This window comes from Azospirillum sp. RU38E, from assembly GCF_900188385.1.
Lineage (GTDB): Bacteria > Pseudomonadota > Alphaproteobacteria > Azospirillales > Azospirillaceae > Niveispirillum.
Genome location: NZ_FZOI01000003.1, coordinates 224,464 through 279,263 on the forward strand (window position 1 = coordinate 224,464; position 54,800 = coordinate 279,263).

Genomic DNA, 54,800 nt, shown 5'->3' on the forward strand with positions numbered 1-54,800 from the left:
TGAGAATCTGGGCCGGGAGGCGCTGGAGCTGCACACGCTGGGGGTGCATGGTGGCTACGATCAGGATGATGTACGGGCGCTGGCCCTGATCCTGACCGGCTGGACCATCGACCGGCAGGATGGTGACGGCACCGCCTTCTTCAATCCCAACACGCATGAGCCGGGGCCGAAGACCCTGCTGGGCCGCACCTTCCCGGAGGAAGGGGCGGCGGAGGCACCGGCCGCCATCACCATGATGGCCAACCACAAGGGCACGGCCAAGCATGTGGCGGTAAAGCTGGCCCGGCATTTCATCGCCGATGATCCACCAGCCTCTGCCGTCAATGCCCTGGAACGAAAATTCAGGGAGACGGGCGGCGATCTGGGGGCGGTGACGGCCACGCTGGTGGGGCTGGATGCCGCCTGGGAGGAACCGCTGGCCAAGCTGCGCAGCCCCAATGATTTTCTGACCGCCGCCCTGCGCGCCACCCAGCTGCCGCTGGATGAGAAGCAGGTGGTCAATGCCCTGAACCTGCTGGGCCAGATGCCCTTTGCCGCGCCTTCCCCCGCCGGCTGGCCGGACCGGGCCGCCGACTGGGCCGGGCCGGATGCCGTGGTGCGCCGGGTGGACTGGTCGCTGGCCCTGGGGCAGCGGGCCGGCGGGCGGGTGGATGCCCGCCTGCTGCTGGCCGATACGCTGGGCGATCTGGCCGATGCCGAACTGGTGCAGATGGTGGCCCGCGCCCCTTCCCCCGCCGAGGCTTTGGCCCTGGCTCTTTCGTCCCCCGCCTTTCAACGGAGGTAAGGATGCATCGCCGTCATTTCCTGGGGGCCGGCATGGCTGCCGGCCTGCTGGCCGCCAGCCCGCTGAAGGTGGCCTTCGCCGATGCCGCCACCGACAAGCGGCTGGTGCTGATCGTGCTGCGCGGGGCCATGGACGGGCTGGGGGCCATCGCCCCCTATGCCGACCCGGATTATCGCAGCATTCGGGGTGAGTTGGCCTTGGCCGAGCCGGGCCAGCCCGACGGGCTGCTGGACCTGGACGGGTATTTCGGCCTGCACCCGGCCCTGGCGCCCATCCATGGCTGGTGGGCGGAAAAGCAGTTGTTGGCCGTCCATGCCATCGCCACGCCCTACCGGGAACGCAGTCATTTCGATGCACAGGACCTGCTGGAAAGCGGTGGGGCCAAACCGACGGGGCAGAAGACCGGCTGGCTGAACCGGGCGCTGGATCAGGTGCATGGTCATGGCACGGGCTTAGGTCTGGCCCTGGGCCAGGGCGTGCCGCTGGTAATGCGCGGTGCGGTACCCGTGGCCAGTTGGGCACCGTCGCCCCTGCCGGAACCGACCACCGACTTCCTCAACCGGGTGATGGATATCTATCAGAAGGACAAGGTGCTGGGCCCGGCTTTGTCGTCCGGCCTGGGCATTGCCGACATGGCACAGATGGCCAGCGGCGTGCCGGCCGGCCAGCCAAAGCCCAAGGACCGGCAATTAATGGCCACCACCGCCGGCCGGATGCTGGCCGATCCCGCCGGCCCCCGCGTGGCAGTGATGGATATGCAGGGCTGGGACACCCATGTCGGCCAGGGCTCCATCAAAGGCCGGCTGCCCAACGCGCTGACCGATCTGGCGGAGGTAATGGGCCTGCTGCGTGAAGGTCTGGGCGAGGCATGGAGCAAGAGCGTCATCGCCGTGGTGACGGAATTCGGCCGCACCGTGCGCCCCAACGGCACCGGCGGTACCGATCATGGCACGGCCGGCGTGGCCCTGCTGGCCGGTGGCGCCATTGAAGGCGGGCGGATGCTGGGCAAATGGCCGGGCCTGCGGGACGACAAGCTCTATGAAGGCCGCGACCTTGCCCCCACCACCGACATGCGCGCCCTGCTGAAAGCCGTGCTGAAGGACCATCTGGGCGTCTCCACCCGCGCGCTGGATGCCCATGTCTTCCCCGATGGCAAGAATGTCCGCCCGCTGGCAGACGTGATCCGGACGTGACAGACGGTCTAGGGCCAGGTGCGTTTAACCGAAAACGCACCCGGCCCTAAGTCCTTGTTCAGCGAGCGGATTCACGCCCAAAGCGATTCCGCTTTTCCGCGATCCGCTCTATGATCGGTTTCCCGTTTCGTCCTGGAACCGATCCGATGACCAGCACCCCGCCCGGCCCCGATGATGTCAGCCGCTGGACCGATGTTTACTTCCAGCGTACCCGCGCGATCGTGGAGAAATTCGGCGACCAGCGCGTGACCTATGCCGTGTTCATGCGCCGGCCGGTGGTGTTCGCCCCCCGGCTGGCGCTGGACTGGCTGCGGCAGACGGCCGCCGCGCGCGGCTTCACGCCGGAGATTCAGCAGAATTACGCAGAAGGCAAATGGGTGGGGGCCGGTGAACCGATGCTCTGGATCACCGGCCCGTTCAGCCAGATGGCAGAACTGGAAACCCTGTTCCTGATGAAGCTGGGCCCCGCCTGTGTCGCCGCCTATAACGCCTATATGATGTGCGCCGGCCTGCCCAAGGCGGCCTTCCTGGCCATGGATGCCCGCCATTGCGCCGGGACGGAGATGGCGGAGATCATGGCCTATGCGGCGTCGGTCGGGTCTGCCCGGGCCCGGCGGCGCGACGGGGCGGTGGGATTTGTCGGCAATGCCACCGACGCCACCGCCCATTATTTCGGCCGCGACCAGGGGCTGGGCACCATGCCCCATGCCCTGATCGGCTATGCCGGGTCCACCGTGCGCGCGGCGGAGATGTATCACGAGACCTTCCCCGGACAGGCGATGACCGTACTGGTGGATTATTTCGGGCGCGAAGTGAGCGACAGCCTGGAAGTGTGCCGCCGCTTCCCCGATCTGGCTGCCAGCGGCGATCTGGCCCTGCGGCTGGACACGCCGGGCGGGCGCTTTGTCGAAGGGCTGGACCCGCCCACCAGCTATGCCGTGTTGGACCGCCACGCGCCGGACAGCATCAGGGGCTATCGGGATGAAAGCGAGCAACGCCACCTGATCGGCGCCGGCGTCTCCGCCGCCGCCATCCACTGGATGCGGGAAAAGCTGGATCAGGCCGGATTCCCCAAGGTGAAGATCGTGGCCAGCAGCGGCTTTTCCCCGGAAAAATGCCGCGTCATGGCCGACGCCCTGGCCCCGATCGACATTATCGGCACCGGCAGCTATCTGCCCGACAAATGGTCGGAAACCTACGCCACCGCCGATATCGTGGAATATAACGGGGTGAAACGGGTGAAGGTGGGACGGGAGTTCTTGCTGCGGCGGTGAGGGGGGGGGATTTTGGCGATAGCTCGTCCGCGCCGCTTCCAAACGTTACTCCGTTGCGCATCCTTGCCTTCCCCGCGAAAGCGGGGAACCAGGGGCCAGAGGAAATAAGCGTCTGTTCGTCCCCGTGGCCCCTGGACCCCCGCTTTCGCGGGGGAGGCAACAGAGCGTTGGATAATTATTCCTCCACCGCCTCCCCCCCAAAAAACAAAAAAGGGCGGCACCCGCACGGATGCCGCCCTTTTTCTTTCAACAACCGTAACCCGGCTTACGCCGCGTTGCTATGTTCCGTCTGGACCAGCACCGCGTAAAGCGCATCACCGGATTCGGCCCCGCGCAACTTGTCGCAGAGAACCTGATCCCGCAGCAGGCGTGACACGCGGGCCAGCGCCTTAAGATGGTCCGCCCCCGCCCCTTCCGGGGCCAGCAGCAGACAGATCAGGTCCACCGGCTGTTCGTCGATGGCTTCAAAATCGACCGGCTTTTCCAACCGGGCGAAAATCGCCATCACGCCGGACAGGCCGGGCAACTTGCCGTGTGGGATACCGATGCCACGGCCCACGCCTGTGGTGCCCAGCCGCTCCCGTTCCACCAGCACGTCGAAAATGGCGCGTTCATGCTGGCCGGTCAGTTCGGCCGCCTTCTTCGCCAGTTCCTGCAAAGCCTGCTTTTTGGAGCCAGCCTTCAGGTTCGGGAGGATCGCCTCCGGCTTCAATAGATCATTCATCGCTGCCGGAAACGTCTGTTGCGGGGAAGGGGAATGGGAACGCAAGGAAACAGACATGGGGTACAGATCACCTTATTGCTTCACGGGTCCGGGGGTGCCAGCGGGATCGACCCAGCCGACATTGCCATCCGGACGGCGGTAGATCATGTTCAGACCGCCGTGTGCCCGATTACGGAACATCAAAGCGGGCAAATCCGCAAGGTCCATCCGCATCACCGCTTCGCTGACGGTCAGCATTTCGATGGCTGTTTCCATCTCCGCGACAACGACCGGCTGATGTCCGTTGACTTCGGCGGTGCTTTCCGCCTCCTCCTCAAAAACCTCTGGATCGGCCCCATCAGCCTCCAGAATGTATTTACGCGCGGACGTTACTGGCAACTGGGCCAGCGTCTGGCGCTCATGATGATCCTTCAACCGGCGCTTGTAACGACGCAGGCGCTTGGCCACCTTGTCCGCCGCCTCCTCAAAGGCCGGGTAGGGCTCATTCGCCTGGGCATTGGATTGCAACAGGATGCCACGCCCGACATGAACCTGAATATCCGCTTTGTACAGATTCGCATCCTTGGACAGGATGACCGTCGCCTCCATAGGGTTGCCGAAATATTTGCCCACCAAGTTTGCTAGCTGATCCTTCACGTGGGTCCGCAGAGCATCGCCCACATCCAGTTGCTTGCCTTTGACGGTGACTTGCATATTCGACCTGTTCTTTCAGGGCGCGTAAACCGTTTTCGGGGAACCACCATCCGGGACTGGCATCCAGAACCGGGAGAAATCCAACGGACGGGTCTTCCTCGAACGGTCAGCGCAGGGTCTACAACCCAAGGGCCTTCTCCCGACGGCGCTGGACTGAAGAGGGGATCTTCATACCCTCACGATACTTGGCAACGGTCCGACGTGCAATGTCGATCCCATCAGCGCGGAGAATTTCGACAATTTTATCGTCGGAAAGCGTGTCATCCGCCTTCTCCGCATCGATCAGAGCCTTGATGCGGAAGCGCACCGCCTCTGCGGAATGCGCGGCCTGACCGTCCGCCCCCTGGATGGCGGAGGTGAAGAAATATTTCAGTTCAAACACGCCGCGCGGGCTGGACAAGAACTTGTTGGTGGTCACGCGGCTGACCGTGCTTTCATGCATTCCGATGGCTTCGGCGATGTCGCGCAGAATCAGCGGCTTCATGAATTGCAGCCCATGCAGGAAGAAAGCGTCCTGTTGCCGCACAATCTCCGTCGCCACCTTCAGGATGGTAGTGGCACGCTGATGCAGGCTTTTCACCAGCCAGCTGGCCGACTGAAACTGTTCGGCGATATATTCCTTTTCCTGTTTGTTGCGGGCGCCGGCCAGCACGCGGCTGTGATAGCGCTGGTTGACCAGCACGCGCGGCAGCGTGTCCGTATTCAGCTCCACCAGCCAGCCGCCGCCGGGGGCCGCTCGCATCAGGATATCCGGCACCACCGTCTGTACCGGCTCAAAATCAAAGGAAAGCGCCGGCTTGGGGTTCAGCGCCTTGATCTCCGCCACCATGTCGGAGAGGTCTTCGGCATCGCAGCCGCACACTTTCAGCAATTGCTGAAGATTGCGGGCGGCCAGCAGCGGCAGATGGTCCAGCAGCGCCTGCATACAGGGGTCCAGCCGGTTCTTTTCCCGCAGCTGGAGTGCCAGACATTCGGAGAGCGTGCGGGCGAAAATGCCGGCCGGATCGCAGCGCTGCAGCCGGGCCAGCACGGCCTCCACCCGGGCCAGTTCGCAGCCCAGCGTGCTGGCAATTTCCGCCAGATCGGCGACCAGATATCCAGTTTCGTCCAGATGATCCATCAGGGCATAGGCGACCAGACGGTCCATCGGGTCGGGCAGATCCATCTTGATCTGCTCTTCCAGATGGTCGCGCAGCTTCGGCCGCTCGGTCAGGGTCGCCTCAAACCCGCTCTCATCATCCTCAAACCCGCCGCTGCGCGACGACCAGTCGCCGAACTGTTCGCCCGATCCCAGCCCCGCACCATCCAGATCGGCAACAGAACTGTTGGTGTAGACATTCTCGAAATCCGTATCCAGCGGGGCATCACTGTCCGATGCCATGCGGTCGCTGGTGGCCAATTCCACTGTGTCGGCCACCCGTCCTTCCGGCATGGGGGCCGGCGCCTCTTCCCTGTCCACACCGTCGGGGGCGGCATCGGTCCATTCGCCTTCCGCCCGTTCCAGCAGGGGATTCTGCTCCAGTTCCTTATCGACGAAATCGGCCAGTTCCATATTGGAGAGCTGCAGCAGCTTGATGGCCTGCTGAAGCTGCGGCGTCATCACCAACGACTGGGACTGTCGAATATCAAGCCGCTGTTGGAGCGCCATTTCGCAGTAAACACCAATGCTGAGGGAGGGGGCCCGCCCGACACGACAATACGTCCAGGCCGGCAGCCGATGAAACTACCGACAACAGTACGAATGTCGGCAGCATATCGCAACAGCTACCGCCAAAAGGGGAATATCATTGCGCTAAAGGCGTGCCGTTCTGCCCGAACGGCAATGATATGGTCAACCACGCTTCCAGCGGAAAACCGCGCGTCCCAGCGGGGCCAGCAGCGGTCCGGCGGCCAGAATCGCCAGGATTTGCACCAGCATCAGCAAGGGTGCCTCAAACCCGTCATGGATCAGCCGTTCGCCGAACAGGGCCAGGCTGCCCCCTGCCACCAGCAGCAGCCCCATCATCCGCACCGGTGCGATGGGTGCCGCGCGGCGCATGTCCCAGGCCAGCAGGCAGGCGCTGCCGATGCTGATCACCGGGAAACAATAGGGGCAGAAGATTTCCGAAAAATCGGTCACGGCCATCGCTTCCCCCATCGGGCCCAGGCTGGCCCAGATGGCGGACACCCAGAATCCCAGAATCGGCAGCCAGACCAGCTTGCCCCACCATTCCCGCCCCGGCACGCTGAAGGTGATGCCGGCATAGGCCGCCGCCAGCGCCGTGCCCAAGGCCAAGCCCTGCTGCGCCAGCCAGAGCGGTTGGCGGATCACCGCCGCAAGATCGGGCCGCACCCCCTCGATCCCCACCATCAAAAGCACCAGCGGCAGGCACAGGCACAGCCAGCGCAACAGGCGCCAGCGCGGGTGGGGCAAGCGGCGCACACCATCGTCACGGGCGGCCAACTGGTCGATCAGGCGGGCGGTATCAGTCATGGTCATTCTCCCGGCCCAGCATCTGGCGCAGGCTGGCAATGCCGCGATGCACCGCCACCTTCAAGGCCCCGACACTGATGCCGCTTTCGGCCGAGGCGTCGCGCAGGCTCATCCCCCGTATTTTCAGCATGTCCAGGGCGGCGCGCTGCCGATCCGGCAATTGCGCCAGCAAGGGGGCAAGCTCCCGTCCTTCCCCCTCCTCGACGGCGGGTTGCGGCACGTTTTCCAGCAACTCCGGATCATGGCCCTGGGCCTCCACATCGCGGCGGCGATAGGTGCGGCGCAGGGCATCGGACAGGCGGTTGCGGGCAATCGCCTGCAGCCAGGGCAGCACCGGCCGCCCTGGCTGATAGGTGGCGCGGGCCTGGTGCAGGCTCAACAGGCAATCCTGCACGAAATCATCAAGATCGGCGGCGCTGGCCAGCTTGGCCCGGCCCATGCGGCGCAGCAGCGGCAGCACCGCATTCAGGAAGGCGGCATAGGCACGCCGGTCCCCCTCCTGCGCCGCCACCAGCAGGGCGGCCAGTTCGCCTTCCTCCATCGCCTCCCGGCTGACGCTTGACGCGCGCAAGGGCGGGGTCAGTTCTGCGGCGGCTTGCTGTCCTTCACCCCGTGCTCGTCCAGGAACGCCTTGAATTTCTTGGCATCCACGAAATAAAGGTCCAGGCATTCGTTGAACTTGTCCTGGTCCTTGATGGCACGGCAGAGCCGTTCCGCCTCCTCGTAGGCCTGCTGCTTGGCGGTCTTCTCCGCTGCCGTCAGGCCGGGGGTGGGTTTGGCCGGTTCCGTCTGCGCCCCGGCGGAGAAGCCCAAACCAAGGCAGAGTGCCAGCCCCAGGCCGGTAGAGATCAGGATATGTCGCAAGGCTTGCCCCCATCTCAGCTGGCCTTGTCCGCCCGCCGCCAGCGCCGGGCGATGAACGCATCCAGCGACAGCAGGCCGGGACCGGCCACAATCAGAACGACAGCGATGATCATCCATGGAATCTGTTCCCCCGCAACGGCAATACCATTTTCCATTCCCTGAACCGTGCGGCCGATGACAAAGAACAGGCTGGCCGCCATCACCCCCAACCCCGCCGCGGCCAGCCGGCCCGTCAGCCCCAGCAGCAGCAGGGCCCCCAGCACCAGCTCCGCCCCGGTGGTCAGCGGGGCCGCAATGGCCGCCGACAGGAAGGGGACGGGATGGATTTCTGTGAACAGGAAGGATTGCGCATCCCAACTGCCCAGCCGGTGCAGCCCCGCCTTTAGGAAGGGCAACCCCAGCCAGACACGGCCGCTGACAAGGATTATTGCGGCAACGTAACGGCTGACCGCCGGCAGGCTCAGGCTGGGACCAGGATCGATAACAAAGCGGAATAATCGTTCAATCATGGGGCCGCATCCTCCGTCCGGGTCAGCAGACCCTGGTTCAGCAGAAAAGCCAGCGCCGCCGGCAGGTCCAGCAGCCCGGCGGCCAGGGCCGACTCCGCCGCCGCCAACAGCCCCTGCCCCGCCGCCAAGCCCGTCAGCAGGGTCAATACCCCACCATCCACCGGGCAGGCCGCCACCCGCAAATCAGTGCCGCGCCAGATCAGCGCCCCGGCGGGGGGCGACTCGAACGGGTTAATCACAACGGCCAAGTCCGGCCGAAGCGGCAGCCAGGGATCAGGGTCAACCCCCGCCAGCAGGCTGACGGAGGGCACTGGCCGCAAATCCAGCCCCCCCAGCCGGTCCGGCGGGATCAGCGCCAGGGCCGCCGGGCTCAGGGCCTGGGCATCGGCGGCGAAATAGGCCCGATGCGCCGACCAATCCAGCCGCGCCATCCCTTGCAGGGCGGGCGGCACAAGCTCGGCGAATCCGGCGCCATAGGCGGACAGCACGGGCAAGGCGGGCGGCTGTTCCCGCAGGAAACGGGTGGCAAGGGTGGCAAACCCCGCCTCCCCCATCTCCGCATGAACCGCCGGATAGGCCTGGGCCAGCACGCCGGTCAACGCGGCGGTGACGGTGGCCGTGTGCAGGTAAAGGGCCCGCACCGGATCAACGGTCGCCGGGGCCAGCCCGGCGGCGACGCGGGCAAAGCCCGCCGCATCGCCATAGACCGCCCCCAGCATGGCCTGCTGAAGCTGTTTCAGCATGGCCCTGCCTCCTCCAGCAGCGCCTGGGCCTGGGCCGCCTCCCCCAGCAGCACGGGCAGCGGCGGCACGTCCGTATCCCATTCCACCAGGGTGGGCCGGGGGCCGATCAGCCGCAGCGCCTGGGCATAAAGCGCCCAGACGGGATCGGATACCGGGGAGCCATGGTCATCCACCAGCAGCACCGCCTCTTCGACCATTACCCTGGCATGACCGGCCAGATGATATTGACCGACAGCGGCAGCCGGGAACCGGGCCAGCAGGCTGGCCGCGTCCAGCCCGCGATTCTGGCAGCTGACATAGAGATTATTGATATCCAGCAGCAGGCCACAGCCAGTGCGTGCCACCAGCGCTGCCAGAAAATCCGCCTCATCCATCTCATCGGCCTGGAAGCGGAGATAGAGGGAGGGGTTTTCCACCAGCAGCCGGCGGCCCAACCCCTCTTGCGCGCGTTCGACATTGCGCGCCACCACCTCAAGGCTTTCGCCATTCAACGGCAACGGCAGCAGGTCCGGCGCGTGCATCCCCTCCACCCCGCACCAGGCCAGATGGTCGGAAATCAGCCCTGGTTGAAACCGGTCATAGAGGATGCGGAGCCGGGCCAGATGATCCCGCGACACCCCCTCCGCCGCCCCCAATGACAGGGCGACGGAGTGACAGGAGAGCGGGTAATCGGCCCGGATACGCTCCAGTTGCGCCAAGCGCGGCCCCCCGGCGCAGAGATAATTCTCTGAATGCACCTCCAGCCACGACACCTCCTGCGGTGCCGTCAGGAAATCCAGCACATGGGCGTGGCGCAGACCGATGCCGGCCGCAAGCGGCACGGCTTCGGGGCGGTGGCTGGGGGCGGGCCGCATGGCGCGCTGGTTCCGCCGGTCCCGCTTACTTGGCCGCCTTCTTGGGGTTGGTGCCCTCAAACGGGGTCAGGCTGCCGCCTTCGGCCTCGCAGGCGGCCTTGGTGACGGCCTTGAAGTCCTGACCGCTGTAATTGACCTTCGACTCGGTGGCACAGGAATGGCCGGCCGCCTTGTTGGCGCAATCATTCTCGCCGGCCTTGGCGATGCCGTAGCACTTGACCTTTTCCTCAGCATGGGCCGGCACGCTGATGGCGGCCAGCGACAGCGCACCGGCAACGGCGGCGCCCAGGGACAGGATGGTCAGGCTGGTGGCGGACTTCATGGCGATGGCTCCTTGATGATCAGATCGGTGGGACCGGAAGCGGCCCCACCCTGTCATTCGTCGCCACCCGGAAAAGGTTACGCCGGTCCGATAAAATTTTTCACCGCGCGATCATCGTCTGGGCAGTCTTCACCAGTTCCTCCCCACTGACCACGCGCGGCGGCTGATTCAGACCGGCGGCACAGCCGGGACGGGCGGCGATCTGGTTGATCCAGCGGGTCAGATGCGGCAGGTCATCGATGGCGACACCCGACCAGTCATGCGTGCGCGCCCAGCACCAATTGGCGATATCGGCGATGGAGAAATCACCAGCCAGATATTCATGGGACGCCAGATGCCCATCCAGCACCGTCAGCAAGCGCTTGGTTTCGTTCTGATAACGCTGGATGGCCGGTTCGATCTTTTCCGGAAAATAGCGATAGAAGACATTGGCCTGCCCCATCATCGGGCCCACGCCCCCCATCTGGAACATCAGCCATTGCAGCACCCGGCTGCGGCCCTTGGCATCGGCCGGCAGCAACCGGCCGGTCTTTTCCGCCAGATAGACCATGATCGCGCCCGATTCGAAGACGGTAAAATCCTCCGCCCGATCGACAATCACCGGGATGCGACCATTGGGATTCATGGCCAGGAACCAAGGTTCCTTCTGCTCCCCCTTGGCCAGCGCCAGCACATGCACATTGTAGGACAGGCCCAACTCCTCCAGCGTGCAGGAGACCTTATAGCCGTTGGGCGTGGCGGCGGTGTACAGGTCGATCATGGCGATTTCCTCAAGCCTGGTTTCTTGGTCTGCATCAACATCCTACGCCCTTGCAGGGCGTTTGACAGGCATGATCAGCATTGACCGACAGGCGGTGCTGCATCCGCCGCGCACAAGCAAAAACCCGCCGGGTTGCCCCGGCGGGTTTCTGTCATACGGACCTGAAAGAACCGATCAGACGGCGGCTTCTTCGCCGTCCTCGTCCTTCACCAGCACCGGGCCGCTATCCAGGCCCTTGGCGGCCTGATCGCGGTCAACCAGCTCGATGACGGCCATCGGGGCGTTGTCGCCATAACGGAAGCCGGCCTTCAGAACGCGGGTGTAACCACCGTTGCGGTCCTTGTAGCGCTCAGCGATCACGGTGAACAGCTTGTCCACAATGGCGTTGTCGCGCAGCTCGGCATAGGCCAGACGCTTGTTGGCGAGGCCGCCCTTCTTGCCGAGCGTGATCAGCTTTTCGACGATCGGACGCAGATCCTTCGCCTTCGGCAGGGTGGTCTTGATCTGCTCGTGCTTGATCAGGGCGTTGGCCATGTTGGAGAACATGGCGAGACGGTGGGAGGTGGTGCGGCTGAACTTACGCCCGGACATACCGTGACGCATGGGTGCTCTCCTTGCATAGCGTGGCCCCGCTGGGCGGAACCGATGGCGATCCCCGCAGACGCCGGTACCCTGTCGGGCCAGTACGGCGGGGGTGGGCGGAATGCCCTGGGTAAAACAGGGAGCGGAACCTAGAAGGCTCCGCCCGTAAAATCAAGCTCAGTACGGCTCTTCCAGACGCTTGGCCAGATCCTCGATATTCTCGGGCGGCCAGTTCGGGATTTCCATGCCGAGATGCAGACCCATCTGGGCCAGCACTTCCTTGATCTCGTTCAGCGACTTGCGGCCGAAGTTCGGGGTACGGAGCATCTCCGCCTCGGTCTTCTGCACCAGATCGCCGATATAGACGATATTGTCGTTCTTGAGGCAGTTGGCCGAGCGAACCGACAGTTCCAGCTCGTCCACCTTGCGCAGCAGGTTCTTGTTGAAGGGGATTTCGTCCGCCTTCGACTCGGCCACCGCTGCCTGGGGCTCCTCGAAATTGATGAACATCTGCAACTGGTCTTGCAGGATACGGGCGGCAATGGCCACCGCATCTTCCGGCGTGACGGCGCCGTTGGTCTCAACGGTCAGCAGCAGCTTGTCATAGTCCGTGGTCTGGCCAACGCGGGTGTTTTCCACCTTGTAGGCGACCTTGGTGACGGGGGAGAAAATGCTGTCCACCGGGATCAGGCCGATGGGGGCATCTTCCGGACGGTTCATGGCGGCCGGGACATAGCCCTTACCGGAATGAACCGTCAATTCCATGTTCAGACGCGCGCCGGCATCCAGCGTGCAGATCAGGTGATCGGGATCCAGCACCTCGATATCGGCACCGGTATCGATCATGCCGGCAACAACGTTGCACGGGCCTTCAGCGCGCAGCCGCATCCGGCGCGGGCCTTCGGCGCCCATCTTCAGGGCCATCGCCTTGATGTTCAGGACGATGTCGGTGACGTCTTCACGGACGCCCGGGATCGAGGAGAATTCGTGCAGCACACCATCGATATGGATCGAGGTGACGGCAGCGCCCTGCAGCGAGGAGAGCAGAACGCGACGCAGGGAATTACCGAGCGTCAGGCCAAAGCCCCGCTCCAGCGGGCCGGCGACGATGACGGCTTCACGCTTCGGGTCATTACCCGGCGTGATTTCCAACTTGTTCGGCTTTTCGAGAGTCTGCCAATTCTTCTGGATCACGGCTATGCCTCTTGCCATCGGGTCAAAGCAACATTCCGGCACACCACGGCCCCAACGGCTTTCGCAGATGGGGCCAACCGTTCAATGCGTGGGTGGGCGCGATGGCGTGCGCCCACCTTTCCCGAACGGTGCGGGTGCCGGAATGCCTCGGTCTGGATCAGACGCGGCGCTTCTTCGGCGGACGAACGCCGTTGTGCGGGATCGGAGTCACGTCACGGATGGACGTGATCTGGAAACCGATCGACTGCAGCGCGCGCAGAGCGGATTCACGGCCCGAACCCGGACCCTTGACTTCCACTTCCAGCGTCTTCATGCCGTGTTCCTGAGCCTTGCGGCCAGCGTCCTCGGCAGCCATCTGGGCGGCATAGGGCGTCGACTTACGCGAACCCTTGAAGCCCATGGTACCCGACGACGACCAGGCAATGGTGTTGCCCTGCGCGTCGGTGATGGTGATCATCGTGTTGTTGAAGCTGGCGTTCACGTGAGCGACACCAGAGGTGATGTTCTTGCGCTCGCGACGACGGAGACGAGCAGCGGCGTTGGGCTTTGCCATTTATCTGGTCTCCCGTCTTACTTCTTCTTGCCGGCGATCGGCTTCGCCGGACCCTTGCGGGTACGGGCGTTGGTGTGCGTGCGCTGACCACGGACCGGCAGGCCCTTACGGTGACGCAGGCCGCGATAGCAGGCCATGTCCATCAAACGCTTGATGTTCATCGCGGTTTCGCGGCGCAGGTCGCCTTCCACGCGATAGTCGGCGTCGATGGTTTCGCGGATGCGCAGAACTTCATCGTCGGTCAACTGGTTGACACGACGTTCGGCCGGGATCCCAATCTTTTCGCAAATCTCGCTTGCGAACTTCGGGCCAATGCCATGGATGTACTGAAGGGCGATCACCACACGCTTCGCGGTGGGGATGTTCACGCCAGCGATACGCGCCACGTGTCTTCTCCTCGTTATGGTGCGGCGACTGCCGCACCGTCTTCGTCCACATCCCGCCTGCCATGCCCGTCACCCGTGGCGGGGCGATCAGGAGGCTTCGGGACATCTCATCCGAAGAAGTCCCGGCGAACCGGGGTCTTCAAATGCCTATGCATGAAAAAGCACCGACCCCGGGCATCAGCCCTGGAACGGCGTTCATCATGCATATCCAATCCTGTGACGGATTGAAGGCGCGCAGTATAGGCAGACCTTGGCCCCTGTCAAGCCGCACGCCAGGGCGACCCATGCGACCTTGGCCACCCTCCCCCCCAAAAGCGAAGGGGCGGCGCCTGACGGCCCGCCCCCTGACTTTCAGATATCGCCCAATGCTCAGCCGATGATGGCTTCCAGCTGGCGGGTGACCTCATCGATCTCCGCCATGCCGTCCACCTGCTGCAACACACCGCGCTCACGGTAATAAGGCAGGATGGGCGCCGTATCACGCTCATAGGCTGCCAGACGCTTGCCGAAGGTTTCGGCATTGTCATCCGCGCGGCGGGTGAACTCAGTAGAGCCGCAATTATCACAGACACCAGCCACCTTGGTGGGGTGGAAACTGTCGTGATAGCCGGCACCGCACTTGGCGCAGGTGAACCGGCCGGTGACGCGGGTGACCAGGGCCGGGCCATCCACCTTCATCTCGATCACATGATCAAGCTTCAGACCCTTCTCTTCCAGCATGATGTCCAGCGCCTGCGCCTGCGGCACGGTGCGCGGGAAACCATCCAGGATGAAGCCCTTGGCGCAATCCGGCTGATCGATCCGCTCGGAGATCATCTGGATCATCACCTCGTCCGGCACCAGCTGCCCGGCCTTCATGATGGCGTCGGCCCGCTGGCCCAGCGCGGAACCGCTGCGCACAGCGGCGCGCAGCATGTCCCCGGTGGACAGTTGGATGGTGCCGTACTTCTTTTCCAGGCGTTGGGACTGCGTCCCCTTACCGGCCCCCGGCGGCCCCAACAGGATCAGATTCATCCACGTCTCCCACGCAGCTTGGCCTTCTTGATCAGGCCTTCATACTGATGCGCCAGCAGATGGGAATGAACCTGGGCCACGGTATCCATCGTCACCGTCACCAGGATCAGCAGAGAGGTACCGCCGAAATAGAAGGCGGCGCCATATTCTGCCATCAGGATTTCCGGCAACAGACAGACGACCGTGATATAGGCAGCCCCGATCACCGTCAGACGCGTCAGCACAAAGTCCAGATAGTCGGCCGTGTTCTTGCCGGGCCGAATGCCCGGAATGAACCCGCCATATTTCTTCAGGTTCTCGGCCGTCTCGGTCGGATTGAAGACAATGGCGGTATAGAAGAAGCTGAAAAACACGATCAGCGCAGTATACAGCAGCATGTAAAGCGGCGTGCCATGCGCCACATGCCGCGTCACCATCTCCAGCGCGGTCGACCACCAGGAGCCGTTACCGGTACCGGCATTGGCGCCGGAGAAGCCCACCATGGTCAGCGGCAGCAGCAGCAGCGACGAGGCGAAGATCGGCGGAATGACGCCGGCGGTGTTCAGCTTCAGCGGCAGATGCGAAGCCTCACCGCCGAACATCTTGTTACCGACTTGGCGCTTCGGGTACTGCACGATCAGGCGGCGCTGCGCACGTTCGAAGAAGACGATACCGGTAATCACAATCACCGCCAGCACCAGCATGGCGATGATGAACCAGCTGCTCATGGCGCCGGTGCGGCCCAGCTCCAGAATCTGCGCGAAGGCGCGCGGCAACGCTGCCACGATACCGGCAAAAATGATCAGCGAAATGCCGTTACCCACGCCACGGGCCGTGATCTGCTCACCCAGCCACATCAGGAACATCGTGCCGCCCACCATGGTCAGCACGGTGGAGATGCGGAAGAACCAGCCGGGATCAATCACCACCGACCCACCGGCCTGATTCATGCCCTCCAATCCCAGCGCGAGGCCATAAGACTGCACCAGGGCCAGCACCACGGTCAGGTAGCGGGTATATTGGTTGATCTTCTTGCGGCCCGATTCGCCTTCCTTCTTCAAGGTCTCCAGCGTCGGCGACACCGCCGTCATCAGCTGGATGATGATCGAGGCGGAGATATAGGGCATGATGTTGAGCGCAAAGATGCTCATACGTTCGACAGCACCGCCGGCGAACATATTGAACATGCCCAGGATGCCGCCCGCCTGATTGGCGAAGAAGCTGGAAAAGGCGCCGCTATTGATGCCCGGCAGCGGGATATAGGTTCCCAGCCGGTAGACGATCAACGCCCCCAGGGTGAACCAAATCCGCTTCTTCAATTCGGTGGCCTTGGAGAAGGCACCGAAATTGATATTGGCGGCAAGTTGCTCGGCAGCTGATGCCATGAAAGGCCCCTTGAAGTCGCACACCCGGCCGGCACATCCGGCCACTCTTAAACATGGCTTTGAACAGGGCCAGCGCGTCGCGGTCAACATGAAAGTGACATGGCGGGGCATTAAGCGCGCGTTACGCCACGCCCGCCAGCCCCACAGCACGCCAAAGCCATACACCCCTTACCGCTTAACCATATTTGGCGCGGGGGTCAATGCGACAAGCGCCCCCCGGTACCATGGTCGCATGGCGCCGCGCGCATAAGAAATGCGGATAGCCTAAATGAAACAAGGCCCCGGGTTGCCCCGGAGCCCTGCTCCAACATCGAACCTGACGTCGATCAGGCCTCAGTGGCTTCTTCCGCCACCGCGACCTTCACGCTGCCACCGGCGGCTTCGACGGCGGCGATGGCGCCGGCAGAAGCACCGGCCACGTCAAACGTGGCCTTGGCAGTGATCGTGCCCTTGTTCAGCAGACGCACGCCATCACGGGCGGCGCGGGCCAGACCGGCCGCAACCAGCACATCGGCGGTGATCGTCTCGGCGGCGTTCAGGCGACCATCATCGATGGCCTTCTGCACGGCGCCGACATTGACCACAGCGTAGTCCTTGGCGAACGGCACGTTCGAGAAACCGCGCTTCGGCAGACGGCGATGCAGAGGCATCTGGCCGCCTTCGAAGCCCTTGATCGAGACGCCCGTACGGGACTTCTGACCCTTAACGCCACGGCCACCGGTCTTGCCCTTGCCGGACCCGATGCCGCGACCGATACGCATGCGACCCTTGCGGGCGCCTTCGTTTTCGCGGATTTCGTTGAGCTTCATGGTGTCTATCCTTCAAGCCGTATCGGGGAAGCCTCTTACGAGGCCTCCTCGACGCGCACGAGGTGCCGAACCTTGTTGATCATCCCGCGGACGGAGGGGGTATCCTCCAGCTCGCGGGTGCGGTTCAGCTTGTTCAGACCCAGGCCGATCAGGGTGGCGCGCTGGTCGCCCTGGCGACCGATCGGACTACCGATCTGGGTCACGACGATGGTGGACTTGTCAGCCATTTACGCGGCCTCCTTCTCACCTTCGCGCTTGCCGAGAATATCGGAAACGCGACGGCCACGACGGGCGGCCACAGCACGCGGGCTGACGCACTGCGCCAGGGCGTCGAAGGTCGCCTTGATCATGTTGTGCGGGTTGGAAGTGCCGACCGACTTGGTCACCACGTCCGCGACGCCCAGGGCTTCGAAGATGGCGCGCATCGGGCCACCGGCGATGATACCGGTACCCGGCGGGGCTGCACGCAGCACGACCTTGCCGGCACCGAAGTGACCGTACACATCGTGATGCAGCGTGCGGCCTTCGCGCAGCGGCACGCGGATCATCGACCGCTTGGCCTGATCGGTGGCCTTGCGGATGGCTTCCGGCACTTCACGGGCCTTGCCCGAGCCGACGCCGACGCGACCCTTGGCGTCACCGACAACGACGATGGCGGCGAAGCCGAAGCGACGACCACCCTTCACCACCTTGGCGACGCGATTGATCCCGACGAGTTTCTCGACGAGATCGTCGCCTTCGCGCTCCTCACGACGATCGCGGTTTTCACCACGGTCGCGGCGTTCGCCGCGATCGCGGTTCCGCCGCTCACCCTCGCCGCCGGCCGCGCTGTTCTCATTACGAGCCATTGCTACCCCCTTAGAACTGCAGGCCGGCTTCGCGGGCGGCGTCGGCCAAAGCCTTCACACGACCGTGAAACAGATACTGACCGCGATCGAACACGACGGCGCTCACACCCTTGGCCAGGGCGCGTTCGGCAATCAGCTTGCCGACGGCCTTGGCCGCTTCGATGTCCGCGCCGGTCTTGAGGGCGTCGCGGAGATCCTTGTCCAGGGTCGAGGCAGCGGCGAGCGTATGGCCCGCCGTGTCGTCGATGATCTGGGCATAGATGTGCTGGCTCGACCGGAAGACCGAGAGACGAACGCGACCACCCGCGAACTTGCGGATCCGGGTGCGCACCCGCGCCTTGCGACGCTGGTTGAGATCCTGTTGCTTGCTCATCGACGACCGCCTTACTTCTTCTTGCCTTCTTTGCGGACGATGATCTCGTTCTCATACTTCACACCCTTGCCCTTGTAGGGCTCAGGCGGACGATAAGAACGGATCTCCGCAGCGATCTGACCCACCTGCTGCTTGTCAGCACCAGAGATCGAGATGGAGGTGGGCTTCTCGCACTTCATCGTGATACCCGCGGGAATCGGGTAACGGATGTCGTGGCTGAAGCCCAGGTTCAACACCAGCTCCGAACCAGCAACGGCGGCCTTGTAGCCGACGCCGGTGATTTCGAGATTCTTGGTGAAGCCCTTTTCCACACCGGTCACCAGATTGGCAAGGTTGGTGCGGGCGGTGGCCCAATTCTGACGAGCGCGAACCGTTTCGTTGCGCGGAGCGACGACAAGCTTGCCATCCTCCAGCTTCGCTTCGATCTCGTCGATAAGGATGAGGCTGAGCTGACCCAGCTTACCCTTGGCGGTGACAGTCTGACCGGTGACCTGAACGGTTACCCCGGCCGGAACCGGCACCGGATGCTTTCCGATACGCGACATGGCCGTGCTCCTTAGAACACCTTGCAGAGGACTTCACCGCCAACATTGGCGGCGCGGGCCTCGTTGTCAGACATGACGCCGCGCGGCGTCGAGAGGATCGCGATACCCAGCCCGTTATACACGCGCTGCAGATCGGCGATCTTGGAGTAAATCCGGCGGCCCGGCTTGGAAACGCGATGCACTTCCTTAATGACCGGTTCGCCTTCGTGGTACTTCAGCTCGATGCGAAGATTGCTCACACCGGGCTTCACATCCTCAACGGAATAACCGCGGATGTAGCCTTCGCGCTTCAAAACTTCCAGCACATTGGTGCGGAGCTTGGAGGCCGGGCTGCTAACGACCGACATGCGGGCTTTCTGACCGTTACGAATACGAGTCAGCATATCGCCCAGGGGATCGCTCAGGTTCATTACCCGACCCTCCTTACCAGCTGGACTTGGTCATGCCCGGGATCTGGCCATTGCTGGCAAGATCACGCAGGGCGACGCGGCAGAGACGGAACTTGCGATAGAAGGCGCGCGGACGCCCCGTCAGTTCGCAACGGTTCCGGATGCGGGTGCGGCTGCCATTGCGGGGCAGCTGCGCCAGCTTCAGCACGGCCGCGAAACGCTCGTCATCGGGCAGATCACGGTTGCGGGCGGTCGCCTTGAGGGCGGCGCGCTTTTCGCGGTGCTTCGCCGCCAGCTCGGTGCGACGCTTGTTCTTCTCGACAGAGCTCTTCTTAGCCATGATTCCCCGCCTCCCCGATGAACGGCATCTGGAAAGCCTTCAAGAGAGCCTTGGCTTCCTTGTCGGTCTCAGCCGTCGTCACGAAGATGATGTCCATGCCACGGATTTCATCGATCTTGTCGTAATCGATTTCCGGGAAAATGATCTGTTCCTTCAGACCCATGGCGTAGTTCCCCCGGCCATCGAAGCTGGTCGCCGGGATACCGCGGAAGTCGCGGACGCGGGGCAGCGCGATGGTGACCAGACGGTCCAGGAACTCGTACATGCGGTCACGGCGCAGAGTCACCTTGCAACCGATGGGCATGCCTTCACGCAGCTTGAACTGCGCGATGGACTTGCGGGCCTTGGTGATCACGGGCTTCTGACCGGTGATCGCAGCCAGCTCAGCAGCAGCCGCGTTCACCTTCTTGCTGTCGCCGGCGGCTTCGCCGACACCCATGTTGATAACGATCTTTTCCAGGCTCGGAATCTGCATGTCGTTGGCGTAGTTAAACTCCGCCTTCAACTTGGCCCGGATGACCGTATCGTACTGTTCCTTCAGACGGGCAGCCATTGTGCGCCTCACTGGTCGATCACTTCACCGGAAGCCTTGGCGAAGCGAACCTTGCGGCCGTCCTCCAGGGTCCGGAAGCCAACGCGGGTCGGCTTGTTGGTCTTCGGGTCGATGTGCGCAACGTTGGACACGTCCAGCGCAGCTTCGATCTCGACGATGCCGCCCTGCTGCATCGGGGTCTGACGCTGGTGCTTCTTCACCAGGTTGACACCGCGCACCTTGACGCGACCTTCGGTCGGCAGCACTTCGATGACTTCGCCCGTCTTGCCCTTGTCCTTGCCAGCGATGACAACGACACGGTCATTCTTGCGGATCTTCGCAGCCATCAGAGCACCTCCGGCGCCAGCGAAATGATCTTCATGAACTTCTTACCGCGCAGCTCACGAGTGACCGGCCCGAAGATACGGGTACCGATCGGCTCACCCTGCTTGTTGATCAGCACGGCAGCATTGCGGTCGAAGCGGATGACGGAACCGTCTTCACGACGCAGTTCCTTGGCGGTGCGAACGATGACGGCGCGATGCACATCACCCTTCTTCACGCGGCCGCGCGGAATCGCTTCCTTCACCGACACGACGATAACATCGCCGATGGCGGCGAAGCGACGACCTGCGCCGCCCAACACCTTGATGCACTGCACCCGGCGCGCGCCGCTATTGTCGGCGACCTCCAGGTTGGTTTGCATCTGAATCATGGAATGGCTTCCTTATGTATTCAGCTGTTTTGGCCAATGAAGACCGGCGGCCGAAGCCGCCGGGTTCAATCAGCCGTTGTCGGCGACCGGAGTCGCCAGCACGGTCCACCGCTTGGACTTGGAAATCGGACGGCATTCTTCGATCTGGACAGTGTCCCCGATCTTGACGCTGTTCGACTCGTCGTGAGCGGCGTACTTCTTGGACTGCTTGATGAACTTCTTATACACGGGGTGCATAACGCGGCGCTCGACCAGTACAGTGACGGTCTTGTCAGCCTTGTCGGACACCACGGTACCCTGCAGGACGCGACGGGGCATCTTGTAACCCCTCCCTTAGGACGCGGCGGCAGCAGACGCAGTCTGCTGGCCGAGAATGGTCTTGATGCGGGCGATATCGCGACGCACCTCACGAACCCGCGCCGTGTTCTCCAGCTGGCCAGAGGCCTTCTGGAAACGCAGGTTGAACTGTTCCTTCTTGAGCGAGAGGAGCTGATCGTTCAGCTCGTCTGCGCTCTTGGCCCGAAGGTCGGTAGCCTTCGTCATGCCTCACCCCCTTCACCCAGACGGGTGACCATACGCACCTTGATCGGCAGCTTTGCAGCGGCCAGTTCGAAGGCGCGCTTGGCGAGATCCGCCGGCACACCGTCGAGTTCAAACATGATACGCCCCGGCGCAACGCGGGCCGCCCAGAATTCGGGCGAACCCTTACCGGAACCCATTCGCACTTCCGCCGGCTTGGACGAAACGGGCAGATCCGGGAAAATCCGGATCCACACGCGGCCCTGACGGCGCAGGTGACGGGTGATGGCGCGACGCGCAGATTCGATCTGACGTGCCGTAATACGCGCCGGCTCGACAGCTTTCAAGCCGAAAGCGCCGAAATTCAGCGTGGTGCCGCCCTTGGACGCGCCGTGAATACGGCCCTTGTGCGCCTTGCGGTACTTAGTACGCTTCGGACTCAGCATGGCATGTAGCCTTCTCTATATCCCTGCCAGTATCCGGACGTCTCAGCGGACCGGGGTCTGATCCGCGGCGCGCTTGTCCTGCGCCATCGGATCGTGAGCCAGGACTTCGCCCTTGAACACCCAAACCTTGACACCGCAGGTGCCGTAGGTGGTCATCGCGGTACCAACACCATAGTCGATGTCGGCGCGCAGCGTGTGCAGCGGCACGCGGCCTTCACGGTACCATTCGATACGCGCAATCTCAGCCCCGCCCAGACGGCCGGAGCAGTTGATACGAATACCCTGGGCACCCAGACGCATGGCGGACTGCACGGCGCGCTTCATGGCGCGACGGAAAGCCACACGGCGTTCCAGCTGGCTAGCGATGTTCTCGGCGATCAGACGCGCATCGAGCTCCGGCTTGCGGATTTCGACGATGTTCAGATTCACCTCGGAACCGGCCATCTTCGACAGTTCGGAGCGCAGCTTTTCGATGTCTGCGCCCTTCTTGCCGATCACCACGCCCGGACGGGCGGTGTGGATGGTCACGCGGGCCTTCTTAGCCGGACGCTCGATCACCACGCGGCTGACACCAGCAGCCTGCAGGCGAGCCTGCAGGTACTTGCGCAGACGCAGATCCTGGTGCAGCAGCTTGGCATAGTCGCGATCAGCGAACCAGCGGCTGTCCCAGGTGCGGTTGATACCGACGCGAAGGCCGATCGGATTGACTTTCTGACCCATTACTCAGCGGCCTCCCCGGCCTTCTCCTCGACGCGCTCACGAACGATCACGGTCAGGTTGCTGAACAGCTTTTCGACGCGAGCACCACGACCGCGAGCGCGGGCATGGAAACGCTTCATAACCAGGGCCTTGCCCACGGAAGCGTGCGAGACGAAAAGACGATCAACATCCAGCTGGTGGTTATTCTCGGCGTTCGCGATAGCGGACTGGAGAACCTTCTTCACCTCACCGGCGATGCGGCGCTTGGAGAATGTAAGAAGGGCGACGGCTTCACCAGCGGACTTTCCACGGATCAGCTGTGCAACCAGGTTCAGCTTCTGCGGGCTCGTGCGGATCATTCCGCCGAACGCCGAGGCCTCAGTCTCGCTGAGGCGCCGCTCTGCAGCAGGCTTGCCCATGATTACTTCCTCTTCGCCTTCTTGTCGGCCGCATGGCCATAGAACGTCCGGGTCGGCGAGAACTCACCGAACTTATGACCGATCATATTCTCAGTCACCAGCACCGGCAGGAACTTCTGGCCATTGTAGACGCCAAAGGTCAGACCAACGAAATGCGGCAGAATGGTGGAACGACGCGACCAGATCTTGATGATCTCGTTGCGGCCGGACGCACGCGCCTTGTCTGCCTTCTTCAACAGGTAGCCGTCTACGAACGGCCCCTTCCAAACGGAACGAGTCACGGCAGCACTCCTTACTTAGCGCGACGACGGATAATGAGCTTATCCGTGGCCTTGTTCTGACGCGTCTTCTTGCCCTTAGTCGGCTTGCCCCAGGGGGTGACCGGATGACGACCACCGGAAGTGCGGCCTTCACCACCACCATGCGGGTGATCGATCGGGTTCATGGCAACACCACGAACCGACGGACGCTTACCCAGCCAGCGGTTACGACCAGCCTTGGCGATCACCACGTTGGACTGGTCGGGGTTGGAGACGGCGCCGATCGTGGCCATGCACTCGCCGCGAACCATGCGCAGCTCGCCCGAGGGCAGCTTCAGCTGAGCATAGCCCTGGTCGCGACCGACCAGCTGCAGGTAGGTGCCGGCGGAACGCGCCAGCTGACCGCCCTTGCCCGCCTTCAGCTCCACATTGTGCACGATCGTGCCAACGGGAATGTTCTTCAGCGGCATGGCGTTGCCGGGCTTCACGTCAACCTTCTCACCAGCGATGATCACATCGCCAGCCTTCAGGCGCTGCGGCGCCAGAATGTAGGAGAGCGTGCCGTCCTCATACTTCACCAGAGCGATGAAGCCGGTACGGTTGGGATCGTATTCCAGACGCTCAACCGTCGCCGGCATGTCGAACTTGCGACGCTTGAAGTCGACGATACGGTAGGTGCGCTTGTGACCGCCGCCGATACGGCGGGCGGTGATACGACCCGTGTTGTTACGGCCACCCGAGGAGGAAAGACCCTCGGTCAGCATCTTGACGGGCTTGCCCTTGTACAGCTCGGAGCGATCCACCATAACCAGCTGGCGGAGGCTCGGCGTAATGGGACGGAAAGTCTTCAGTGCCATCGCTCTGTCCTCACACCCCGGTGGTCACGTCGATCGTGCTGCCCTCGGCGAGGGTGACCACGGCCTTCTTGTAGTCCGACCGGCGACCGATCGTCCCACGGAAGCGCTTGGTCTTCCCCTTGACCACAACGGTATTAACCGCCGTGACCTTCACCTTGAACAGGCCTTCGACCGCGGCCTTGATTTCCGGCTTCTTCGCATCCAGACGCACCTTGAAGGTGACCTGGTTATGCTCGGAGCCCATGGTGGCCTTCTCGGTGATCACGGGCGCGACGATCAGATCGTACATGCGCTCGGCCGAGACAATCGTCTTCTTGGCAGTGCTCATTTCAGGCGAGCCTCCAGCTGCTCGACGGCATTACGCGTCAGGACGAGAACGTCCTTGCGCAGAATGTCGTACACGTTGGCGCCCTGCTCCGGCAGCACATCGATGTGCGGGATGTTGCGAGCGGCGCGGGTGAACTGCTCGTTCAGGTTCGCACCGTCGATGATCAGAGCAGAGGTCAGGCCCAGGGCCTGCAGCTGGCCGAACAGCACCTTGGTCTTGTGCGTTTCGGTAACAGCGCTCTCCAGAACGACCAGCTTGCCTTCAGCAGCCTTGACCGACAGGGCGGTCTTCAGCGCCAGCTTGCGGACCTTCTTGGTCATGTCATGTTCGTGGGAACGAACGACAGGCCCGAAAATGCGCGCACCGCCACGGAACTGCGGCGAGCGCAGCGAGCCCTGACGAGCACGGCCGGTGCCCTTCTGGCGCCACGGCTTCTTCGTGGTGCCGGAAATGTCGGAAATGCCCTTGGTCTTGTGCGTACCGGCGCGGCGCTTGGCGAGCTGCCACAGCACCATGCGCGCCAGGATGTCCTGACGAGAAGGCAGGCCGAACACGTCTTCCGACAGCTCGATCTCGCCAACGGTCTCGTTATTCAGGTTCTTAACGGACGTCTTCATTTATCAGCCCTCCTGCGCCGCAGGAGCTTCGGCCGCCGGGGCACGGAAAGCGCCGGGGAACGGCACGCCCTCGGGCAGCTTCTTCTTGACGGCATCCTTGACCAGGACGAAAGCGCCCTCATGGCCCGGGACAGCGCCCTTGACCAGGATCAGACCGCGTTCGGCATCAACCGACACGACCTTCAGATTCTGCACGGTCACGGTCTCGGAACCGAGGTGACCGGGCATCTTCTTGTTCTTGAAGGTCTTACCGGGATCCTGGCGACCACCGGTGGAACCGATGGAGCGGTGCGACACGGACACACCGTGGGTCGCGCGCAGACCACCGAAATTCCAGCGCTTCATACCGCCGGCAAAACCCTTACCGAGGGTCGTGCCCTGCACGTCGACGAACTGGCCGGCAACGAAATGATCCGCGGTCAGCTCAGCACCAACCTCGATCAGGTTGGCGGGCTCAACGCGGAATTCCACGAGCTTCTTCTTCGGCTCGACCTTGGCCCGGGCGAACACCTCACGCTGGGCCTTGGCGACGTTCTTCACCTTGGCCTTGACGGCACCGAGCTGGAGGGCGGTGTAGCCATCCTTCTCTTCCGTCTTGTGGGCGACGACCTGGACCTGGTCCAGCTTCAGCACAGTCACCGGCACGCTTTCGCCTTCATCGGTGAAGACGCGGGTCATGCCGACCTTCTGCGCGATCAATCCGGATCGCATCTGTTTTCTCCTCACTCGGGACATCCTCAGGATCGGGAGAGGTCCCGTACGCACAAAACCAGGTACTTAACTCTTACAGCTTGATCTCGACGTCGACGCCGGCGGCCAGATCAAGCTTCATCAGCGCATCCACGGTCTGCGGCGTCGGATCGACGATGTCGAGCAGGCGCTTGTGGGTGCGGATTTCGAACTGCTCCCGCGACTTCTTGTCGATGTGCGGGCTGCGGTTGACCGTGAACTTTTCCAGCTGCGTGGGCAGCGGAATCGGACCGCGGACGCGCGCACCGGTCCGCTTTGCGGTGTTGACGATCTCGCTGGTGCTCTGGTCGAGCACGCGATGATCAAACGCCTTCAGGCGGATCCGGATATTCTGATTGTCCATGTCCTAGACCCCAAAAAGAGCAGGGTTTATACCCAAAGAAGGAGCCGGCCCCAAGCACTTTCGGGCCGGCTCCTTCACATTGCTGTAATGCGTCGTCATGCGACCAATCTTTCGCCCCAGCCATCACAGCCAAGAACGGAAGATCGGTCGCCAACGCCGCCGTACTAAGCCCCGATGGGACGGGCCCATCGGGACGCAGTATTACTTGACGATCTTCGACACCACGCCGGCGCCGACGGTACGGCCGCCTTCACGGATGGCGAAGCGCAGGCCTTCGTCCATGGCGATCGGGGCGATCAGCTTCACGGCGAAGCGGATGTTGTCGCCCGGCATCACCATTTCCGTGCCTTCCGGCAGGGTCACCGAACCGGTCACGTCCGTGGTGCGGAAGTAGAACTGCGGACGGTAGTTGGCGAAGAACGGGGTGTGACGGCCGCCTTCTTCCTTGGTCAGGATGTAGGTCTCGGCTTCGAAGTCCGTGTGCGGCTTGATCGAGCCCGGCTTGGCCAGAACCTGACCGCGCTCAACGTCTTCACGCTTCGTGCCGCGCAGCAGCGCACCGATGTTATCGCCAGCCTGGCCCTGGTCCAGCAGCTTGCGGAACATTTCAACGCCGGTCACCGTCGTCTTCACCGTGTCCTTCAGACCGACGATTTCGACTTCTTCACCGACCTTGACGATACCCTTCTCGACGCGACCGGTCACCACGGTGCCACGGCCGGAGATCGAGAACACGTCTTCGATCGGCATCAGGAACGGCAGGTCAACCGGACGATCCGGCTGCGGGATGTAACGGTCAACCTCGGCCATCAGCTTCAGAACGGCTTCGCGGCCGATTTCCGGCTGCGTGTCGTTCAGGGCGCAAACGGCAGAGCCGGGAACGATCGGAATATCGTCGCCGGGGAAGCCGTAGGAGGACAGCAGCTCGCGCAGCTCCAGCTCGACCAGTTCCACCAGATCCGGGTCGGCCAGATCCATCTTGTTCAGGAACACCACCAGCGCCGGCACGCCGACCTGACGGGCCAGCAGGATGTGCTCGCGGGTCTGCGGCATCGGGCCGTCAGCGGCAGAGCAGACCAGGATCGCGCCGTCCATCTGGGCGGCACCGGTGATCATGTTCTTCACATAGTCGGCGTGGCCCGGGCAGTCCACGTGCGCATAGTGACGGTTGTCCGTCTCATACTCAACGTGCGCGGTCGAGATCGTGATACCACGAGCCTTCTCTTCCGGAGCCTTGTCGATCTGGTCATAGGCGGTGAAGGTCGCGCCGCCCTTCTCGGCCAGAACCTTGGTGATCGCCGCGGTCAGCGACGTCTTGCCGTGGTCAACGTGGCCGATCGTGCCGATGTTGCAGTGCGGCTTCGTCCGCTCAAACTTTGCCTTCGCCATTTTCTCGTCCTCTATTCAATCGGTTTACGGCCGGTTGGCTTCAAGCCACCTTGGCGCGGATTCCATCGGCAATCGCCTGGGGCGCCTGCTCGTAACGGTCAAACTGCATCGTATACTGGGCACGCCCCTGGCTGACGGACCGCAGCGTGTTCACATAACCAAACATCGTCGCCAGCGGCACTGCCGCCCCGATCACATGGGCATTGCCCCGCTGATCGATTCCGGCAATCTGGCCCCGGCGGCTGTTCAGGTCACCGATAATGTCGCCCAGATATTCCTCCGGGGTCGTTACCTCGACCTTCATCACCGGTTCCAGCAACACCGGCCGCGCCCTGGCGAAGGCTTCGCGCATCGCCATCCGCGCCGCCGCCTCGAATGCCGGCAGCGAGCTGTCAACATCGTGGCAACCGGCTTCCACCAGTTCCACCCGCACATCCATGACCGGATAACCGGCCACCGCACCACCCGACAAGGCAGCCTCGAGACCCGCCCGGATACCGGGCAGGAATTCCTTTGGCAGCTGTTCAGCCGGTACCTTGTTCACCAGCGCAAAGCCGCTCCCTTTCGGGGTCGGTTCCACCACCAGCTTCAACCGGGCGAACTGTCCCGTCACACCCAGCTGGCGCTTATGGGTGACGTCCGCCTCGGCCCGCTGGGTCAGCGCTTCCCGGTAAGCCACCTTGGGCTTGCCGACAGAAGCATCCACCTTGAAGTCGCGACGCAGCCGGTCAACGATGATCTCCAGATGGAGTTCACCCATGCCGCGCAGCGCCACCTGACCACTTTCCGCATCACGACCGACGCGGAACGATGGATCCTCCGCCGCCAGCCGACCCAGTGCCACCGCCATCCGGTCATGGTCCGCGTCGGTGCGCGGCTCCACCACCACTTCGATCACCGGCTCGGGAAATTCCATCCGTTCCAGCAGGATCGGATGGGCAGGATCGCAGAGCGTATCGCCCGTGCTGGTCGCTTCCAGCGACGCAAAGGCGACAATGTCGCCAGCATGGGCCTCTTCGATCTCTTCCCGGCTGTTCGCATGCATCAGCAACATGCGGCCGATGCTCTCTTCCGACTGTTTGCCGGGGTTCGCCATGACGGCCCCCTGGCGCAAGCTGCCGGAATAGATGCGGGCAAAGGTCAAGGTACCGGCAACCAGATCGTCCATCACCTTGAAGGCCAGCGCCGCGAACGGCGCCTCATCGGTGGCAGCACGGCTGACAAGGGCCCCATCCAGCCCCACGCCCTGAACAGCGGCGACATCCACCGGCGAGGGCAGATAATCCACCACGGCATCCAGCATCGGCTGAACACCCTTGTTCTTGAACGCGGAACCACACAGCACCGGCACCAGCCGCTGGGCAACCGTGCCCTTGCGGATCAGCGCCCGCAGCCCAGCCTCGTCGGGTTCCTGCCCCGAGAGATAGGCGTCGGTCGCCGCTTCATCCATCTCCACCGCCTGCTCGACAAGGCGGGCGCGATGCGCCTTTGCCTCTTCCAGCAGATCGGCCGGAACATCCACGGTCCGGAACCGGGCCCCCAGCATGTCATCATCCCAAACCACCGCCTTGAAGGCGACGAGGTCGATGACACCGGCGAAGCCCTGCTCCACCCCCAACGGCAGTTGCAGCACAATCGCGTTGGCGCCCAGGCGCTCCCGGATCATGCCGACCGTGCCGTGGAAATCGGCGCCCGCCCTGTCCATCTTGTTGATGAAGCAGATACGCGGCACGCGGTACTTGTCCGCCTGCCGCCACACGGTCTCCGACTGCGGCTCCACGCCGGCCACGGCATCGAAAAGGGCCACCACGCCATCAAGAACACGGAAGCTGCGCTCGACCTCAATCATGAAGTCGACATGGCCCGGCGTGTCGATGATATTGACGCGGTGATCCTTCCAGAAACAGGTCGTGGCCGCCGAGGTGATGGTGATTCCCCGCTCCCGCTCCTGCTCCATCCAGTCCATCGTGGCGGTGCCGTTATCGACCTCGCCAATGCGATAGGACCGCCCCGTATAAAAGAGAACACGCTCGGTCGTCGTGGTCTTGCCGGCATCAACATGCGCGGCAATGCCAATATTCCGATAGCGTTCGATGGGGTGGGAACGGGGCATTCGGGGATATCCGCCTTCAGGCTCTCGTCATTACCAGCGGTAGTGCGAGAAGGCCTTGTTGGCCTCTGCCATACGGTGGGTGTCTTCGCGCTTCTTCACGGCGGTGCCGCGCTGCTGGGCAGCGTCGAGCAGTTCACCGGACAGGCGCTCGGTCATGGTGTTTTCCGAACGGTTGCGGGCAGCACCGATGATCCAGCGGATCGCCAGAGCCTGCGCACGGTCGGTACGGACTTCCACCGGAACCTGATAAGTCGCACCACCAACGCGGCGGGAACGCACTTCCAGGTACGGACGGACGTTGTTCAGGGCGTCATGGAACAGCTGCAGGGGATCCTGCTTTGCCTTCTGCTCGATGCGATCGAGGGCGCCATAGACGATGGACTCGGCCACCGACTTCTTGCCGTCATACATCAGGCAGTTCATGAACTTGGTCAGCACGATGTCGCCAAACTTGGCGTCAGGCAGAACTTCGCGCTTATCGGCTTTACGACGACGGGACATAACTCGATCTCCTTACTTGGGCCGCTTCGCGCCGTACTTGGAACGACGCTGCTTACGGTCCTTAACGCCCTGAGTATCGAGCGTGCCGCGGATGATGTGGTAACGCACACCGGGAAGATCCTTCACACGACCACCACGGATCATGACGACCGAGTGTTCCTGGAGGTTGTGACCTTCACCGGGGATATAGCTGATGACCTCGTAGCCGTTCGTGAGGCGCACGCGGGCAACCTTACGGAGTGCCGAGTTCGGCTTCTTCGGGGTGGTGGTGTAAACACGGGTGCAGACGCCACGCTTCTGCGGGCACTCCTGCAGGGCCGGCACCTTGTCCCGGGCCACCAACGGAGCCCGCGGCTTGCGGATCAACTGACTGATCGTCGGCATGAAAGCCCTTCGCCTTTGCTGTCGTCCCCGTCACCGGGGAATCGAATTCCAATCCAGGCCACGCGCAATTCCCTGATTCGGCACTCGTGACGACGGACGAAAAATACCCGCTTGCGAAACCAACGGCTCCGCGCGGGGTCGTTTCCATACGCCGTCCGAACAAGGACTCGGTTGCGGCTATCGACTGTTCCGGTTAGCGCCGGCCAGCCCCTCAGCACAGGGATCAAGCCAGGTCTGGGGGACATGCCTGGGCACCCGATAGGTACACCTTGCCTTCCCCCCCGAAATAGGTTGCGGGACTATATGGATGAGTCACGGGACCGTCAAGCACGACCCTTGGATTTCCGCCACGTTCAGCGCGCAACGGCCCCCTCCGGAGTCCGCAGGGCTGGGCGGAAGACCGCCAGACCGCGATGAACGTCGCTCAGGCGTCCACCGTGGCATCCAGCGGGGCGTCATCGGGCAGAATATCGGCATAAAGTTCGGCCAGCGGCATCTCCAGCCCCAGACTCGGCAGAGCCAGCACCCCGTCCAGACCGCGGGCGGTTTCGATCACCCAGCGGTCACTATCCTGGCGATGAATGCGAATCTCCGGCCGGTCCTGCTCCACCTCCAAAACCTCCATGATGCCGACCGAGGCGTAATCGTCGCGCTTGCGCGCCATCTCGGACGCGGAGTTGGAAGGGGACAGGACCTCAATCGCCAGCACGGGCGTATCGGCATCCCGCGCATTGGGCCCACAGCGCACCAGCAGATCGGGTGCGCGCACCGTCCAGCGCCGGTCGATCCGCAGCACCGTGCCCGCTTCCGGGGCACAGGGTCGTTTGGCGGCACGCAGGCGGGTGCCGATAGAAATACTGAAATTGGCCACCAGCCGGCCATGCGGCCGGGCCGGGGCAGACTGGGCGACGACGACGCCCTCCACCAGCTCATAGCGGAGATCATCACCGGAATCCCAGACCAGGAATTCCTCAACGCTCATCCGCGGCGCTGGATCGACTTTAATGGAGACCGCCATGGTTCAGCCCTCCGCCGCCGCCTCTTCCGCTGGGAACACACCCTCATAAATATCAGCGAGCGCCAGCACGGCATCGACACTATCCAGGCGGACAGCGCTTTCCAGGCCGATAATGCTCAACAACCGCCAGCCGGCACCGCCTTCATGGCTATAGAGATGGACGGCGGCCCGTTCCTGGCTGACCTCCAGCACCTCCCGGATGCCGCAGAGGGCGTAATCCTCGCGCTTGGCCGCCATTTCATCGGCGGAGTTGGCAGGGGAAAGCACCTCAACGGCCAGCAGGGGCGTTCCCTCCCCCGCCACACGGGAGCCGCAGCGAACCAGAACGTCCGGCACACGAACATTGCTGCGGCCCGTAATCCTCAGGGCGCTGCCGGTTTCAACCAAGCAAGGGCGACGGGATGCCCGCAGCGATGATCTTAGCGTGGCGCCGATATTGATTGCGGCAACACCATGCGCTGACGACGGCGCTGACTGCGCCACCGGCACACCATCCACCAGTTCATAACGGAGATCGTCGCCGGCATTCCAGGCCAGGAATTCCGCCACGCTCATCCGTCCGCCATCATGCCGCGCTGTCAGAACCATGGGAGCCTCCCCGCAGGGTCGGTTACGTCAGCCATTCTATATCATGCGAGGGCCGCTGTCCCGCGCGGCCCATGCGCCATTTGCTGCCACCGCCGGCCCGTCATGCGGCGCATGGGCTGGCGGTGCAGCCTGTCTGGCCTTATATAGGCGCCTTCCCGCGAAGGACCTACCCCCATGACCAAGCCTGCCATCACCCTTCCCACGGCCCCCAAGGTGGGCATCGTCTCGCTCGGCTGCCCCAAGGCGCTGGTGGACAGTGAACGCATCCTGACCAAGCTGCGCTCGGAAGGGTATGAGATTTCCGGCTCCTATGACGGGGCGGATGTGGTGCTGGTCAATACCTGCGGCTTTCTGGACTCTGCCAAGGCGGAAAGCCTGGAAGCCATCGGGGAAGCCATCAAGGAAAATGGCAAGGTCATCGTCACCGGCTGCCTGGGCAAGGAAGAGAGCCTGATCCGGCAGAGCCATCCCAATGTGCTGGCCGTCACCGGCCCCCACCAGTATGAGCAGGTGGTGAATGCGGTACACGATGTCGTGCCGCCCCGCCACGATCCTTACCTGGATGTGGTGCCGCCGCAGGGCCTGCGCCTGACGCCGCGCCATTATGCCTATCTGAAGATTTCCGAGGGCTGCAACAACCGCTGCACCTTCTGCATCATCCCGTCCATCCGGGGTGATCTGGTCTCCCGCCCGGCCAATATGGTGCTGGCGGAGGCTGAAGCGCTGGTGAAGGCCGGCGTGAAGGAAATCCTGGTGGTCAGCCAGGATACCTCCGCCTATGGCATGGATACCCGCTATGCCGAGAGCAAGTGGAAGGGCCGCCAGGTCCGCGCCAAGTTCATCGATCTGGCGCGCGAGCTGGGCGATCTCGGCGCTTGGATCCGCCTGCACTATGTCTATCCCTATCCGCATGTGGATGAGGTGATCGGGCTGATGGCGGACGGCAAGGTGCTGCCCTATCTGGACATCCCCTTCCAGCACGCCGCCCCCAATGTGCTGAAGGCCATGAAACGCCCGGCCAATACCGACAAGGTGCTGGACCGGATCAAGATGTGGCGCCAGGGCTGCCCCGACCTGACCCTGCGTTCCACCTTCATCGTCGGCTTCCCTGGTGAGACGGAGCAGGATTTCCAGTATCTGCTGGACTGGCTGACCGAGGCGCAGATCGACCGTCTGGGCTGCTTCAAGTACGAACCGGTTGAAGGCGCGCCCGCCAATGAGATCCCCGGTGCGGTGCCGCCGGAGGTGCAGGAGGAACGCTGGAACCGCCTGATGGCCCACCAGCAGGAAATCAGCGCCGCGCGCTTCGCCGCCAAGGTGGGCCGCGACATGGATGTGCTGATTGATGAGGTGGACGAGGATGGAGCCATCGGCCGTTCCTGGTCTGACGCGCCGGAGATCGACGGCAATGTCTTCCTGAATGGCGAGACCGATCTGAAGCCGGGTGACATGGTGCGCGTCAAGATTGATGAATCTGACGAGTATGACCTGTGGGGCAGCCGGGTCGGCTGAGCCTTTCCTATCGAGCTGTTTCCTGTTACCCCCTTGAAATAACAGGCTGGCGCAAAGCCGGCCCGAACGACGCTCACAGGGGGTAACATGGGGAACGGGGGTTGGGCGGCGTTCAGCGCCGCCACACCAATCATTCAGGCACATGCGGTCCTGGCCGCCCTGGCAATCATGCTGGGGGCCGTTCAGTTCGCTATGCCCAAGGGCACGCCCCTGCATCGCGGCCTCGGTTATCTTTGGGTAACCGGCATGGCCCTGGTGGCCCTGTCCTCCTTCGCCATTCACGAACTGCGTGTGATCGGGCCCTTCAGCCCCATCCACCTGCTTTCAATCTTTGTGCTCTATGCCCTGATCAAGGCAATCATAGCAGCGCGCCAGGGGCGCATCGCCCAGCATAAGCGCGGCATGATCCTGCTTTATATTCTGGGCCTGCTGATCACCGGCGGCTTCACCCTGTTACCCGGGCGGTTGATGTACCGGGTACTGTTCGGCGGCTGAGCCCGTTTGCCAGCGCGGGCAAGCGTGGATTATAATGGCGGCACCTTTCGTCGGAGCCCGCTGCCCGTGCAGATCAAACCGCTTTTTGCCACCCCCCTTGTTACTGCCAATCTGGGCCGGGATTCCCGATTATTGACAAGCTTGCGAGAGATCATCCTGGCGCGGGAGGACAGCGATCCGGGCGGCATCCAGCACAGCAATGATGGTGGCTGGCAATCCCACGATGATTTCATCGCCTGGACGGGCGCCGCCGGCGGGGCTTTGGTTGACGGCGTGACCGAGATGATCAACCGTCTGACCACCATTGTGGAAGGCGGCAAGCTGGAAAAGCGCCCGCTACCCTGGCGGGTCAATGCCTGGGCCAATATCAACCGGCGCGGCAATGGCAACATGCCGCATTATCATCCCGGCGCCGTCTGGTCGGCGGTGGTCTATGTCGATGATGGCGGCATCAATGGTGGCCAGTCTTTGGGCGGCTGTCTGGAACTGAGCGACCCGCGCGGCGCCCTTCCCATCATGTACGCCCCCACGGTAAAGGTGGATGCACCGGGCTTCCTGTCCGCCGGTCTGGCCGAGCGGGTATGGCCGGAGACGGGGCTGATCGTGATCTTTCCGTCCTGGCTGCTGCACAGCGTCGCCCCCTATCATGGCGACGGCATCCGCATTTCGGTGGCGATGAATTTTGCTCTGTAATCAGCTGTCGTAAGGCCAGTCTTTTGCATCCAGCAGCTTCTGGCCGCCAAGGCGCAGACTGTCATGCAACTGGCGGATATCCTCCACCTGGCCGTCAGTCAGCGCGTCCAGCTTCACGCCGCGCAGCCGGTGCAGCAGATCGGACAGCTTCTTGGCCGTGCGCACCAGGGGCGGAAATGAGGCTCCCAGCCCCAACACCTCGTCCCGGTAATCCGGGCGCAGTACATTGGGATAGAGCCGGTCCATCCGGTCCAGCGCGTTGGCAAGTTGGGTGCGGTTCATCGGGTCGGCCGTCAGTTGCGTTCTTCCGGCACCCAGCGGGCAGGCGCCTCCCCCTCCGCCGCCTTGGCAGCCTCCACCTGGGCCCGCAGGCTGCCAGCAGGGGCGGCGGCGGAGGGGCGGGGCGCAGCCGACGGAACCGTATTGCGCTGAACCGGACGCCGGGCCAACAGCCCGCGCAACCAGAAAATATGCGCAACGGCCACCAGCGCCCCCACTGGCAGGGGTGCGAAAATCAGCAGGTTGGGATGATCGGCCGCAATGGCCGCAACGCCCGGCAGGGCACGCAGGCCGCTGCCAACCACGCTGGCGGCACCGGCCCCTGCCAGTGCCGCGAACAGCAACCCCAACCGACCTGACCAGACCGACGCCATCGCCGACGCTCCCTCTTCCCGTGACCGGGCTTATGTAGTCGGCAACGCAATCCCTGCCAAGCCGGAACACCCCGTTGCCAAAAGAAAAGGGCCGCCTTTGCGGGGCGGCCCTTTCCAGAACGATAGAAGCGATCCTTACTCAGCGGCTTCCGGCGGCAGGGCCGGGGCATCGCCGCCATCTTCCAGCGCCTGGAGCGCACGGTCGCGCTCCGCGGCGATGGCCTTCAGGCGGTTCACCACCGAACCGGTACCGGCCGGGATCAGGCGACCGACGATCACATTTTCCTTCAGCCCTTCCAGGTTGTCGCTCTTGCCCTGGACCGCCGCTTCCGTCAGGACGCGGGTGGTTTCCTGGAACGACGCGGCGGAGATGAAGGAACGGGTCTGCAGGCTGGCCTTGGTGATACCCTGGAGAACCGGCTTGCCGGTGGCAAAGCGCAGATCCAGTTCACCCTCGTCCATCCGCTTCTGCACGGCGCGGTTTTCCGCCTCGTACTCGAAGCGGTCAACCTGATCACCGATCAGCAGCGTGGTATCGCCGGGATCCGTGACTTCAATCTTCTGAAGCATCTGGCGGACGATCACTTCGATATGCTTATCGTTGATCTTCACGCCCTGCAGACGATAGACGTCCTGGATCTCATTGATCAGGTAGTTGGCCAGCGCTTCCACGCCCATGACCGACAGGATGTCATGCGGCACCGGGCTGCCATCCATCAGGCTGTCGCCCTTCTGGACATAATCGCCCTCCTGAACGGCAATATGCTTGCCCTTCGGGATCAGGTACTCGCGCTCTTCCCCCGTCTCGTCGCTCTTCACGACGATGCGGCGCTTGGTCTTGTAGTCCTTGCCGAATTCCACCCGGCCGTCGATCTCCGCGATGATGGCGAAGTCCTTCGGACGACGGGCTTCAAACAGCTCGGCCACGCGCGGCAGACCACCGGTGATGTCACGCGTCTTGGAGCTTTCACGCGGGATACGGGCGAGCACGTCACCGGCCCGGACCTTCGCGCCATTCTCCACCGACAGGATGGCATCGACGCTCATGAAGTAACGGGCTTCGGTGCCGTTCGGCAGCGTGATCACGTTGCCGGTCTCATCGCGCAGCGTGACGCGCGGACGCAGATCGGCACCACGCGGCTGCTGACGCCAGTCAACCACGACCTTGCTGGAAATACCCGTCGCTTCGTCCATCACCTCGCGGACAGAGACGCCTTCCACCAGATCGACATAGGTGACCGTACCTTCGCGTTCGGTCAGGATCGGCAGGGTGTACGGATCCCATTCTGCCAGACGGTCACCGCGTTGGACGGAAGAACCGTCCACCGCCAGCGCCTTGTGCAGCTTGGCACCATAGGGCACGCGGTGCTTGGCGCGTTCGCGGCCCTGCTCGTCCAGCAAAGCCAGCTCGCAGTTACGGCCCATCACCACCGGCACACCCTCGCTGTTCAAGACGAGGTTGCGGTTGCGCACGATCACCTTGGCGTCGAGCGTCGCTTCGATGAAGCTCTGCTCGGCACCGCGCTGCGCCGCACCGCCGATGTGGAAGGTACGCATCGTCAGCTGCGTGCCCGGCTCACCGATGGACTGGGCGGCGATGACGCCGACAGCCTCACCCATGTTCACCCGGGTGCCACGGGCCAGATCGCGGCCATAGCAATGGGCACACACGCCGTCTTCGGTTTCGCAGGTCAGCACGGAACGGATATGCACCGTGTCGATACCGGCGCGGTCGATCAGCTCGATCTCCCGCTCGGTGATCAGCTCGCTGGCCGGGACGATTACGTCGCCGGTCAGCGGGTGAACCACGTCGAAGGTGGCGGTACGGCCGAGGATACGCTCGGACAGCGGCACAATGACGTCGCCGCCATCGATCACCGCCTTCACGGTCAGGCCATTCTTGGTACCGCAATCCGTCTCGGTGATGATGGCGTCCTGCGCCACGTCCACCAGACGACGGGTCAGGTAACCGGAGTTCGCCGTCTTCAAGGCGGTGTCGGCCAGACCCTTACGGGCACCGTGGGTGGAGTTGAAGTACTCCAGAACCGACAGACCTTCCTTGAAGTTGGAGATGATCGGCGTCTCAATGATTTCGCCCGAAGGCTTGGCCATCAGACCGCGCATACCCGCCAGCTGCTTGATCTGGGCCGGCGAACCACGCGCACCGGAATGGGCCATCATGTAGACCGAGTTCACGCCGAAGCCCGGACGCGGCTGCTCGATCACCTTCATCATGGCGCCGGCGACCTTTTCGGTCGTTTCCGACCAGACGTCGACCACCTTGTTGTACTTTTCGCCCTGGGTGATCAGACCGTCCAGATACTGCTGCTCGAACTCCTTCACCCGGTCCTGGGCTTCCTTGATCAGCGTCCCCTTTTCGGCCGGGATGACCATGTCATCCTTACCGAAGGAGATGCCGGCCTTGAACGCGTTGGTGAAGCCCAGACGCATCAACCGATCGGCGAAAATCACCGTCTCCTTCTGACCGCAATGGCGGTAGACGACGTCGATGATATTGCCGATTTCCTTCTTGGTCAGAAGGCGGTTGATCAGCTCGAACTTGATGGCCGGATGGCGCGGCAGGATCTCCGACAGCAGCATACGGCCGGGCGTGGCCGTAACGCGAACGGTGATCGGCTTACCCTCGGCATCCACCGTGTGATAGCGCGACTGCACCTTGGAATGCAGGGTGACGACCTTGGCCGCCAGCGCGTGCTCGATCTCGCCAATCGAACCGAAGGCCATGCCCTCGCCCTTGGCGCCCGGCAGTTCCATCGTGATGTAGTACAGACCCAGGATGATATCCTGCGACGGCACAATGATGGGACGGCCCGACGCGGGCGACAGGATGTTGTTGGTGGACATCATCAGGACGCGCGCTTCCAGCTGAGCCTCAAGGCTCAGCGGCACGTGCACGGCCATCTGGTCACCGTCGAAGTCGGCGTTGAACGCCGTGCAGACCAGCGGATGCAGCTGGATCGCCTTGCCTTCGATCAGGGTCGGTTCGAACGCCTGGATGCCCAGACGGTGCAGGGTCGGCGCGCGGTTCAGCATCACCGGATGCTCGCGGATAACCTCTTCCAGGATGTCCCACACCTCGGGACGTTCCTTTTCCACCATCCGCTTGGCGGCCTTGATGGTGCTGGCCAGACCGTACAGTTCCAACTTGGCGTAGATGAAGGGCTTGAACAGCTCAAGCGCCATCTTCTTCGGCAAGCCGCACTGGTGCAGCTTCAGCTCCGGACCCACGACGATAACCGAACGACCGGAATAGTCGACGCGCTTACCCAGCAGGTTCTGACGGAAGCGGCCCTGCTTGCCCTTCAGCATGTCGCTGATGGACTTCAGCGGACGCTTGTTGGCACCGGTGATGACGCGGCCACGGCGACCATTGTCGAACAGCGCGTCAACCGCTTCCTGCAGCATACGCTTTTCGTTACGGACGATGATGTCCGGCGCCTTCAGCTCAATCAGCCGCTTCAGACGGTTGTTGCGGTTGATGACGCGGCGATAGAGATCATTCAGATCCGAGGTGGCGAAACGGCCACCATCCAGCGGCACCAGCGGGCGCAGCTCTGGCGGGATGACCGGGACAACGTCCAGGATCATCCATTCCGGACGCGTGGCGTTCGGATAGGTCTTGTAGAGCGTGGTGCCGTCGGGGCGCTCGATCCGCTCCTTGTAGCCCTCGAAGGCTTCATAGGCGGGACCATTCTCCACCTCGACCGGCTCGCCCAGGAAGCTTTCCAGCATCTTCAGACGCTTGACCAGCTTCTTGCGCTTGGCTTCCGAGGCGGTTTCGCGCAGATCGTCGCGGCAATTGGCCTTCTCGGTGATCAGGTCCAGGGAGGACAGCATGTCCTTCAGGGCCTCGGCACCGATCTTGGCCGTGAAGGCGTCTTCGCCGAACTTGTCCTGCTTGTCGACCAGATCATCTTCGGACAGCAACTGACCCTGCTTCAGGTCGGTCAGGCCCGGCTCGATAACGACATAGTTTTCGAAATAGAGGACGCGCTCCAGATCCTTCAGCGTGCTGTCCAGCAGCAGGCCGATGCGCGACGGCAGCGACTTCAGGAACCAGATATGGGCAACGGGCGAGGCCAGTTCGATATGGCCCATGCGCTCGCGGCGGACCTTGGACAAGGTCACTTCCACGCCGCACTTTTCGCAGATGATGCCGCGATATTTCATGCGCTTGTACTTACCGCACAAGCACTCGTAATCCTTGATCGGACCGAAAATGCGGGCGCAGAACAGGCCGTCGCGCTCCGGCTTGAAGGTCCGGTAGTTGATCGTCTCGGGCTTCTTGATTTCGCCGAACGACCAGGAGCGGATGCGCTCCGGGCTGGCGATCGAGATGCGGATCTGGTCGAAGCTCTGCGGCCCTTGCGGCTGGCCGAAGATGTTCATCAACTCATTATTCATATGCCGTCTCCCCAGGGGGTGGGCCGGATCGGGCCCTGGCCTCGAAAATCATCGGGAACCGGGAAATGGCGGGCCCCTGCCCGCCATTTCCGCTCAAACCGGACCGGTCCTACAAGTCGCGCTGGCTCAGCTCGACATTCAGACCCAGCGACCGCAGTTCCTTGACCAGAACGTTGAAGCTCTCGGGAATGCCGGCTTCGAAGTTATCGTCGCCACGGACGATGGCTTCGTAAACCTTGGTACGGCCGGACACGTCGTCCGACTTCACCGTCAGCATTTCCTGCAGCGTATAGGCGGCACCATAAGCTTCCAGCGCCCACACTTCCATTTCACCGAAGCGCTGACCACCGAACTGGGCCTTACCACCCAGCGGCTGCTGGGTAACCAGGCTGTAGGGGCCAATGGAGCGGGCGTGGATCTTGTCGTCGACCAGGTGATGCAGCTTCAGCATGTAGATGTAGCCGACCGTGACACGGCGGTCGAACGGCTCACCCGTACGACCATCGATCAGCTGCATCTGGCCCGAACGGTCGATACCGGCCTCTTCCAGCATCCGGCAAATATCCTCTTCGCGCGCTCCGTCAAAGACGGGGGTGGCGAAGGGGATGCCGCGACGCAGGTTGTTGCCCAGTTCCAACAGCTCGCCATCGGTCATGTCGGAGATGTCGTCACCATAGACATCTTCACCATAGATGTGACGCAGGCGCTGACGCAGCTCGTCCAGGGTCTTGGACCTGACAGCAGCGTCGGTGGCCTGGGCCCGCATCTTGTCCAGCATGGCGCCGATCTGACGGCCGATACCGGCAGCGGCCCAGCCCAAATGGGTTTCCAGGATCTGCCCGACATTCATGCGTGACGGCACACCCAGCGGGTTCAGCACGATGTCGACATTCCGGCCATCTTCCAGGTACGGCATGTCTTCGATCGGGGTGATGCGCGAGATAACGCCCTTGTTGCCGTGGCGACCGGCCATCTTGTCGCCGGGCTGCAGCTTGCGCTTCACCGCCACGAAGACCTTGACCATCTTCATCACGCCGGGCGGCAGCTCGTCGCCGCGCTGCAGCTTCTCGACCTTGTTCTCGAACTTCTCCTGCAGGCGCTGAACGCTCTCGTCAAACACCTTGCCGGTCTGCTCGATGATTTCCATCACATGGTCATCAGCGATGGAGATGTGGCGCCACTGACCACGGGTCAGGCCCGCCAGCAGCTCATCACCGATCACTTCACCGGCCTTGATGCCCTTCGGGCCGGAAACCGTGGTCTGGCCGACCAGCAGTTCCTTCAGGCGGGTATAGAAGCTGCGCTCCAGGATGCCCTTTTCGTCGTCGCGGTCCTTGGCCAGCTTCTCGATCTCGGCCCGTTCGATGGCCAAGGAACGCTCGTCCTTGTCCACGCCACGGCGGCTGAACACGCGCACTTCCACCACCGTACCGACCACACCCGGCGGCAGGCGCAGCGACGTGTCGCGCACGTCAGAGGCCTTTTCACCGAAGATGGCGCGCAGCAGCTTTTCTTCCGGCGTCATCGGGCTTTCGCCCTTCGGCGTCACCTTGCCGACCAGAATGTCACCCGGACGAACTTCGGCACCGATATAGACGATGCCAGCCTCGTCGAGGTTCTTCAGCGCTTCTTCACCCACGTTCGGGATATCGCGGGTGATTTCTTCCTGGCCCAACTTGGTATCGCGGGCGGCAACCTCAAACTCTTCGATATGGATCGAGGTGAAGACGTCATCGCGCACGATCCGCTCGGAAATCAGGATCGAGTCTTCGAAGTTGTAACCATTCCAGGGCATGAACGCGACGAGCACGTTGCGGCCGAGCGCCAGCTCGCCCAGGTCCGTCGAGGGACCGTCGGCGATGATGTCACCCTTCTGCACCCGGTCGCCCACCTTCACCAGCGGCTTCTGGTTGATACAGGTGTTCTGGTTGGAGCGCTGGAACTTCAGCATATTATAGATATCGACACCGGGGGCCGCCGGGTCCGTATCCTCGGTCGCGCGGACCACGATACGGGTGGCATCCACCTGGTCGACGATGCCGGCGCGGCGGGCCACGATGGTCACGCCCGAGTCACGGGCAACCGTGGCTTCCATGCCGGTACCGACCAGCGGGCTGTCCGCCTTGATCAGCGGCACGGCCTGACGCTGCATGTTGGAGCCCATCAGCGCGCGGTTGGCGTCGTCGTTCTCCAGGAACGGGATCAGCGCCGCAGCGACGGACACAACCTGCTTCGGCGACACGTCGATCAGGTCGATCATATCCGGGCGGGCCAGCAGATACTCACCACCCTTACGGCAGGACACCAGCAGTTCGGCGAACTTGCCATCGGCCTGCAAGGGCGCGTTGGCCTGGGCCACCATGTAGCGGCCTTCTTCCATGGCCGACAGGTACACCACTTCCGACGTCACCTTCTGGTCCACCACCTTGCGGTAGGGGCTTTCGATGAAGCCGTACTGGTTGACGCGGGCATAGGTCGCCAGGCTGTTGATCAGACCGATATTCGGGCCTTCCGGCGTCTCAATCGGGCAGATACGGCCATAGTGGGTCGGATGCACGTCGCGGACTTCGAAGCCAGCGCGCTCACGCGTCAGACCGCCCGGCCCCAGGGCCGAGAGACGACGCTTATGCGTGATCTCGGACAGCGGGTTGGTCTGATCCATGAACTGCGACAGCTGCGAGGAGCCGAAGAATTCACGCACAGCAGCGGCCGCCGGCTTGGCATTGATCAGGTCATGCGGCATGACCGTGTCGATTTCCACCGACGACATGCGCTCGCGAATCGCGCGCTCCATGCGCAGCAGGCCGACGCGGTACTGGTTTTCCATCAGCTCGCCGACGGAGCGGACGCGACGGTTGCCCAGATGGTCGATATCGTCGATTTCGCCGCGGCCATCCTTCAGTTCCACCAGAATGCGGAGGATCTTGAGGATGTCTTCCTTGCGCAGCACGCGCATCTGATCGTCCGTCTCAAAATTGAGGCGGGCGTTCATCTTCACGCGGCCCACGGCCGACAGATCATAGCGTTCCTGGTCGAAGAACAGGCCCTGGAACAGTGCTTCCGCACTTTCCAGCGTCGGCGGCTCACCCGGACGCATGACGCGGTAAATGTCGATCAGCGCATCTTCACGGCTGGCATTGCGATCTGCCGCCATGGTGTTGCGCATATAGGCGCCGATATTCAGGTGGTCGATGGCCAGAACCGGCAGTTCTTCCACGCCCATCTTTTCCAGACGGTCCAGGGCAGCGCTGCTGATCTCGTCACCGGCTTCGTAGAGCACTTCACCGGTCTTCTCATCGATGATATCGACGGCCAGATAGCGGCCGATGATCTCTTCGATGGAGGCCTTGACGTCGGTCAGGCCACCTTCAACCAGGCGCTTCAGCACGCGCGGGGTCATCTTGGTTTCGGCCTGGGCCAGCACTTCGCCGGTGCGGGCATCCACCAGATCGGCGGCCAGCTTCTGGCCCTTCAGGCGCTCGGCGTCGAACTTGGTCGTCCAACCGTCGCGGGCGCGCTGGTAGGTCACCGTTCCATAGAAATTGCCAAGGATTTCCTCCTTGGTCATGCCCTGCGCCTCGTAAGGCAGCAGATCCTTGCCCAGGCCGCGACGCTGCGCGCGCAGCTCTTCCGTGTCGGCCCCATCCAGCGCGTAAAGCAGCGTGGTGGCCGGCAGCTTGCGGCGGCGGTCGATGCGGACATAGACGATGTCCTTGGCGTCGAACTCAAAGTCCAGCCAGGAACCGCGATATGGGATCACGCGCGCGGCGAAGAGATATTTGCCGGAGCTGTGGGTCTTGCCCTTGTCATGGTCAAAGAAGACACCGGGGCTGCGGTGCATCTGCGACACGATGACGCGCTCGGTGCCATTGATGATGAAGGTGCCGTTGGCCGTCATCAGGGGCATGTCGCCCATGTAGACGTCCTGCTCCTTGATGTCGCGGATGGAGCGCAGGCCCGTATCTTCGTCAATGTCAAACACGGTCAGACGCAGGGTCACCTTCAGCGGGGCGGCGAAGGTCATGCCGCGCTGCTGGCATTCCTCGACGTCATACTTCGGCTGTTCCAACTCGTACCGCACGAAGTCCAGAACGGCGCGGTCAGAGAAGTCCTTGATCGGGAATACCGACTTGAAGACCTCCTGGAGGCCGAGAACCGCCCGCTTCTCCGGCGCCACATCCATTTGCAGGAAATGGTCGTAGGAGCTGCGCTGAACCTCAATCAGGTTCGGCATACGGGTCACTTCGGGAATACGTCCGAAGCTCTTGCGGATACGCTTACGTCCCGTGAACGACTTGGCCATGGTGCCTCTCGTGAACTCGCCCGGTGCTGTCGCGCGCTAAAATTCAGTGCCCTGATGACAGACGGAATAAATTCCCCCTGCCAAAACGCGAATCGACGCGGGCGGGAACCCCTGCCGAGGCACCACCGTTCCGCGTCGTATAACCGGCATTTCCGCTCTTCGGCGCTGGACAAAAAGCCTGGAAATGCTTGGTTTTTAGCCCGGCCTCACCGGCATTGCCGATGCTGCCTGAACTCTCACCCTGGATCTGTCCCGGGCGAGCCCGCGATGATAGCGGGAAAGCCCGGTCCAGAAAAGACAGACGACGCCGGGCGGCGGGCATCCCTTTCAGGATGGCCACCGTCCGGCGCCCTCTTATGCAGCGAAGAACGCCACTATTACTTGACGGCGACCTTGGCGCCGGCATCTTCCAGCAGCTTCTTGATCTTGGCAGCTTCGTCCTTCGACACAGCTTCCTTGACGACCTTCGGAGCGCCTTCGACCAGGTCCTTGGCTTCCTTCAGGCCCAGGCCGGTGATGGCGCGGACTTCCTTGATCACGTTGATCTTCTTGTCGCCACCGTCAACCAGTTCAACGGTGAACTCGGTCTGCTCTTCGACCGGGGCAGCGGCAGCGGCAGCGGCCGGAGCAGCGGCAACGGCCACCGGAGCAGCGGCGGAAACGCCCCACTTCTCTTCCAGCAGCTTGGACAGTTCAGCCGCTTCGATAACGGTCAGAGCGGACAGTTCTTCAACCAGCTTTTCGAGCTTGGACATGGTGTTCTCCTAGGGACACTGACTTTGTTGAAAAAAGGATGCGGCTCAGGCCGCCTCGTCCTTCTTGGCGTAGGCCGCGAGAACGCGAGCCACTTGGCCACCCGGAGCCTGCAGAACACCAGCGATACGGGTCGCCGGAGTCTGGATCATGCCGAGCAGGCCAGCACGCAGTTCGGTCAGCGACGGCAGCTTCGACAGGGCTTCAATGCCCTGCGTGTTCAGAACCGTCGAGCCCAGACCGCCGCCAATGACCTTGAACTTATCGTTGGTCTTGGCGTAGTCGATAGCGACCTTGGCCGCCGCAACCGGATCCTTGGACCAGGCAATGGCGGTCGGACCCTTGAACAGGTCCTCGGTCTTCTCGAACTGCGTGCCCTTGAGGGCGATGCGGGCGAGCCGGTTCTTGGTCACTTTGAAGCTGGCACCCGCGGCCCGCATCTTGCGGCGCAAATCGGTAACTTCAGCCACCGTCATGCCGGACTGCTTAGTCACGACGACGAGGGCTGCCGACTGCAGCTCAAGATTAAGGGCCGCGATCGTCGCTTCCTTTTGTGAACGATCCACGGTTCGCCTCCACGAATGAACGGATGGGTTGCCCCCTCCGTCCGGTCACACGAAAAGTCCGATCCGGCATCGGCCGGACCAGACCAGGCTTACCTGTCCCAGAAGCATACAAACATCATGTCCGAAGCGACCCGCCTGGGCGAACCATCCCGGAATTGTTCTTCCGCTCCCGTCTATGCCGGCTGGACTATTAAGCGTCAGGGAACAGGTTCCCATCGGCGCGCGGCAGTCTCGGACAGGGTGGGCCCGGGGTAAAGCGCCCCCGAACCCGGCCCGTCATCCAGCAAGCCGGATGACGGGAAATCTGTAAGGCCTTAGCCCTGCAGCGACGCAACCAGATCGGCCACATCGACCTTCAGGCCCGGACCCATCGAGGAGGACAGCGAGACCTTCTCGATATAGGTGCCCTTGGCGCCGGTCGGCTTGGCACGGTTGATCGCGGCCACGAAGGCCTTGACATTCTGTTCCAGGGCTTCAGCCGTGAAGCTGGCCTTGCCAACACCGGCATGAATGATACCGGTCTTTTCGGCGCGGAACTCGACCGAACCACCCTTGGCGGCCTTGACGGCCTCGGTGACGTTCGGGGTAACGGTGCCCAGCTTCGGGTTCGGCATCAGGCCGCGCGGGCCCAGCACCTTACCCAGCTTACCGACCACGCCCATCATGTCCGGGGTGGCGATGCAGCGGTCGAAATCCATGTTGCCGGCCAGAATCTGCTCGGCCAGATCGTCGGCACCGACCAGATCGGCACCAGCGGCCTTGGCTTCTTCAGCCTTGGCGGCGCGGGCGAACACGGCGACGCGGACGGTCTTACCCGTGCCGTTCGGCAGCACCACCATGCCACGGACCTGCTGGTCGGCGTGACGCGGATCGATGCCCAGGTTCATCGCAATTTCGACGGTTTCATCGAACTTGGCGGTGGCATTGCCCTTGACGGTCGCAACAGCCTCGCCGAGGGCGTAGAACTTGGTGCGGTCAACGTTGGCGTTGGCCTTCTTCAGACGCTTACCGATGGCCATTTATCAGCCCTCCACCACTTCGAGACCCATGGAACGAGCGGAACCGATGATCATGCTCATCGCGGCTTCAACGTCGTTCGCGTTCAGGTCGACCATCTTCTGTTCGGCAATGGCGCGGACCTGAGAGGTCGTGACCTTGCCAACAGTGGCGGACTTGCCGACGGTGGCCGAACCCTTGGTGATGCCCGAAGCCTTCTTCAGGAAGTAGGTCACCGGCGGGGTCTTGGTCACGAAGGTAAAGGTACGATCACCGAAAGCGGTGATGACCACCGGGATCGGCATACCCTGTTCCAGCTGGGCCGTCTTCGCATTGAACTGCTTGACGAACTCCATGATGTTCAGGCCGCGCTGACCCAGCGCCGGACCGATCGGCGGAGACGGGTTGGCCTTGCCGGCCGGAACCTGCAACTTGATGTAACCGACGATTTTCTTCGCCATGACACAATCCTCAAAAACTGACAGGGCGGCCGGGCCGCCCTATCATGGGATCGCGTGGTGCGGCTGCCCCTGGACTTCTGGGGCCCGGCCTCCCACGCATGAAATCCGGCCGATGCGAACATCGGCCGGAATGGGATCAGATCTTTTCGACCTGGGTATATTCCAGCTCCACCGGGGTCGCGCGACCGAAGATGGAGACCGCAACCTTGACGCGGGCCTTGTCTTCGTCGACTTCCTCGATGAGACCGGTGAAAGAAGTGAACGGGCCGTCCGTGACGCGCACCTGCTCACCCACTTCGAAGCTGATGGAGGGCTTGGGCCGCTCCACGCCTTCCTGCACCTGATTCATGATGCGCAGCGCCTCGGCTTCCGAAATCGGCTGCGGCTTGCCGCCACCGCCCAGGAAGTCTGTCACCTTCGGCGCATTCTTCACCAAGTGCCAGGTCTCATCTTCCAGCTCCATCTTCACCAGCACGTAGCCGGGGAAGAACTTGCGCTCGGAATTGATCTTGGCGCCGCGACGAACCTCCACGACCTCTTCGGTCGGAACCAGGATGTCGCCAAACTTGTCTTCAAGGCCCTTCTGAGCGGCCTTCTCGCGGATCGCCTGGGCGACCTTCTTCTCAAAACCAGAATAAACGTGCACGACGTACCAGCGCATCGCCATGGTCAGCCCCCAATGCCGAGAATCAGGCGGATGCCAAACCCGATGATCTGATCCACCGCCAGGAAGAAGATGGACGCCATGATGACCATGACGAACACCATGATGGTCGAAACGGTCGTTTCTTTCCGCGTCGGCCAAGAGACCTTGGCCACCTCACGGCGCACCTCGCGCAAGAATTCTGCGGGATTTGTCTTCGCCATGGCGGTTTTTGCCATCATTCCTGATTGCGAACAACCCGGCTTTGCGCTCCTCAACACGGGCATCGGCGAAGGTGCCGATTTTCTGCGAGGTGCCGTCCCGATAAAGGGATGGCAGGAGTGGAGGGGCTCGAACCCCCAACCCCCGGTTTTGGAGACCGGTGCTCTACCAATTGAGCTACACTCCTACGCGCCCGATACCGGCTTGCCGTCATGGAATTTTATTTCCACTCAGGCCCGCCCGCTCGGGAGTGCGGGTTGATAGCGCAGATAACGCCGCGACGCAACAGTCAGATGACACTGTCTGTCGAATTTTCGTCGCATTGGAACATTGCGCCCGCCGCATACGGAGACCATCGCCGGGACAGCCTCCTATAATAAGGAAAGGGCCGCTGTTGCCAGCGGCCCTTTCCCCTCACAAGCCACCCGAAGGCAGTGTGATTACTTGACGATCTTCGACACCACGCCGGCGCCGACGGTACGGCCGCCTTCACGGATGGCGAAGCGCAGGCCTTCGTCCATGGCGATCGGGGCGATCAGCTTCACGGCGAAGCGGATGTTGTCGCCCGGCATCACCATTTCCGTGCCTTCCGGCAGGGTCACCGAACCGGTCACGTCCGTCGTACGGAAGTAGAACTGCGGACGGTAGTTGGCGAAGAACGGGGTGTGACGGCCGCCCTCTTCCTTGGTCAGGATATAGGTCTCGGCTTCGAAGTCCGTGTGCGGCTTGATCGAGCCCGGCTTGGCCAGAACCTGACCGCGCTCAACGTCTTCACGCTTCGTGCCGCGCAGCAGCGCACCGATGTTATCGCCAGCCTGGCCCTGGTCCAGCAGCTTGCGGAACATTTCAACGCCGGTCACCGTCGTCTTCACCGTGTCCTTCAGACCGACGATTTCGACTTCTTCACCGACCTTGACGATACCCTTCTCGACGCGACCGGTCACCACGGTGCCACGGCCGGAGATCGAGAACACGTCTTCGATCGGCATCAGGAACGGCAGGTCAACCGGACGATCCGGCTGCGGGATGTAACGGTCAACCTCGGCCATCAGCTTCAGAACGGCTTCGCGGCCGATTTCCGGCTGCGTGTCGTTCAGGGCGCAAACGGCAGAGCCGGGAACGATCGGAATATCGTCGCCGGGGAAGCCGTAGGAGGACAGCAGCTCGCGCAGCTCCAGCTCGACCAGTTCCACCAGATCCGGGTCGGCCAGATCCATCTTGTTCAGGAACACCACCAGCGCCGGCACGCCGACCTGACGGGCCAGCAGGATGTGCTCGCGGGTCTGCGGCATCGGGCCGTCAGCGGCAGAGCAGACCAGGATCGCGCCGTCCATCTGGGCGGCACCGGTGATCATGTTCTTCACATAGTCGGCGTGGCCCGGGCAGTCCACGTGCGCATAGTGACGGTTGTCCGTCTCATACTCAACGTGCGCGGTCGAGATCGTGATACCACGAGCCTTCTCTTCCGGAGCCTTGTCGATCTGGTCATAGGCGGTGAAGGTCGCGCCGCCCTTCTCGGCCAGAACCTTGGTGATCGCCGCGGTCAGCGACGTCTTGCCGTGGTCAACGTGGCCGATCGTGCCGATGTTGCAGTGCGGCTTCGTCCGCTCAAACTTTGCCTTCGCCATGGTATCCTGTGCCCTTGCCTGATCCGTCCTGAGACGCCGGGTCGTGGAAAACTTGAAACGTTGGAGCGGGTGAAGGGAATCGAACCCTCGTCGTAAGCTTGGAAGGCTTCTGCTCTACCATTGAGCTACACCCGCACGGGTACGTTCCGCCGCCTGCCTTATGAGAGTGTACCACAAGCAGAACGGCGCGCCCCATTATCTGAGGCGCGCCTGAACTGGTGGAAGGGGCTGGATTCGAACCAGCGTACGCTATGCGGGCAGATTTACAGTCTGCTGCCTTTAACCACTCGGCCACCCTTCCTCGGTGCCGCTCTCGGCTTGCCGCCGGAACGGGGCGCTTTATAAAGGCTCGGATTTTTCCGTCAATGACTTTCTTACACACCCCTCAAGATTTTTTCGTGGCTGGCGGAAATGCTGGGTTTGGACGAAAGTACGCTTATGAGAAACCGACCCCCCTCCTCCAAATCCGACCGCCGCAGCAAAAGCGGCCCCACCAACACCGGCCGCGACAATGGTCGCGGCAAGCCCGGCGCGCCCGCAAAGGGCCCCCGCGCGGCCAAAAGCTTTACCCGTGACGAGGAGCGGCCCGCCCGTGGCCCGCGCGTTACGCGTGAGCGCGCTGATCAACAGGGGGATGAACGCCGGCCCCAGCGCGGCCCCCGCCGCGATGATGCCCGGCCCGGCGGACGTCCCACCCGTGATGGCGGACCCGCACGCATCAGCCGTGATGGCGCCCCCTCGCGCCCGCCGCGCGGTGACAATCGACCGACCCGCAGCAATGCTGGCCGGTCGATGTCCGCCGCCGAGGAACTGGGCCTGGAAGAATCAGCCCCGCTGCGCGCCAGTATCGGCCCGGCACTAAACAAGCATAATCTGCTTTATGGCATTCATGCCGTTGCCGCCGCCTGGACCAACCCGGCTCGCAAGATTCGCGACCTGTTCGTGACCGAGGCCGGGTTGGAGGCGCTGGACAGCGCTTTCGACAAGGCGTCCCAGGCCGAGCTGGACCGGCCGGAGCCGCAGCTGGTGGAAAAGGATGACCTGGACAAGCTGCTGCCGCCGGGTGCCGTGCACCAGGGCGTGGCGCTGTCCTGCGCCCCGCTGCCGGAAGTGCAGATTGAGGATATCTGCATCGCCGCCGCCAATGATCCATCCGCCACGGTCGTGGTGCTGGATCAGGTGACCGACCCGCATAATGTTGGCGCCGTGCTGCGCTCTGCCGCCGCGTTCGGTGCCAAGGCCGTCATTGTGCAGGACCGCCACGCCCCGCCGGTCACCGGCACCCTGGCCAAGACGGCATCGGGTGCGGTGGAGGTGGTGCCACTGGTGCGCGTCACCAACCTGGCCCGCGCCATTGATGATCTGAAAGCCGCCGGCTTCTGGACCGTCGCGCTGGCCGAATCAGGCGCGCGCAACCTGCATCAGGTCGATCTGACCGGCCGCAGCGCCCTGGTCATGGGCTCTGAAGGGGAAGGTATTCGCCGTCTGACGGGTGAACGCTGCGATGAAATCGTGCGTTTGCCGACCGGCGGCCCCATTGGCAGCCTGAATGTTTCGAATGCAGCTGCCGTAGCTCTTTACGAGGTCGCGCGACGGCGCTAATGTCCCGGCCCGGTTGCAGGGCGTCCCCCTGCAACCGATCGAACCCTGGTCAGCCGGTTTAGCTCAGTGGTAGAGCAACCGCCTTGTAAGCGGTAGGTCGTCAGTTCAATCCTGACAACCGGCACCAGTGGCCCCGCCTGCGACTTGTGCCCGCGGCATAAAATCATGACCGATGGTCAAGATTTTATGCCCCTCAATCGCCGGCGCCAGCCTCCGCTGGCTTGGCTACGCCGCTCGAGCGGCGCGGCGGCAGTCGCCGCCGTACATCGCTCCCTCAATTCTTCATGATGTACGGCTTGCCGGCGAGGTCATAGCGCACCACGCCCTGCGGCACTTTGTTGAGATTGACACTACCTCCGCCAACGGGCACTTGGCCGCCCCCGATATATTGCCAGATATCGGCTTCGTTCACGTAATAGACCGCGCTGGTGCGGAAGGTATAGAAACCCTCCCGCGCGATAGAGACGGTGAGAATCAGCTCCGTATCCGTCTCCGGTGGCCTGTTGTTCCACATATCGCTCCCCAATGCCAACGCGCTGGCAGTGATTCCCCAGGGGAATTTCGGCAAAGCGCCGCCAGACAGTGCCGACGCCACCCCCACACCAGCGGCCAGAATGGTCAGCGGGCCCGGAGTGAGAGACGAATCAAGGCGCGGGGCATTGCTTTTCACCGTCAGCACGTCAATGCCGATAGAAGTGACATCGGGACGGGCATCCACCGCCACCAAATGCCCCTTCTGCACCAGACGTGTCGTGACCGCGTTCAGGAAGGCGTCGGCAAACAGCGTGTCGTCCCGGCGCATCATATAAAGCTGCACCGGCACCTTCCTGCCCATCTGGAATTCCAGATGGGCTGAAATTGCCGAGGCGACATCTTCCGCCACCACCTGCCACTGTCCCGCCGACTGCAAAACCGGCTGCGGTGCCATGGGAATGCTGGTGGCCATCGGCCGCGCCGTACAACCGCTCAACCCCAGGCACAGGGCAAGTGCCGCACAGAAAAGGCCGGACAAGCGCCCATGGCGCCCGACCGGCCTGGAAAAATCGCAATGATTGCTGGCTGTCTGGCGGGGCATGGGATCGGTTCCGGTTCTGATTTGCCCCAAAGCAGAAGCAAACCCCATGCCAGAACCCAGATACCCGATCAGCCCGGCATCACCGTGACGGTGGAGGTATCATCACCCTTGGCCCGCTCCACCGCCAGCGCCTCACCCTGGATGCGGAAGCAGATGGTTTCGGCGATGTTGGTGGTGTGATCGCCGATCCGTTCCAGATTCTTGGCGGCAAACAGCAGATGGGTGCAGGCGGTGATGCGCTGCGGGCTTTCCATCATATAGGTCAGCAATTCCCGGAACAGCGCTGTATAGGCGCGATCCACCTCTTCATCGCGCTGACGCACGGCAAGGGCCGCCTGGAGGTCATCTGTCTCATAGGCCTGCATGACATTGGCCAACATTTCGCTGACGGCTCGACCAATGGGGATCATCGAATGGGTCAGGGAAATTTCCGGCAGCGCGTCCAGCGCCAGGCTGCGCTTGGCCACATTGCTAGCGAAATCGCCGATCCGTTCCAGATTGTTTGAAATCCGCAGGGCCGCCACCACCACACGCAGATCATTGGCCACCGGCTGGCGCAGGGCCAGCAGGCGGATGGTCTGCGCCTCCGCCTCGCGCTCCAGCTCATCCAGACGGCGATCCCGTTCCATCACGCGGGTGGCCAGCGCGCCGTCACGGTCGGTCAGGGCGGCCACGGCATCCACGATCTGCGCCCCGGCCAGCTGCCCCATCTCCCGGATGAAGCCATGCAGCTTGTTCAACTGCTCGTCATAGGCGGTGACGATATGGCGGGTCGGCACGGCGCTGATCTTATCGTCCACGGGAACAGACTCCGGAAGCTGATGCCCGGCGGGCGGGCGATGCGGAAAAATCATCGAACTCTCTAACACATTTCACTTTGGATGTGGCACGTTCAAGGAAAGTTCATCTTGGGGCATTGTGCCCCGTTCCCGGGATTGTCGGCCACATGACCCCGCATGAGTTGATCGCCGTCATCGACAAGCACGAACGCTGGCTGAAACGCCAGATGGGCGGGGCCCGTGCCATGCTGGCCCTGGCTGACCTGCAGGGGCATAATTTCTCCGGCGCCAACCTGCAGAACTGTAAGATGTCGGGCGCGAACCTGACCGAATGCGATTTTACCGGCGTCAATCTGACGGCGGCCGATCTGTTCGCCGCGCGGCTGAACCGCGCCATCATGATCAATTGCAACCTGACCAACGCCGATCTGCGCGGCGCCCATCTGCGGGGCGCGCGGATGAAATGCGCCATCCTGCGCGGCGCCGACCTGCGCGGCGGTGCCCTGCTGGACCGGCGCAATCCCGGCTCCGTGAAGATGGAACCGTCCGACCTGCGCGGGGCGGAGATGGAGGATGCCACCCTGGCCAATGCCAATCTGGCCGGGGCGGACCTGTCGGAATGTTCCCTGGTGGGGGCCGATTGTTCCGGGGCGCAGATGGCGGGCTGCAACCTGACCCGGTCGGCACTGAAGAACACCAATTTTTCCGGCAGCGACCTGCGCGGCGTCAATCTGGCCGGGGCCAACCTGGCCGGGGCCCGGCTGCGGGATTGCAATCTGGCCGGCGCCATGCTGACTGGGGCGGTTCTGCGCAATGCCGATCTTCAGGGGGCCAACCTGGAAGGGGTGGACCTGTCCAGTGTGGATATGCTGGGGGCCAATTTCAGCCGCTCAGCCGAAAGCTTCTCCGCTACCATCCAGCGCATCCTGACCGCCCATCAGCAATGGATCGTCAGCAATGGCGAGAAGGGGGAGCGGGCCGATCTGGAAGGCCAGGATCTCTCCCATATCGATCTGATCGGGGCCAATCTGGGCGGTTCCAACCTGAAGGGTGTCAATTTTTCCGGCGCCAAGCTGCGCGACGGCATGTTCGTGATGGCCGACCTGTCCGGGGCCAGCCTGCAATATGCCGACCTGACGGGGGCAACGCTGGATGGTGCTAACCTGCGCGGCAGCAATCTGACCGGCGCCAAGCTGGATGCCGCCAAGGTTGGCTCGGTTGAAATCAAGGGGCCGAACGGCCGGGGCACCGGGCGCAAATGGCCGGCCAACCTGTCCAACACCATTCTGGTCCAGGCCAGCCTGACCCGCGCCATGCTGCGCGGGGCCAACCTGTCGGGCGCCGATCTGCGCGGGGCCGACCTGACATCGGCGAACCTGCTGGAAGCCAACATACGGGGCGCCAAACTGACCGATGCCATCACCACCGGCGCCAGCCTGCCGGAACCGGACGATGATGAGGATGATTTCCTCTGATTCTCAGGTATCAAGCCGTTCCAGCACCCAGCCCAACCGGTCAGCCGGGCTTATCAGCGTTTCGGGCAGCAGCAGCAGCCGTTCCGGCGCCACATAGCGCCGGCACAGCCCTTCCAGAATCGTCTGAAAATGCAGCTGCATCCAGGGGTTGGTGCTGCGGATGCCATCATCGGTCAGCGGCAGCGCCCCCCAGGGCAACAGAATCACCCGATCATAATCAGCCATGGCGCAGATGGCGCGGGCCAGCAACGCCTCCGTCGCGGCCGGAGCTTCCACGCCGTAACCATTGGCCAGCCAGAAGGCGGCCATATCCAACGGTGTTCGATCCGTCAGCATTGGCTCATGATCAGCGGCCAGCCGCCGCGCCAGGCTGGTCGCGTCATCCAGCAGCAAGGCCCGGTGCCCCTCCCGCGTCAATTGATGCAGCTCGAAGCCGGCCATCAGCCGGGCC

The 54,800-nt window shown here is 62.9% G+C and carries 66 protein-coding genes and 4 tRNA genes (2 of these 70 only partly in view); 9 read left to right on the forward strand and 61 right to left on the reverse strand.

Annotation, left to right across the window (positions count from 1 at the left end; genetic code table 11):
- From CHB97_RS08415 to CHB97_RS08425, 3 genes are all read left to right on the forward strand, one after another.
- Positions 1-784 carry the 3' portion of a DUF1800 family protein gene (locus tag CHB97_RS08415; RefSeq protein WP_089287523.1) on the forward strand. 560 nt of this gene lie to the left of the window's left edge, so 784 of the gene's 1,344 nt are visible here — the last part of the coding sequence; the start codon falls outside the window, past its left edge; it ends in the stop codon at positions 782-784.
- A 2-nt stretch (positions 785-786) separates the two neighbouring features.
- Entirely contained in the window at positions 787-1,977 is a 1,191-nt protein-coding gene (locus tag CHB97_RS08420; RefSeq protein ID WP_089287524.1) for a DUF1501 domain-containing protein, read from the forward strand.
- Positions 1,978-2,123: 146 nt separating this feature from the next.
- A complete protein-coding gene (locus CHB97_RS08425) occupies positions 2,124-3,251 on the forward strand; it encodes a nicotinate phosphoribosyltransferase (RefSeq protein ID WP_089287525.1) in 1,128 nt (375 codons plus the stop codon).
- A gap of 265 nt (positions 3,252-3,516) precedes the next feature.
- Here the strand turns inward: CHB97_RS08425 and ptsN are convergent, their stop codons facing one another.
- The 44 genes from ptsN to CHB97_RS08640 all read right to left on the reverse strand — a co-directional run bounded on the left by ptsN (position 3,517) and on the right by CHB97_RS08640 (position 32,068).
- A complete protein-coding gene (ptsN, locus tag CHB97_RS08430) occupies positions 3,517-3,975 on the reverse strand; it encodes a PTS IIA-like nitrogen regulatory protein PtsN (RefSeq protein WP_089287526.1) in 459 nt (152 codons plus the stop codon).
- Positions 3,976-4,047: 72 nt separating this feature from the next.
- Positions 4,048-4,668, reverse strand: a complete 621-nt coding sequence (gene hpf, locus CHB97_RS08435) for a ribosome hibernation-promoting factor, HPF/YfiA family (RefSeq protein WP_089287527.1) — start codon at positions 4,666-4,668, stop codon at positions 4,048-4,050.
- 118 nt (positions 4,669-4,786) lie between these two features.
- Entirely contained in the window at positions 4,787-6,316 is a 1,530-nt protein-coding gene (rpoN, locus tag CHB97_RS08440) for an RNA polymerase factor sigma-54 (protein WP_089287528.1), read from the reverse strand.
- A gap of 183 nt (positions 6,317-6,499) precedes the next feature.
- Positions 6,500-7,141: an NrsF family protein gene (locus tag CHB97_RS08445; protein ID WP_160105690.1), complete on the reverse strand. Its 642-nt coding sequence runs from the start codon at positions 7,139-7,141 to the stop codon at positions 6,500-6,502.
- Complete coding sequence (locus CHB97_RS26335; RefSeq protein WP_160105692.1) at positions 7,134-7,712, reverse strand: sigma-70 family RNA polymerase sigma factor; 579 nt, start codon at positions 7,710-7,712, stop codon at positions 7,134-7,136. The genes CHB97_RS08445 and CHB97_RS26335 overlap by 8 nt, the downstream gene beginning before the upstream one ends.
- An 8-nt stretch (positions 7,713-7,720) precedes the next feature.
- Positions 7,721-8,005 carry a hypothetical protein gene (locus CHB97_RS26340; RefSeq protein WP_160105694.1) on the reverse strand — a complete coding sequence of 95 codons (285 nt, stop codon included), beginning with the start codon at positions 8,003-8,005 and terminating at the stop codon, positions 7,721-7,723.
- 14 nt (positions 8,006-8,019) lie between these two features.
- A complete protein-coding gene (locus CHB97_RS08455) occupies positions 8,020-8,514 on the reverse strand; it encodes a DoxX family membrane protein (RefSeq protein ID WP_089287531.1) in 495 nt (164 codons plus the stop codon).
- A complete protein-coding gene (locus CHB97_RS08460) occupies positions 8,511-9,257 on the reverse strand; it encodes a DNA-binding domain-containing protein (RefSeq protein ID WP_160105696.1) in 747 nt (248 codons plus the stop codon). The genes CHB97_RS08455 and CHB97_RS08460 overlap by 4 nt, the downstream gene beginning before the upstream one ends.
- Positions 9,251-10,111, reverse strand: coding sequence for a DUF692 domain-containing protein (locus CHB97_RS08465; RefSeq protein ID WP_089287533.1), 861 nt, complete (start codon positions 10,109-10,111; stop codon positions 9,251-9,253). The genes CHB97_RS08460 and CHB97_RS08465 overlap by 7 nt, the downstream gene beginning before the upstream one ends.
- A gap of 25 nt (positions 10,112-10,136) precedes the next feature.
- Positions 10,137-10,433 (reverse strand): DUF2282 domain-containing protein, encoded by a 297-nt coding sequence (locus CHB97_RS08470; protein ID WP_089287534.1) that lies wholly within the window; start codon positions 10,431-10,433, stop codon positions 10,137-10,139.
- A 100-nt stretch (positions 10,434-10,533) separates the two neighbouring features.
- Positions 10,534-11,193: a glutathione S-transferase family protein gene (locus CHB97_RS08475; protein WP_089287535.1), complete on the reverse strand. Its 660-nt coding sequence runs from the start codon at positions 11,191-11,193 to the stop codon at positions 10,534-10,536.
- Between the two features lie 174 nt (positions 11,194-11,367).
- Positions 11,368-11,796: a 50S ribosomal protein L17 gene (gene rplQ, locus CHB97_RS08480; RefSeq protein ID WP_089287536.1), complete on the reverse strand. Its 429-nt coding sequence runs from the start codon at positions 11,794-11,796 to the stop codon at positions 11,368-11,370.
- Between the two features lie 156 nt (positions 11,797-11,952).
- Entirely contained in the window at positions 11,953-12,987 is a 1,035-nt protein-coding gene (locus CHB97_RS08485; protein WP_279308146.1) for a DNA-directed RNA polymerase subunit alpha, read from the reverse strand.
- A 139-nt stretch (positions 12,988-13,126) separates the two neighbouring features.
- On the reverse strand, positions 13,127-13,522 hold the full coding sequence (gene rpsK, locus CHB97_RS08490) for a 30S ribosomal protein S11 (RefSeq protein WP_089287538.1): 396 nt from the start codon (positions 13,520-13,522) through the stop codon (positions 13,127-13,129).
- Positions 13,523-13,539: 17 nt separating this feature from the next.
- Positions 13,540-13,908: a 30S ribosomal protein S13 gene (gene rpsM, locus CHB97_RS08495; RefSeq protein WP_089287539.1), complete on the reverse strand. Its 369-nt coding sequence runs from the start codon at positions 13,906-13,908 to the stop codon at positions 13,540-13,542.
- A gap of 369 nt (positions 13,909-14,277) precedes the next feature.
- Positions 14,278-14,922 carry an adenylate kinase gene (locus CHB97_RS08500; protein ID WP_089287540.1) on the reverse strand — a complete coding sequence of 215 codons (645 nt, stop codon included), beginning with the start codon at positions 14,920-14,922 and terminating at the stop codon, positions 14,278-14,280.
- On the reverse strand, positions 14,919-16,286 hold the full coding sequence (gene secY / locus CHB97_RS08505) for a preprotein translocase subunit SecY (RefSeq protein WP_089287541.1): 1,368 nt from the start codon (positions 16,284-16,286) through the stop codon (positions 14,919-14,921). Before secY ends, CHB97_RS08500 begins: the two co-directional genes overlap by 4 nt.
- A gap of 326 nt (positions 16,287-16,612) precedes the next feature.
- The gene (gene rplO, locus CHB97_RS08510; RefSeq protein WP_089287542.1) at positions 16,613-17,095 is read right to left on the reverse strand and encodes a 50S ribosomal protein L15; all 483 of its coding nucleotides are present in this window, start codon (positions 17,093-17,095) and stop codon (positions 16,613-16,615) included.
- 35 nt (positions 17,096-17,130) lie between these two features.
- The gene (gene rpmD, locus CHB97_RS08515; protein ID WP_089287543.1) at positions 17,131-17,322 is read right to left on the reverse strand and encodes a 50S ribosomal protein L30; all 192 of its coding nucleotides are present in this window, start codon (positions 17,320-17,322) and stop codon (positions 17,131-17,133) included.
- Positions 17,323-17,943, reverse strand: a complete 621-nt coding sequence (rpsE, locus tag CHB97_RS08520) for a 30S ribosomal protein S5 (protein WP_089287544.1) — start codon at positions 17,941-17,943, stop codon at positions 17,323-17,325. It lies immediately after the preceding gene.
- Positions 17,944-17,953: 10 nt separating this feature from the next.
- On the reverse strand, positions 17,954-18,316 hold the full coding sequence (gene rplR / locus CHB97_RS08525) for a 50S ribosomal protein L18 (protein WP_089287545.1): 363 nt from the start codon (positions 18,314-18,316) through the stop codon (positions 17,954-17,956).
- Between the two features lie 11 nt (positions 18,317-18,327).
- The gene (rplF, locus tag CHB97_RS08530; protein ID WP_089287546.1) at positions 18,328-18,861 is read right to left on the reverse strand and encodes a 50S ribosomal protein L6; all 534 of its coding nucleotides are present in this window, start codon (positions 18,859-18,861) and stop codon (positions 18,328-18,330) included.
- Between the two features lie 11 nt (positions 18,862-18,872).
- Positions 18,873-19,271, reverse strand: a complete 399-nt coding sequence (gene rpsH / locus CHB97_RS08535) for a 30S ribosomal protein S8 (RefSeq protein ID WP_089287547.1) — start codon at positions 19,269-19,271, stop codon at positions 18,873-18,875.
- A gap of 13 nt (positions 19,272-19,284) precedes the next feature.
- A complete protein-coding gene (rpsN, locus tag CHB97_RS08540) occupies positions 19,285-19,590 on the reverse strand; it encodes a 30S ribosomal protein S14 (protein ID WP_089287548.1) in 306 nt (101 codons plus the stop codon).
- The gene (gene rplE, locus CHB97_RS08545) at positions 19,583-20,143 is read right to left on the reverse strand and encodes a 50S ribosomal protein L5 (RefSeq protein WP_089287549.1); all 561 of its coding nucleotides are present in this window, start codon (positions 20,141-20,143) and stop codon (positions 19,583-19,585) included. Before rplE ends, rpsN begins: the two co-directional genes overlap by 8 nt.
- A gap of 8 nt (positions 20,144-20,151) precedes the next feature.
- Positions 20,152-20,472 carry a 50S ribosomal protein L24 gene (rplX, locus tag CHB97_RS08550; RefSeq protein WP_211098329.1) on the reverse strand — a complete coding sequence of 107 codons (321 nt, stop codon included), beginning with the start codon at positions 20,470-20,472 and terminating at the stop codon, positions 20,152-20,154.
- Entirely contained in the window at positions 20,469-20,837 is a 369-nt protein-coding gene (gene rplN, locus CHB97_RS08555) for a 50S ribosomal protein L14 (protein WP_029013613.1), read from the reverse strand. The genes rplX and rplN overlap by 4 nt, the downstream gene beginning before the upstream one ends.
- A 69-nt stretch (positions 20,838-20,906) precedes the next feature.
- Positions 20,907-21,155 (reverse strand): 30S ribosomal protein S17, encoded by a 249-nt coding sequence (gene rpsQ, locus CHB97_RS08560; RefSeq protein ID WP_089287551.1) that lies wholly within the window; start codon positions 21,153-21,155, stop codon positions 20,907-20,909.
- Positions 21,156-21,170: 15 nt separating this feature from the next.
- A complete protein-coding gene (gene rpmC, locus CHB97_RS08565) occupies positions 21,171-21,380 on the reverse strand; it encodes a 50S ribosomal protein L29 (protein WP_089287552.1) in 210 nt (69 codons plus the stop codon).
- Entirely contained in the window at positions 21,377-21,802 is a 426-nt protein-coding gene (gene rplP / locus CHB97_RS08570) for a 50S ribosomal protein L16 (RefSeq protein ID WP_089287553.1), read from the reverse strand. The genes rpmC and rplP overlap by 4 nt, the downstream gene beginning before the upstream one ends.
- A gap of 42 nt (positions 21,803-21,844) precedes the next feature.
- Positions 21,845-22,522, reverse strand: a complete 678-nt coding sequence (gene rpsC / locus CHB97_RS08575) for a 30S ribosomal protein S3 (protein WP_089287554.1) — start codon at positions 22,520-22,522, stop codon at positions 21,845-21,847.
- The gene (gene rplV / locus CHB97_RS08580) at positions 22,522-22,920 is read right to left on the reverse strand and encodes a 50S ribosomal protein L22 (protein ID WP_089287555.1); all 399 of its coding nucleotides are present in this window, start codon (positions 22,918-22,920) and stop codon (positions 22,522-22,524) included. Before rplV ends, rpsC begins: the two co-directional genes overlap by 1 nt.
- A gap of 2 nt (positions 22,921-22,922) precedes the next feature.
- Positions 22,923-23,201 carry a 30S ribosomal protein S19 gene (rpsS, locus tag CHB97_RS08585; protein ID WP_029013607.1) on the reverse strand — a complete coding sequence of 93 codons (279 nt, stop codon included), beginning with the start codon at positions 23,199-23,201 and terminating at the stop codon, positions 22,923-22,925.
- A gap of 11 nt (positions 23,202-23,212) precedes the next feature.
- The gene (gene rplB / locus CHB97_RS08590) at positions 23,213-24,037 is read right to left on the reverse strand and encodes a 50S ribosomal protein L2 (protein WP_089287556.1); all 825 of its coding nucleotides are present in this window, start codon (positions 24,035-24,037) and stop codon (positions 23,213-23,215) included.
- A gap of 10 nt (positions 24,038-24,047) precedes the next feature.
- Positions 24,048-24,365: a 50S ribosomal protein L23 gene (locus CHB97_RS08595; protein ID WP_089287557.1), complete on the reverse strand. Its 318-nt coding sequence runs from the start codon at positions 24,363-24,365 to the stop codon at positions 24,048-24,050.
- Positions 24,362-24,982, reverse strand: a complete 621-nt coding sequence (gene rplD / locus CHB97_RS08600) for a 50S ribosomal protein L4 (protein WP_089287558.1) — start codon at positions 24,980-24,982, stop codon at positions 24,362-24,364. The genes CHB97_RS08595 and rplD overlap by 4 nt, the downstream gene beginning before the upstream one ends.
- A gap of 3 nt (positions 24,983-24,985) precedes the next feature.
- Complete coding sequence (gene rplC, locus CHB97_RS08605) at positions 24,986-25,693, reverse strand: 50S ribosomal protein L3 (RefSeq protein WP_089287559.1); 708 nt, start codon at positions 25,691-25,693, stop codon at positions 24,986-24,988.
- A gap of 73 nt (positions 25,694-25,766) precedes the next feature.
- Positions 25,767-26,075 (reverse strand): 30S ribosomal protein S10, encoded by a 309-nt coding sequence (gene rpsJ, locus CHB97_RS08610; protein ID WP_029013602.1) that lies wholly within the window; start codon positions 26,073-26,075, stop codon positions 25,767-25,769.
- Between the two features lie 201 nt (positions 26,076-26,276).
- Positions 26,277-27,464 carry an elongation factor Tu gene (tuf, locus tag CHB97_RS08615; protein WP_089287560.1) on the reverse strand — a complete coding sequence of 396 codons (1,188 nt, stop codon included), beginning with the start codon at positions 27,462-27,464 and terminating at the stop codon, positions 26,277-26,279.
- A gap of 40 nt (positions 27,465-27,504) precedes the next feature.
- Positions 27,505-29,577 (reverse strand): elongation factor G, encoded by a 2,073-nt coding sequence (gene fusA, locus CHB97_RS08620; RefSeq protein ID WP_089287561.1) that lies wholly within the window; start codon positions 29,575-29,577, stop codon positions 27,505-27,507.
- A gap of 30 nt (positions 29,578-29,607) precedes the next feature.
- Entirely contained in the window at positions 29,608-30,078 is a 471-nt protein-coding gene (gene rpsG / locus CHB97_RS08625) for a 30S ribosomal protein S7 (RefSeq protein ID WP_089287562.1), read from the reverse strand.
- Between the two features lie 12 nt (positions 30,079-30,090).
- On the reverse strand, positions 30,091-30,462 hold the full coding sequence (gene rpsL / locus CHB97_RS08630) for a 30S ribosomal protein S12 (protein ID WP_029013599.1): 372 nt from the start codon (positions 30,460-30,462) through the stop codon (positions 30,091-30,093).
- Positions 30,463-30,886: 424 nt separating this feature from the next.
- Complete coding sequence (locus CHB97_RS08635) at positions 30,887-31,480, reverse strand: Uma2 family endonuclease (RefSeq protein ID WP_089287563.1); 594 nt, start codon at positions 31,478-31,480, stop codon at positions 30,887-30,889.
- 3 nt (positions 31,481-31,483) lie between these two features.
- The gene (locus CHB97_RS08640; RefSeq protein WP_089287564.1) at positions 31,484-32,068 is read right to left on the reverse strand and encodes a Uma2 family endonuclease; all 585 of its coding nucleotides are present in this window, start codon (positions 32,066-32,068) and stop codon (positions 31,484-31,486) included.
- A gap of 174 nt (positions 32,069-32,242) precedes the next feature.
- On the opposite strand from CHB97_RS08640, the gene rimO reads away from it, so the two are divergent.
- From rimO to CHB97_RS08655, 3 genes are all read left to right on the forward strand, one after another.
- Positions 32,243-33,580, forward strand: coding sequence for a 30S ribosomal protein S12 methylthiotransferase RimO (rimO, locus tag CHB97_RS08645; RefSeq protein WP_089287565.1), 1,338 nt, complete (start codon positions 32,243-32,245; stop codon positions 33,578-33,580).
- Between the two features lie 87 nt (positions 33,581-33,667).
- Complete coding sequence (locus tag CHB97_RS08650; RefSeq protein WP_089287566.1) at positions 33,668-34,075, forward strand: DUF2306 domain-containing protein; 408 nt, start codon at positions 33,668-33,670, stop codon at positions 34,073-34,075.
- Positions 34,076-34,141: 66 nt separating this feature from the next.
- Positions 34,142-34,768 carry a TIGR02466 family protein gene (locus CHB97_RS08655; protein ID WP_160105698.1) on the forward strand — a complete coding sequence of 209 codons (627 nt, stop codon included), beginning with the start codon at positions 34,142-34,144 and terminating at the stop codon, positions 34,766-34,768.
- Here CHB97_RS08655 and CHB97_RS08660 read toward each other — a convergent pair whose 3' ends face one another.
- The 14 genes from CHB97_RS08660 to CHB97_RS08725 all read right to left on the reverse strand — a co-directional run bounded on the left by CHB97_RS08660 (position 34,769) and on the right by CHB97_RS08725 (position 49,719).
- Positions 34,769-35,050 carry a hypothetical protein gene (locus CHB97_RS08660; RefSeq protein ID WP_089287568.1) on the reverse strand — a complete coding sequence of 94 codons (282 nt, stop codon included), beginning with the start codon at positions 35,048-35,050 and terminating at the stop codon, positions 34,769-34,771. It lies immediately after the preceding gene.
- Positions 35,051-35,061: 11 nt separating this feature from the next.
- Positions 35,062-35,421, reverse strand: coding sequence for a hypothetical protein (locus CHB97_RS08665; protein ID WP_089287569.1), 360 nt, complete (start codon positions 35,419-35,421; stop codon positions 35,062-35,064).
- Between the two features lie 135 nt (positions 35,422-35,556).
- Entirely contained in the window at positions 35,557-39,846 is a 4,290-nt protein-coding gene (gene rpoC, locus CHB97_RS08670) for a DNA-directed RNA polymerase subunit beta' (RefSeq protein WP_143270792.1), read from the reverse strand.
- Positions 39,847-39,955: 109 nt separating this feature from the next.
- Positions 39,956-44,149: a DNA-directed RNA polymerase subunit beta gene (rpoB, locus tag CHB97_RS08675; RefSeq protein WP_089287570.1), complete on the reverse strand. Its 4,194-nt coding sequence runs from the start codon at positions 44,147-44,149 to the stop codon at positions 39,956-39,958.
- 377 nt (positions 44,150-44,526) lie between these two features.
- Entirely contained in the window at positions 44,527-44,904 is a 378-nt protein-coding gene (gene rplL, locus CHB97_RS08680) for a 50S ribosomal protein L7/L12 (protein WP_089287571.1), read from the reverse strand.
- Positions 44,905-44,949: 45 nt separating this feature from the next.
- Positions 44,950-45,468, reverse strand: coding sequence for a 50S ribosomal protein L10 (rplJ, locus tag CHB97_RS08685; RefSeq protein ID WP_089287572.1), 519 nt, complete (start codon positions 45,466-45,468; stop codon positions 44,950-44,952).
- A 314-nt stretch (positions 45,469-45,782) separates the two neighbouring features.
- Positions 45,783-46,487, reverse strand: a complete 705-nt coding sequence (rplA, locus tag CHB97_RS08690) for a 50S ribosomal protein L1 (RefSeq protein ID WP_089287573.1) — start codon at positions 46,485-46,487, stop codon at positions 45,783-45,785.
- Positions 46,488-46,490: 3 nt separating this feature from the next.
- Positions 46,491-46,925, reverse strand: a complete 435-nt coding sequence (rplK, locus tag CHB97_RS08695; protein WP_089287574.1) for a 50S ribosomal protein L11 — start codon at positions 46,923-46,925, stop codon at positions 46,491-46,493.
- A 136-nt stretch (positions 46,926-47,061) separates the two neighbouring features.
- Positions 47,062-47,592 (reverse strand): transcription termination/antitermination protein NusG, encoded by a 531-nt coding sequence (nusG, locus tag CHB97_RS08700; protein WP_089287575.1) that lies wholly within the window; start codon positions 47,590-47,592, stop codon positions 47,062-47,064.
- 2 nt (positions 47,593-47,594) lie between these two features.
- The gene (gene secE, locus CHB97_RS08705; RefSeq protein WP_160105700.1) at positions 47,595-47,810 is read right to left on the reverse strand and encodes a preprotein translocase subunit SecE; all 216 of its coding nucleotides are present in this window, start codon (positions 47,808-47,810) and stop codon (positions 47,595-47,597) included.
- 91 nt (positions 47,811-47,901) lie between these two features.
- Positions 47,902-47,977: transfer RNA gene (locus CHB97_RS08710), tRNA-Trp, on the reverse strand.
- 253 nt (positions 47,978-48,230) lie between these two features.
- Entirely contained in the window at positions 48,231-49,418 is a 1,188-nt protein-coding gene (gene tuf, locus CHB97_RS08715) for an elongation factor Tu (protein ID WP_089287560.1), read from the reverse strand.
- A 61-nt stretch (positions 49,419-49,479) separates the two neighbouring features.
- Positions 49,480-49,553: transfer RNA gene (locus tag CHB97_RS08720), tRNA-Gly, on the reverse strand.
- A gap of 81 nt (positions 49,554-49,634) precedes the next feature.
- A tRNA-Tyr gene (locus CHB97_RS08725) sits at positions 49,635-49,719 on the reverse strand.
- 137 nt (positions 49,720-49,856) lie between these two features.
- Between CHB97_RS08725 and rlmB the strand changes: the two genes are divergently transcribed.
- Together rlmB and CHB97_RS08735 are read left to right on the forward strand one after the other, a co-directional pair.
- Positions 49,857-51,020, forward strand: coding sequence for a 23S rRNA (guanosine(2251)-2'-O)-methyltransferase RlmB (rlmB, locus tag CHB97_RS27080; RefSeq protein WP_371332982.1), 1,164 nt, complete (start codon positions 49,857-49,859; stop codon positions 51,018-51,020).
- A 52-nt stretch (positions 51,021-51,072) separates the two neighbouring features.
- Positions 51,073-51,147, forward strand: a tRNA-Thr gene (locus CHB97_RS08735).
- A 147-nt stretch (positions 51,148-51,294) separates the two neighbouring features.
- Here the strand turns inward: CHB97_RS08735 and CHB97_RS08740 are convergent.
- Positions 51,295-51,966 (reverse strand): hypothetical protein, encoded by a 672-nt coding sequence (locus tag CHB97_RS08740; protein WP_143270794.1) that lies wholly within the window; start codon positions 51,964-51,966, stop codon positions 51,295-51,297.
- A 197-nt stretch (positions 51,967-52,163) separates the two neighbouring features.
- A complete protein-coding gene (phoU, locus tag CHB97_RS08745) occupies positions 52,164-52,895 on the reverse strand; it encodes a phosphate signaling complex protein PhoU (protein WP_244559463.1) in 732 nt (243 codons plus the stop codon).
- Positions 52,896-53,041: 146 nt separating this feature from the next.
- On the opposite strand from phoU, the gene CHB97_RS08750 reads away from it, so the two are divergent.
- Positions 53,042-54,349 (forward strand): pentapeptide repeat-containing protein, encoded by a 1,308-nt coding sequence (locus tag CHB97_RS08750; RefSeq protein ID WP_089287579.1) that lies wholly within the window; start codon positions 53,042-53,044, stop codon positions 54,347-54,349.
- A 3-nt stretch (positions 54,350-54,352) separates the two neighbouring features.
- On the opposite strand, the gene CHB97_RS08755 is transcribed toward CHB97_RS08750, so the two are convergent.
- On the reverse strand, positions 54,353-54,800 hold the 3' portion of the coding sequence (locus tag CHB97_RS08755; RefSeq protein WP_089287580.1) for an AAA family ATPase. 110 nt of this gene lie beyond the right edge of the window; only the last 448 of its 558 coding nucleotides appear in the window; its start codon lies off the right edge, out of view; it ends in the stop codon at positions 54,353-54,355.

Bases quoted from the DNA above. Each gene is read 5' to 3' on its own strand.
- CHB97_RS08420 (WP_089287524.1), top strand. From the start codon at position 787: ATGCATCGCCGTCATTTCCTGGGGGCCGGCATGGCTGCCGGCCTGCTG.
- CHB97_RS08425 (WP_089287525.1), top strand. From the start codon at position 2,124: ATGACCAGCACCCCGCCCGGCCCCGATGATGTCAGCCGCTGGACCGAT.
- ptsN (WP_089287526.1), bottom strand. From the start codon at position 3,975: ATGAATGATCTATTGAAGCCGGAGGCGATCCTCCCGAACCTGAAGGCT.
- hpf (WP_089287527.1), bottom strand. From the start codon at position 4,668: ATGCAAGTCACCGTCAAAGGCAAGCAACTGGATGTGGGCGATGCTCTG.
- rpoN (WP_089287528.1), bottom strand. From the start codon at position 6,316: ATGGCGCTCCAACAGCGGCTTGATATTCGACAGTCCCAGTCGTTGGTG.
- CHB97_RS08445 (WP_160105690.1), bottom strand. From the start codon at position 7,141: ATGACTGATACCGCCCGCCTGATCGACCAGTTGGCCGCCCGTGACGAT.
- CHB97_RS08455 (WP_089287531.1), bottom strand. From the start codon at position 8,514: ATGATTGAACGATTATTCCGCTTTGTTATCGATCCTGGTCCCAGCCTG.
- CHB97_RS08460 (WP_160105696.1), bottom strand. From the start codon at position 9,257: ATGCTGAAACAGCTTCAGCAGGCCATGCTGGGGGCGGTCTATGGCGAT.
- CHB97_RS08465 (WP_089287533.1), bottom strand. From the start codon at position 10,111: ATGCGGCCCGCCCCCAGCCACCGCCCCGAAGCCGTGCCGCTTGCGGCC.
- CHB97_RS08470 (WP_089287534.1), bottom strand. From the start codon at position 10,433: ATGAAGTCCGCCACCAGCCTGACCATCCTGTCCCTGGGCGCCGCCGTT.
- CHB97_RS08475 (WP_089287535.1), bottom strand. From the start codon at position 11,193: ATGATCGACCTGTACACCGCCGCCACGCCCAACGGCTATAAGGTCTCC.
- rplQ (WP_089287536.1), bottom strand. From the start codon at position 11,796: ATGCGTCACGGTATGTCCGGGCGTAAGTTCAGCCGCACCACCTCCCAC.
- CHB97_RS08485 (WP_279308146.1), bottom strand. From the start codon at position 12,987: ATGGCAAGAGGCATAGCCGTGATCCAGAAGAATTGGCAGACTCTCGAA.
- rpsK (WP_089287538.1), bottom strand. From the start codon at position 13,522: ATGGCAAAGCCCAACGCCGCTGCTCGTCTCCGTCGTCGCGAGCGCAAG.
- CHB97_RS08500 (WP_089287540.1), bottom strand. From the start codon at position 14,922: ATGAATCTGATCCTGTTGGGGCCGCCGGGGGCCGGTAAGGGGACGCAG.
- secY (WP_089287541.1), bottom strand. From the start codon at position 16,286: ATGGCATCAGCTGCCGAGCAACTTGCCGCCAATATCAATTTCGGTGCC.
- rplO (WP_089287542.1), bottom strand. From the start codon at position 17,095: ATGAAGCTCAACGAAATCCGCGAAAACGAAGGCGCCCGCAAGGGTCGC.
- rpmD (WP_089287543.1), bottom strand. From the start codon at position 17,322: ATGGCTGACAAGTCCACCATCGTCGTGACCCAGATCGGTAGTCCGATC.
- rpsE (WP_089287544.1), bottom strand. From the start codon at position 17,943: ATGGCTCGTAATGAGAACAGCGCGGCCGGCGGCGAGGGTGAGCGGCGG.
- rplR (WP_089287545.1), bottom strand. From the start codon at position 18,316: ATGAGCAAGCAACAGGATCTCAACCAGCGTCGCAAGGCGCGGGTGCGC.
- rplF (WP_089287546.1), bottom strand. From the start codon at position 18,861: ATGTCGCGTATCGGAAAGCATCCGGTGCCGGTTCCGGCCGGGGTAACC.
- rpsH (WP_089287547.1), bottom strand. From the start codon at position 19,271: ATGAACCTGAGCGATCCCCTGGGCGATATGCTGACTCGTATTCGTAAC.
- rpsN (WP_089287548.1), bottom strand. From the start codon at position 19,590: ATGGCTAAGAAGAGCTCTGTCGAGAAGAACAAGCGTCGCACCGAGCTG.
- rplE (WP_089287549.1), bottom strand. From the start codon at position 20,143: ATGGCTGCCCGTCTGAAGGAACAGTACGATACGGTCATCCGGGCCAAG.
- rplN (WP_029013613.1), bottom strand. From the start codon at position 20,837: ATGATTCAGATGCAAACCAACCTGGAGGTCGCCGACAATAGCGGCGCG.
- rpsQ (WP_089287551.1), bottom strand. From the start codon at position 21,155: ATGCCCCGTCGCGTCCTGCAGGGTACCGTGGTGTCCGACAAGGCTGAC.
- rpmC (WP_089287552.1), bottom strand. From the start codon at position 21,380: ATGACGAAGGCTACCGACCTTCGGGCCAAGAGCGCAGACGAGCTGAAC.
- rplP (WP_089287553.1), bottom strand. From the start codon at position 21,802: ATGCTGAGTCCGAAGCGTACTAAGTACCGCAAGGCGCACAAGGGCCGT.
- rpsC (WP_089287554.1), bottom strand. From the start codon at position 22,522: ATGGGTCAGAAAGTCAATCCGATCGGCCTTCGCGTCGGTATCAACCGC.
- rplV (WP_089287555.1), bottom strand. From the start codon at position 22,920: ATGGGCAAGCCTGCTGCAGAGCGGCGCCTCAGCGAGACTGAGGCCTCG.
- rplB (WP_089287556.1), bottom strand. From the start codon at position 24,037: ATGGCACTGAAGACTTTCCGTCCCATTACGCCGAGCCTCCGCCAGCTG.
- CHB97_RS08595 (WP_089287557.1), bottom strand. From the start codon at position 24,365: ATGAGCACTGCCAAGAAGACGATTGTCTCGGCCGAGCGCATGTACGAT.
- rplD (WP_089287558.1), bottom strand. From the start codon at position 24,982: ATGAAGACGTCCGTTAAGAACCTGAATAACGAGACCGTTGGCGAGATC.
- rplC (WP_089287559.1), bottom strand. From the start codon at position 25,693: ATGCGATCCGGATTGATCGCGCAGAAGGTCGGCATGACCCGCGTCTTC.
- rpsJ (WP_029013602.1), bottom strand. From the start codon at position 26,075: ATGGACAATCAGAATATCCGGATCCGCCTGAAGGCGTTTGATCATCGC.
- tuf (WP_089287560.1), bottom strand. From the start codon at position 27,464: ATGGCGAAGGCAAAGTTTGAGCGGACGAAGCCGCACTGCAACATCGGC.
- fusA (WP_089287561.1), bottom strand. From the start codon at position 29,577: ATGCCCCGTTCCCACCCCATCGAACGCTATCGGAATATTGGCATTGCC.
- rpsG (WP_089287562.1), bottom strand. From the start codon at position 30,078: ATGTCCCGTCGTCGTAAAGCCGATAAGCGCGAAGTTCTGCCTGACGCC.
- rpsL (WP_029013599.1), bottom strand. From the start codon at position 30,462: ATGCCGACGATCAGTCAGTTGATCCGCAAGCCGCGGGCTCCGTTGGTG.
- CHB97_RS08635 (WP_089287563.1), bottom strand. From the start codon at position 31,480: ATGGCGGTCTCCATTAAAGTCGATCCAGCGCCGCGGATGAGCGTTGAG.
- CHB97_RS08640 (WP_089287564.1), bottom strand. From the start codon at position 32,068: ATGGTTCTGACAGCGCGGCATGATGGCGGACGGATGAGCGTGGCGGAA.
- rimO (WP_089287565.1), top strand. From the start codon at position 32,243: ATGACCAAGCCTGCCATCACCCTTCCCACGGCCCCCAAGGTGGGCATC.
- CHB97_RS08650 (WP_089287566.1), top strand. From the start codon at position 33,668: ATGGGGAACGGGGGTTGGGCGGCGTTCAGCGCCGCCACACCAATCATT.
- CHB97_RS08660 (WP_089287568.1), bottom strand. From the start codon at position 35,050: ATGAACCGCACCCAACTTGCCAACGCGCTGGACCGGATGGACCGGCTC.
- CHB97_RS08665 (WP_089287569.1), bottom strand. From the start codon at position 35,421: ATGGCGTCGGTCTGGTCAGGTCGGTTGGGGTTGCTGTTCGCGGCACTG.
- rpoC (WP_143270792.1), bottom strand. From the start codon at position 39,846: ATGAATAATGAGTTGATGAACATCTTCGGCCAGCCGCAAGGGCCGCAG.
- rpoB (WP_089287570.1), bottom strand. From the start codon at position 44,149: ATGGCCAAGTCGTTCACGGGACGTAAGCGTATCCGCAAGAGCTTCGGA.
- rplL (WP_089287571.1), bottom strand. From the start codon at position 44,904: ATGTCCAAGCTCGAAAAGCTGGTTGAAGAACTGTCCGCTCTGACCGTT.
- rplA (WP_089287573.1), bottom strand. From the start codon at position 46,487: ATGGCCATCGGTAAGCGTCTGAAGAAGGCCAACGCCAACGTTGACCGC.
- rplK (WP_089287574.1), bottom strand. From the start codon at position 46,925: ATGGCGAAGAAAATCGTCGGTTACATCAAGTTGCAGGTTCCGGCCGGC.
- nusG (WP_089287575.1), bottom strand. From the start codon at position 47,592: ATGGCGATGCGCTGGTACGTCGTGCACGTTTATTCTGGTTTTGAGAAG.
- secE (WP_160105700.1), bottom strand. From the start codon at position 47,810: ATGATGGCAAAAACCGCCATGGCGAAGACAAATCCCGCAGAATTCTTG.
- tuf (WP_089287560.1), bottom strand. From the start codon at position 49,418: ATGGCGAAGGCAAAGTTTGAGCGGACGAAGCCGCACTGCAACATCGGC.
- rlmB (WP_371332982.1), top strand. From the start codon at position 49,857: ATGAGAAACCGACCCCCCTCCTCCAAATCCGACCGCCGCAGCAAAAGC.
- CHB97_RS08740 (WP_143270794.1), bottom strand. From the start codon at position 51,966: ATGGCCACCAGCATTCCCATGGCACCGCAGCCGGTTTTGCAGTCGGCG.
- CHB97_RS08750 (WP_089287579.1), top strand. From the start codon at position 53,042: ATGACCCCGCATGAGTTGATCGCCGTCATCGACAAGCACGAACGCTGG.